Origin of the sequence: Coprococcus phoceensis (assembly GCF_900104635.1) — a bacterium.
In the GTDB taxonomy this organism is placed as follows: domain Bacteria; phylum Bacillota; class Clostridia; order Lachnospirales; family Lachnospiraceae; genus Faecalimonas; species Faecalimonas phoceensis.
The window spans coordinates 1,840,476-1,898,146 of sequence record NZ_FNWC01000007.1 but is presented as its reverse complement, the minus strand read 5'-3'; the positions used below and the strand labels follow the sequence as shown (position 1 = coordinate 1,898,146).

Here is a 57,671-nt window from a genome sequence, read left to right as displayed (position 1 = left end):
GCTTCTTTTGGACTTTGTACGTTCACAAGGGTGTTATAGTGTAAAAAGAGGATGCGAGACTGCAAACTGTGGTCTTTGCACTGTTTTGGTGGATGGAACACCAATGCTGTCCTGTTCAACGCTTGCGATGCGTGCGAATGGAAAAACGGTGACGACGATGGAAGGCATGCAGGAGGAAGCGGCAGAGTTTGGGGCATTTCTTGCAAATGAAGGGGCAGAGCAGTGTGGCTATTGCAGTCCGGGATTTATCATGAATGTGATTGCCATGTCGAAAGAACTGGAAAATCCGGGTCTTGATGAGATTAAAGAATATCTGTCTGGAAATCTGTGCAGATGCACGGGGTATATGGGACAGCTTCGTGCGATTCAGAAATTCTTAAAGATGAAGAAGGAGGAGAAGTAGATGAAGTCTGTAAATGCACCAATTATGAAAAAAGATGCGATGGCTCTTGTAACAGGAAAGCCAGTCTATACAGATGATATTGCTCCAAAGGACTGTCTTGTCTGTAAGATTCTTCGAAGCCCACACGCACATGCAGTGATTGAGGAAATCAACACAGACATTGCGATGAAAGTGCCGGGAATTGAATGTATTCTGACTTATGAGGATGTGCCGGATAAAAGATTTACAATGGCGGGTCAGACCTATCCGGAACCAAGTCCGTATGATCGCCTCATTTTGGACAGACGAGTACGTTTTGTGGGCGATGCGGTCGCAATTGTGGCAGGAAAGACGGAAGAGGCAGTTGAAAAGGCGCTGAAATTAATAAAAGTAAAATACGAAGTGCTGGAGGCTGTACTTGATTTTCACCAGGCAAAAGATGCCAAGATTCTTGTTCATCCAGAAGAGAACTGGAAAGCACTATGCGATGTGGGCGCGGATAATAAAAGAAATCTTTGCGCGACCGGTTCGGAACAAAATGGAGATGTGGATAAGATTTTGGAAGACTGTGATTATGTAGTGGAGGGAACGTATCATACGCAGGCAAACCAGCAGGCAATGATGGAGACATTCCGCACATATACATATATGGATACTTATGGAAGACTGAACGTGGTATCCTCTACGCAGATTACATTCCATGTGCGACGTATCCTTGCGAATGCGCTGGATATACCGAAGTCTCAGATTCGAGTGATCAAACCTAGAATAGGAGGAGGATTCGGAGCAAAACAGACAGTAATCACAGAAGTGTATCCGGCAATTGTGACAATGAAGACGGGGAAACCGGCAAAAATTGTCTATACAAGGGAAGAATCCCAAATTGCATCTTCGCCACGTCATGAGATGGAAGTGACTGTAAGAGTGGGGGCAAATAAAGAAGGAAAAATTCGTGCAATCGATGTGTATACACTTTCCAACACAGGAGCGTTTGGAGAACATGGACCGACTACAGTAGGCTTGTCAGGGCATAAGTCCATTCCGATGTATGGGCAGGCAGAAGCATTCCGATTTGCATATGATGTTGTCTATACGAATAAGATGTCGTCAGGGGCATACAGAGGATATGGAGCGACACAGGGGATTTTTGCGGTTGAGTCAGCGGTCAATGAGCTTGCTGCCAAGATGCAGATGGATCCGGTAGAACTTCGCCTGAAAAATATTGTGCGGGAAGGTGATGTGATGCCGGCATACTACGGTGAGACTGCAAACAGCTGTGCGCTTGACAGATGCCTTTTGCGTGCGAAAGAGATGATTGACTGGGAGAAAAAATATCCGGCACGCGATATGGGAAATGGAAAAGTCAGAGGTGTCGGTGTGGCGATGGCAATGCAGGGATCATCAATCTCCAAAGTGGATCATGCATCGGTATCGATCAAGGTAAATGATGATGGGTTCTATTCGTTGATGATTGGAGCATCTGATATGGGAACCGGGTGTGATACCATTTTGGCACAGATGGCGGCAGACTGTATGGACTGCTCGGCAGATGATTTTATCGTGCATGGGGTGGACACAGATATTTCGCCATATGATTCCGGATCGTATGCGTCAAGTACGACATATCTGACCGGAATGGCAGTGGTGAAAGCGTGTGATTCCCTTCGGGAAAAAATATTGGCGCAGGGAGCAAAGTATTTGGAATGCGACGTGGAAGAGGTCGATTTTGACGGACAAAAAGTGTTCATGCGTTCCAAAGATGTATCCATTTCTTTAAAAGAAATCGGAAACAGAGTGATGACAAATAACGAGGAAGCACTGGTAGCTGCAGGGGCACATTCTTCGCCGGTGTCACCACCACCGTTTATGGTCGGAATGGCAGAAGTAGAAGTCGATAAAGAGACCGGAAAAGTAGAGTTGATTGATTATGCAGCGGTTGTAGACTGCGGAACTGTAGTCAATCCAAACCTTGCCCGCATACAGACAGAAGGTGGAATTGCACAGGGAATCGGTATGGCTCTGTATGAGAATGTTGTGTACAATGAAAAGGGACAGTGTCTGAGTAATTCTTTTATGCAGTATAAGATTCCGTCTAGAATGGATGTGGGAGATATACGTGTTGAATTTGAGAGCAGTTATGAGCCGACAGGTCCGTTTGGAGCAAAATCCATCGGTGAGGTTGTGATCAATACGCCGTCACCGGCAATTGCACATGCAGTATATAATGCGACCGGAGTGCAGATCAAAGAACTGCCGATCACTTCAGAAAAAGTATACATGGGAATGCAAAACAATGAAAATTAGTTTGATTTTACTGGCGGCTGGGGACAGCCGCCGTTTTGGCTCAAATAAATTATTGTATGAACTTCATGGAAAACCGATGTACAGGTACAGTGTCGATGAAGTTGCGAAACTGGATACGACGGTATTTGCGGAGAAAATTGTGGTGAGCCAATATGATGAGATCTTGGATACGTTGTCAAGGGAAGGGTATCTGACAGTGCGAAATACAGAGAGTTATCTTGGGATATCGCACTCGATACAGCTTGGTCTTGCGGCGTCTGAAGAAGAGGCATGGTGCTTCCTTGTGGCAGATCAGCCGTACCTGAAAGCAGAGACGCTTGAAAGATTTGTGGAAGCATTTCAAAAAAGTGGGAAGAGCTGTGCCTGTGTAAGATATGGGAACAGAACTGGAAATCCGTGTATTTTTACGGCAGAATATCAAAAAGAGCTATTGGAACTTGCCGGAGATATTGGGGGGAAGCGCGTCATAAATAAACATTTGGATGAAACATTTTTTTATGATGTGGAAGAGGAACAGGAACTGGAAGATATAGATGAAAACAATCTCCCGTAGAACGAGATGCTAAAAGCATTGCGTTCTATGGGAGATCGCTATTTTGCATGAAATTTATTTCCAGTATTCTTCTAAATACTTTTCAGCCTCTTCCTGTGACAGTGAAAATTCTTCCATCAGGTTTTGCATTACATCTTCTTTTGGAACATTAAATTTCATACAAGCATGAATAGTTCCTTTGATTCCTTTACTTAAACCGTTGTTCAAACCTTTACGGAATCCTTCATTCAATAAATCTTCTCTCCATGCTCTCCGAAATTCTTCTTCGTCATATTCTGTCAAAATCATATCCACGACCTCCGATCGATTTTTTTGAAGTATATCCGCAAGAATCCCATTGTGGATACAGAAATCCACTGCTTTATTCACTGCATTTCCAAAGTCCATCTGTTCCGAAAGATATTTTCGGATGATACTGATAAACTCTGCGTATTCCTTTAATGGTCTGCATTTCTCCATTAACTCTCGGTTTTTCCCTAAATTGATATTGAGTACAACTGCTGTACATTCCAAAGATGGAGTTGTTTCCTCTTTGTTTTCAAGAAACAAATCACTCAGCTTTAATTCCTGCCGCTCCGGTTCTTTCTTTGTTCCGTTGTAAAAAACAACATACTTTGGAAAGGGAATATGGAGCGGCGATGCTGTATACAGGCGGTGCTTTACCGGTTCGATATACTCTTTGTACAGGGATGAAAAATAGAATAATCCTCTCAATGGCAGGTTTGGACTGAATGAACTTTGATGCTCATACAGATTCATCACATCCCCGATGAGAAAGGACAAGTCATTTTTCATTCCCATGTAGACAACGTCCTCGATGGTAGTAATAGTTAAATCATCGGGATTTGTGTAATTACTGTTATTGACTGCGTTGTAAAGCTCCAAAAGCTCCTTTTTCTCATGGAAAATCATCCGGAATATCCTGTCTTTATACTTCTTATTTATCTTATGTTCTGTCAAATGTGTTCCTCCTTTATATCTTATCAAATTTATGCCTGTGAATCAATGGAAAGGGCATAAAGATTCATAGGCATCACCATCTTTCTTTAAATAAAATATGAATACAAATTGGGGTTCTTGTGACGGCTGTCACGAGATATTAGAAGTTATAGAATGTTTGATTTGTGGGACTAAGCATATCATAAATAATTTCTGACTGCAACCATAAACGGTTCATAAAAGTAAAAAATAATTCGGGATTTTACTTGAAAGATTGCCAGACTTATTATACAATTGATGCCAGCATGAAGAAGATATAACAGACAATTAGGAGGAAATAGTTTGTATTATTTAATCTTATATTTTTTTGTATATGGTTTTTTAGGATGGTGCACAGAAGTTGCATTTGCGGCATGCAAGGAGCGAAAATTTGTAAACAGAGGATTTCTAAACGGTCCGATCTGTCCGATATATGGAATCGGTGTAGGGATTGTTGTTCAGTTTTTGACACCATACAAGGAAAATCTGGTGCTGCTGTATATTGCATCTGTAGTGATGGTGACTGCTTTGGAATGGGTGACCGGATTTATTTTGGAGAAAATATTTCATAATAAGTGGTGGGATTACTCAAAGATGCCTCTGAATCTGAATGGTTATGTGTGCCTTTTGTTTTCTTTGATTTGGGGAGCAGCGTGCGTTCTGATCGTAGATTTTATCCATCCACTGATTCATAAAGTGTTGTCATGGATTCCGTTTCCAGTAGGAATGACCTTGATTGTTGTGCTGGGTATTGTGATGTTTGCCGATTTGTATGTGACAGCTTCCACAATTTTGAAGATGAACAAGCACTTAGAGAAGATGAAAGAGATTGCAACAGATTTACATCGTATCTCAGACGAACTTGGAGAGAACATTTATCAGGAAGTTGTAGAAGTGTTAGAGCGAAGAGATGAATGGAAATTAAAAGTGCAGGAAGCATCTGACGGAGTGAAAGGGAAAATACAAGATGTGTCAGATGAGGCAATGGAAAAAATTGCGGATTTGAAGAAAAAGTATAAAGAAGTTGGTGGAAAAGGAATACGAGTTTCGAGACGTTTACTGAAGGCGTTTCCTAGAATAGAATCTAAAAAGTACCGAGAGGCGATGGAGGATTTAAAACAGTATTTAAAACGAAAATAAAATGTGAGTGGGGTAAGAATAAGGAATGGAAGAGAGAATACCAAAATTGTTCCTGATGTGGAAAGAGTATTCGAAGGAACAATTTATAAAAGATATTGTGGCAGGGATTATCGTGGCAATCATTGCATTGCCATTGTCGATTGCGTTAGCACTGGCATCCGGCGTGAGCCCGGAACAGGGAATTTATACTGCGATTGTGGCAGGATTTGTTATAGCAATGCTTGGCGGAAGCCGGGTGCAGATATCTGGTCCGACAGCAGCATTTGCGACGATTGTAGCAGGGATTGTCGCACAGAAAGGAATGGCAGGTCTTGTCGCAGCGACAATTCTTGCCGGAGTGATTTTGATCCTGATGGGAGTCTTTAAGCTTGGAGGATTGATCAAGTTTATTCCGTATACGATTGTGACAGGATTTACAAGTGGAATCGCTGTGACGATTGTAATTGGGCAGATTAAAGACTTTTTGGGACTGGAATTTAAACATGCTCCGATTGAGACGATGGAAAAATTAAAAGAGTGCATAGACACGATTGGGACAATCAATGCGCAGGCGTTGAGCGTTGGACTGATTGCACTGGCAATCCTGATTGTCTGGCCGAAGATCAACGCAAAAATCCCACCGTCTCTGATTGCTGTCATTGTAACAATTGTGCTTGTGAAAGGGCTGGATATGGAGGTCAATACAATCGGAAGTCTGTATGAGATATCGAATAAACTTCCGGTACCGTCTATGCCCCAATTTAGTTTGGAATTGATCGAGAGTGTACTTCCGGATGCATTTACAATTGCAGTACTGGCGGCGATCGAGTCACTTTTGTCTTGTGTTGTATCGGATGGAATGATTGGAGACAGACATAATCCAAATGTGGAATTGATTGCTCAGGGAGCAGGAAATATTGCATCTGGTATATTCGGAGGAATTCCAGCGACAGGTGCAATTGCAAGAACAGCAGCAAACGTGAAAAACGGAGGGCGTACTCCAATCGCTGGAATGGTTCATTCCGTAGTATTATTACTAATTCTGATTGTGCTGATGCCTTATGCGGCATTGATTCCGATGCCTGCGATTGCGGCAATTCTTTTTATGGTTGCCTACAATATGTGTGGTTGGAGAGAGTTTGTGACTCTTTTGAAAACAGCGCCGAAAAGCGATATATTTGTGCTGGTGACAACATTTGTGCTGACAGTTGTGTTTGACTTGGTTGTTGCGATTGAAATTGGATTTATGCTGGCGGTGATTTTGTTTTTGAAAAGAATGTCTGATGTGGCAGATGTCAGAAGTTGGGAATATGTAGAAGAGGAAAGAGAAGGACTTCGCATTGTGCCCAAAGGAACACTTGTGTATGAACTGGAAGGACCGATGTTTTTTGCAGCAGCAGACAAATTTTTGAGTGTATCAGCAGATAAAAATACGAAGGTTGTCATATTGAGGATGAGTGATGTGCCGGCAATGGACGTATCTGCATTACGAAAATTGGAAGAAGTATATCGTTCGTGCAAAAGAAAGAATATTACTTTGATTTTATCCCATGTGACAGAACAACCGCGTAGAATGATGGAAAAAGCAGGATTTGTAGTGGATGTGGGAAGTGAGAATTTCTGCGAGAGCATAGAGACGGCGCTTAGACGAGCAGAACAATTGTGTCAAAAACAAAGTAGAAAGAAGATGTAAAAATGCGAGAAGAGCAGTTTAAAATGGAACGAAAAGGTCTGGTAGAAGAAGGGCAGGAAATTAAAGTGACTGAGAGAGTTAATGGAAGTCTTTACAGCTATATTGTAGAACCGTCGGTTGCGATGTCTGGAATTTATCGAAGCAATCAGAGAATAAAATCAGACAAAGGAATCATCAATCAGATCAAAGAGACCGAACGGGGATTTTACCTTGTTGTCGGATTTGATGAATAATCAAAAGGGAGTGAGCAAAAGAGCCAATATCATTAAGTTAAAATGATGTAAATGGCAATCCAAAACAAAAATATACAAATCAGAGTATATCTAATTCGGATATGCTCTGATTTTGTATTACAAGAAAAATTTCGTTTGATTTTTTGATAGCACAATAGCTCCTTCGGAATCGGAGGAGTAAAAGAGATTGAATTATTTCTGATTTATGCTAATCTATAATTGAATGAAACCACACATGTACTGACAGAAACTCGCTGTCGTTTTCGGTTGGGTCTTATTGGGAGTAAGAATCGTTGAATTGTGGCTTCAATATCATAAGGAGGCTCCTTTCCTTTGTACCTGAAAAAGTTCAAACAGATTTTGGCAGCCTGCGTGAAATTGATCTGTAGTTTATACTTCAGATCTTTTTCTTTTGGTTTTACATGTTGAGCAATCAACATGCTAAAGTTGTACATAACTAATCTTGCGTATATTTCCTGTAAAATAGAATTCTCCTGTTTAGAATGAAATGCTGACAATCCAAGAATATATTTCAATTCTCTGAAGCCAGTTTCTATTCCCCATCTTTGATGATAGATTTCTTTCAAATCTTCCATTGAAAATATTTCTTCTGGAAGGCTCGTTGCAATAACTTCATATGTATTGTCATCTAAAAGGAACCTGACAAACCGTATTGTTATCTCATAATCAGGACTTTTGCTATTTTCAATATAATCAAACCGGGACTTCTTTGAAAGATACTTATATTTTTCTGTGTTAATCGCAGCTGGACCAGAGAAATGTCTGGTTAATACCACCCGTTTTGTAATATCATATTCCTCTGTTTTAGGAAGATTTAACCCAGAAACCATACAGGAATTATCAGAATCTCTGACTCTTACAACATAATCAAAAAGTCTCTCTTCAATATGAGCGAAAAGATTATAGTTCTCATAACCACGGTCTGCCATGATTATAACAGGATGTTTTTCACTGATTCGATCCACAAGTTCACATGCTGCACCTGTTTCGTTTTCGTGCAATCCCTTTTGAACAATGACATCCAAAAAGCTTTTACTACAAACATCAAAAAGTGCATTCAAATGGAGGGTCGAAAAATGATTATCCCCCATAACATTATCTTCTTGAGAGTTGTAAGGTAGTGAAAAATCACTTCCATCAATTGCAAGTAAACGATAATTTTTATAAAGGACAGGTTTTTTAAATGTACATTCATTAAAGCGATAAAACAAATGTTCTAAGGCAGTGTAACTGAGTTTTTTTCTTTGTTGGACAAATGCTGACACAGTTGGAAACCCTTTCCTATATTCAAAAAATTCTCCTATCTCATGTCCAAGACTGTTGCTTCCAAAAGAAAGAATAAATTGAATCAACGTAGAAAAGTTAAATTTACTTTTACGACAAAAGCCGGTTTTCCTGAAAGATTAAAGATGTCAGAAGAAAGCGCCATTTCATCAATAATCTTTAGTAAACAATTTTTAAGTTCATTAGCGTGTGTATTCACGACGTCACCTCCTATAAACAAGGGGCTTCGCCGCAATTTTTTTGGTATTTGTCAACCATTTTTTTTAATCACAAAAAAAGAGCAGGGTACATTTTTCTATATACCTTGATCTATAAGAGAATACATTTTTAATATCTTAACTTAATGACATTGGCAAAAGAGCTTGCTCTTTTTTAATTTCTTAAGAAAATCTGTAAAATCATCAGAAATAGAACTGAAATCTTTAAGAAGTCTTAATAAAGCCCTTATGATATTTTAAAATTGATTTGGTAACATTAATACTAGAAAGAAGGAAAGTTTCAAGATTGTACCTTTTCGAAAAATGGATGTACCTTTTTTGAAACTTTAATTTTATAAAATAAGAGTACTAAGAGGAGGATGGAAAGATGCAGAAAGAGGGAATGAAAAAAGCAATTAATATTTTGACGGTACTTTGTACTGCGGCAATGGCTGCATTTGTCATATATGGTGTAAAGAGTGGAATTTTTACAGATCGGGCCATGATGGAAGAATTGGTTCGAAAAGGCGGAATATGGGCGCCGGTGACATTTATCTTAATTCAGATGGTACAGGTGGTTGTTCCGATTATTCCGGGAGGAATCACATGTGCAGTAGGTGTTGTCATATTTGGACCATGGTATGGACTGCTTTATAACTACATCGGAATTGTGGTAGGTTCCGGAATCAATTTCTATTTGGCAAGAAGATATGGACAATGCCTGGTGAAATTTTTTGTGAAGGAAGAAACCTATGACAAGTATATTACATGGCTTGACAAAGGAAAGAAATTTGATAAGTTTTTTGCACTTGCGATTTTTTTCCCGTGTGCTCCGGATGATGTGCTTTGCATGATTGCAGGATTGACAAAGATGTCGTGGAAGAAATTTTCAGCGATCATTTTATTAGGAAAGCCGGCATCTATCGCAGCATACAGCATGGCTCTGATTTACGCAGGCGGATTTTTAGGGAAACTCATAGCATAGATAACAAAGGAAGAGAAAAGGGGACAGCATTATGAAAGTACTAATTACAAGCGATTTATTTGATTCAACTATTAACGGAGTGGTAACTTCTGTAAAAAATCTGGAGAAAGAATTGACAAAGCAAGGACATGAAGTGAGAATTCTGACTGTGTCTGATCAATATGCGTCCTACCAAAAAGATAATGTCTACTATATGAAATCTGTGCCGGCAAAGATATATCCGGATATTAGAATTCCGGTATCCAAGTGCGCGGATTATATAGAAGAACTGATTCGGTGGAAACCGGATGTGGTACACAGTCAATGTGAATTTTTCAGTTTTGGCTATGCAAAGAAGATTGTGAAAGCGACAGGCGCTGTGTTTATTCATACTTACCACACATTGTATGAACAGTATACAGAATATGTTCCGATTGGAAAGACATTGAGCCGGGCGGCACTTGGAAAATGGATTAAATTGAGATTGCGAAATGTAGATACCATCATTGCACCTACGAAAAAAGTAGAATATGCACTTTTGGAATACGGAATGGAAAACAACATTCAGATCATTCCATCGGGAATACAGATTGACCGTTTTTTTAAAAAACAAGAGACGGAGATGACAAAAAGATTGAAAGAAAAGTATCAGATTCCAGAGGACAAAACAGTTCTGCTAAGTCTTGGAAGACTTGGATTTGAAAAACAGATTGATGAGCTGCTGCGCGGAATGAAAGCACTGCTTTCAAAAAGACAGGATGTCGTTCTTTTGATTGTGGGGGGCGGACCGGCAAGAGGAAGCCTGGAGCAGCTGGCGAAGGAATTAGGTATCGAAAGATCGGTTCGGTTTGCAGGTATGGTAAATCCAAACGAAGTAGCCGATTATTATAAATTGGGAGACATTTTTACATGTGCGTCGACAAGCGAAACACAGGGGTTGACTTATATTGAGGCGATGGCAAGCGGACTTCCGCTTGTGTGCAGGAAGGACCCTTGCCTTTACGGAGTGCTGGAGGAAGGCGGAAACGGATATTCTTATGAATCAATCGGACAGTTTGTGTCCGGCGTAGAAAGACTATTGGATGAAAAAGAAATATTTGAAAATGCGAGACAGCACAGCCGGAAAATCGCAGAAGAGTATGGAACAAAACGATTTGGAAAGCGTGTGGAAAGCTGTTATGAAAAAGTATTATTGGAAAGAGAGTGTGAGAAAAATGAAAGTGCTGTTATATGCGAAGAATCGACAAGTCGTCTTAAAAAGTGGAGTGGGGAGAGCCATGGTTATGCAAGAAGAATCTCTTAAGGGAAACGGTGTGGAAGTGACGACAGACCCAAAAGATGATTACGATGTAGTACATATCAATACGATTTTTCCGAGTGATTATTTTATGGCAAAGAAAGCGAAAAAATGCGGGAAAAAAGTAGTTTATCACGCCCATTCTACAAAAGAGGATTTTCAAAATTCCTTTACAGGTTCGAATCTGATTGCACCGTTATTCAAGAAGTGGATTATGAAATGCTATCAGACCGGAGATCTGATTTTAACCCCGACAAATTATTCGAAGTCATTACTTGAGGGGTACGGTATCAAAAAACAGATTGAGGTTATCTCAAACGGTGTGGATACTATGTTGTTTCAAAAGAACATACTGGCTCGTGAGAAATTCCGAAATAAGTATGGATTTAAAAATACAGACAAGATTGTGATGTCAGTAGGACTTTATTTTGAGAGAAAAGGAATTTTAGACTTTGTAGAACTTGCAAAGCAGATGCCGGAATATCAGTTTGTCTGGTTCGGCTATACGCCGGATAGCCAAATTCCAAAGAAAATCAGAGAGGCGGTTCACACAAAGCTGCCAAATCTTAAATTTACCGGATATCTGCCAAAAGAAGAGCTTCAGATGGCGTATAGCAGCTGCGATCTGTTTTTCTTTCCATCTTATGAGGAGACAGAGGGAATTGTCGTGCTGGAGGCGTTAGCCTCTCAGATTCCGGTGTTGCTTCGTGATATTCCGGTTTACAGTGACTGGCTGGAAGAAAATAGAGATGTCTATAAGGGAAGAGATAATCAGGAATTCAAAGAGCGGATTGAAGAAATTTTGGAAAGAAAGATTCCGACGCTGACATTGAATGGATTGGAGCGGGCAAGAGAGAGAGAGGTGTCACATCAGGCAGAGATTCTGAATCGATATTATGAAAGACTGGCAACCGTATAAAAATTGCCACAGTTGTAAGGAGAGCTCACAACTGTGGCAGTATTTTTTTACTATAGTTGAATATTTTTGAATAAGTCGCCGAGACTTGTACCAATCTCTTCGGATTTTGGAATCTCTACTTCTTCTACGACTTCTTCTTCCGGCTCGATAAGCGCTTTGATGCTCAAGCTGATCTTTCCATCTTTGATGCCGATTACTTTGACATTGACTTCCTCACCTGTCTTTAGAACGTCAGCAGGCGTCTTGATACGTTTTTCACAGATCTGAGAAACATGCACAAGTCCGGATAATCCATTTTCCAGACGGATGAAAGCGCCGTATGTCTGGAGCGTCTCTACGGTTCCGGTCAAAACAGAGCCAACCTCGACAGATGCAAGTAATTTTTCTTTTTCTTTACGCTCTTTTTCTTTCAGAAGTTCCCGTGCAGATAAAACAAGACGGTTGTTCGCCTGATCGACATCAATTACCTGAACCTCAATATCTTTTAATAAGTAGTCTTCCAAATCTTCGATATATGATAAAGATAATTTAGAGGCAGGAATAAATCCACGAAGACCTTCTACCATGGCGATTGCACCACCGTTTACAATTCCTTCTACTTTTACCGGAAGGACAGTTCCCTGTTCCATGTATTCTGTTACACGGTTCCATGGATTTGCATCGTCAAAATGTTCCTCGTAATCTGCCATTGTTTCTGTCTGTAATTGTTCTTCACTCATTTGTCACACCTCTTCGTTTTTATTTTATACTGTTCTTAGTATAACATATTTTTAGAAAGAAGAACAAGAAATGTCAGAAATTATTTGACAAATGCAAAAAAAAATGGCAACCTAAAAGAGCAAAAGGAAGTGAAGTAAATGGAAAATAAGAAATCAAAGAGAGTATATGTAGTAGGACATAAAAATCCGGATACCGATTCTATCTGTTCTGCGATTGCCTATGCGAATTTGAAAAATCAGATTTCAAACAATGAGTACACGGCAAGAAGAGCCGGGCAGATCAATGAAGAGACACAGTTTGTGTTGAGGCATTTTGGCGTAGAGGCTCCAAGATTGCTTGCAAATGTACACCTTCAAGTAAAAGATATGGATATCAAGAGAATTGAAGGAATTAAGAGCAGCACCTCGATCAAAGAGGCTTGGGCGATGATGAAAGAAGAAAATGTGCATACATTGCCCGTGGCAAGAGATCATAAGTTGGAAGGCGTGATCACAACAGGGGATATCGCGACTTCCTATATGGATGTATATGACAGTAAGATTCTTGCGACAGCAAGAACACAGTATCAGAATATTATCAATACGCTCGACGGTGAGATTGTGATTGGCAATCCGCATGCATATTTTGTAAAAGGGAAGGTAGTAATTGCTGCCTCCAGTCCGGATATGATGGAGAGCTTTATTGAAAAAGACGATCTGGTTATCTTAGGAAACCGATATGAATCACAGCTCTGTGCAATTGAGATGGATGCAAGCTGTCTTATTGTATGCCAGGGGGCACAGGTGTCAAAGACAATTAAGAAACTGGCAGAGGAGAGAAGTATCGTTGTGATCACAACGCCACATGATACCTTCACAGTGGCAAGGCTGATCAACCAAAGTATTCCTGTAAAATATTTTATGAGCACAGAAAATCTGACATCGTTTAACACATTAGATTATGTGGAGATGGTAAAAGAAGAGATGGCGAAAAAGAGATATCGGGATTTTCCTGTCATAGACAGAAAAGGAGATGTATATGGTCTGATTTCCAGACGTCGTCTGTTGGAGGCAAGTAAAAAGAGGGTCATTTTAGTTGACCACAACGAGAAGTCGCAGGCAGTAGACGGAATTGAAGAGGCAGAGATTTTGGAGATTATTGATCACCACAGATTGGGAAGCCTTGAGACTGTCGGACCGGTTTATTTTAGAAATCAGCCGGTGGGATGTACGGCGACTATCGTTTACCAGATGTATAGGGAAAACCAGATTAAGATCAATGAGACGATTGCTGGTCTGTTGTGTTCTGCAATTATTTCAGATACATTGATGTTTCGCTCACCGACCTGTACAGGAATCGACCGTATAGCGGCAGAAGAGCTGGCAGAACTTGCGAAGATCAATATTGAGGAACTGGCACAGGATATGTTCCAGGCAGGAAGTAATCTGAAAGGAAAGACGGCAGAGGAAATCTGCTTTCAGGACTTTAAGAAATTTACAGTCGGCGATGTTACATTCGGAGTAGGACAGATTAATTCGATGAGCCGTGATGAATTACAGGAGATTAAATCAAAGCTTTTGCCGTATATGGAAAAGGCAAGACAGGCACAGCAGGTAGATATGGTGTTTTTCATGCTGACTAATATTATTCAGGAATCAACAGAGCTGTTGTGCTGTGGAAACGGCGCAAGAGAGCAGGTGCTGGAGGCGTTTGATCTGTCTGATGATATAGAAGAGATTATGTTAAAAGGTGTTGTGTCTCGTAAAAAACAATTGATACCAGCTTTTGTAATCTCGCTGCAGCAGTAGGAGGATACAGATGGGAAAACAGAGTTGGAAGCCGGGGAATATGATTTACCCGCTTCCGGCAGTCATGGTGAGTGCCGGAAATGCGGAAGGGCAGACGAATATCCTGACGATTGCCTGGACAGGAACAATCTGTACGAATCCGGCAATGCTATATATATCAGTGCGCCCGGAACGTTATTCGTATTCCATGATCAAAGAATCCGGAGAGTTTGTTGTCAATCTTACTACAGAGGAATTGGCAAAAGCGACGGATTACTGTGGCGTGCGTTCCGGCAGAGATGTGGATAAATGGAAAGAGATGCACTTGACGAGGGGAAAGGCAAAAGAACTTCAGTATGCGCCGATTATCGAGGAGTGTCCGGTAAATATAGAATGTAAGGTGGAAGAGATCAAAGAACTCGGAAGCCATCATATGTTTATCGCCAAAGTCATGGCGGTTCAGGTAAGCGAAGAGTATATGAATGAGACAGGAAAGTTCTGTCTGAATGAAACTGGACTTTTGGCATACTCACATGGAGAATATCTCGGGTTAGGAAAAACAATAGGAACTTTTGGCTACAGTGTAAAAAAGAAAAAGAAACGTAAAAAGTAAGAAGGAAAGTTTTAGAAGGGAAACTCCTTCTTCTTTTTTTGAAAATATATATGCTCTGTCAAACATATACATAGTGTTGAGGAAACAAAAGGAATCAGAAAAATGATGCGGTATAAAAAAGCAGCATTTGCATTTTCCATGCTATACGCAGTATGTCTGCTGGGAATAGCAGGGTATTGGAACAAGACAAAGCCTGTAGATGCGGCAGTGGAAGTGAGTGAGAAACCGAAAATTGCAATCACATTTGATGATGGACCGAGTGTCTATACAGAAGAGCTTTTGGACGGACTGAAAGACCGAGGGGTAAAGGCGACATTCTTTGTGATCGGAAAAAGCGCTGTCTCCTATCCGGATATTGTAAAACGAGAAAGTAATGAGGGACATCTGGTAGGAAATCATACCTATAATCATGTGGAAATCACGAAAATAGGGGACAAAAAGGCGAGAGAAGAAATTGAAAAGACCAATACTGTACTGAAAGAGATGCTCGGAAAGGAAATCGAATATGTACGTCCGCCGTTTGGGGCGTGGAAGAAAAAACTGGAGCAGGAGATGAATGTACTTCCTGTGATGTGGTCGATTGATCCGCTTGATTGGACAACCGAAAATGTAGATGAAATTGTGAATAAGGTAGTGACGGAGGCGAAAGAAAATGATATTATCTTATTGCATGACTGCTATCAAAGTTCGGTTCAGGCAGCGCTTCGTATTATCGATATCCTGCAAAAAGAAGGATTTGAATTTGTCACTGCCGACGAACTACTATTAGATTAGAAAAGAGGATTTTAGTTTATGATACATGAATATTCCAGAACAGAATTACTTGTCGAAAAAGAGGGCTTACAAAGACTGAAAGATGCAACTGTTATGGTGCTTGGAGTGGGAGGAGTCGGATCGCACTGCATTGAGGCGCTGGCGAGAAGCGGAGTTGGGAGACTGATCTTAGTGGACAATGATAAAGTGACACTGACCAACATTAACCGCCAGTCTATCGCGTATCACAGTACAATAGGGCAGTATAAGACAAAATTGATGAAAGATCGTATATGGGACATTTCATCTGAAATTGAGGTCATCACACATGAAAAATTTATACTGCCGGAAAATCTGCATGAGATTTTTGATCGGAAAGTGGATTACATTATAGATGCGATTGACACAGTTACCGCAAAACTGGCGCTTGTGGAATATGCAAAGCAGCAGGATATCCCGATCATCAGCTGTATGGGAACAGGAAATAAACTGCATCCGGAGCTGTTTGAGATTACTGATATTTCAAAGACATCAGTATGCCCTCTGTGCAAGGTGATGCGAAAAGAGCTCAAAGAAAGAGGGATCAAACATTTGAAGGTGTTGTACTCGAAAGAAAAACCGGTGGATACATCTGGAAAATCAACCGGAGAAAATATGGGCAAACGGCGGGCACTGCCGGGAAGTATTTCATTTGTGCCGCCGGTTGCGGGACTTCTCATTGCGGGAGAAGTGATTCGGACGCTTGCGGGAGTAGAATAGAGGAGTTGAGAAAATGGATTTATTTGATTATATGCGTGAAAATGCAGCGCAAAAAGAGTCTCCGCTTGCTTCCAGAATGCGCCCGAAAACGCTGGAAGAAGTGGTTGGACAGCAGCATATCATCGGGCAGGATAAGCTTTTATATCGGGCGATCAAAGCGGACAAGCTGAGTTCGATTATTTTTTATGGACCTCCTGGAACAGGAAAGACGACACTCGCAAAGGTTATTGCGAACACAACGAGTGCACAATTTACACAGATCAATGCAACAGTTGCAGGGAAAAAAGATATGGAGGAGGTTGTCCGTAAGGCGAAAGACAATCTTGGCATGTATGGACAGAAGACCATTCTGTTTGTCGACGAGATCCATCGATTTAACAAAGGACAGCAGGACTATCTATTGCCGTTTGTAGAAGATGGAACGCTTATTTTAATTGGTGCGACGACAGAAAATCCGTATTTTGAAGTGAATAGTGCGTTGATTTCCAGATCCAGCGTCTTTGAATTGAGGGCGCTGACGAAGGAAGATATCAAAGTGCTTTTAAAAAGAGCTGTATATGACGAAATAAAAGGTATGGGAAGTTACAGAGCTGATATCGATGACGATGCGTTGGAGTTTTTGGCTGACATTGCAGGGGGAGATGCAAGAAATGCGTTGAATGCAATAGAGCTTGGCATTTTGACGACAGAGAGAAGCAAAGAAGATGGAAAGATTCATATTACGTTAGACGTGGCTCAGGAATGTATTCAGAAGAGAGTTGTTCGATATGATAAGACTGGAGATAACCACTACGATACTATTTCTGCTTTTATCAAAAGTCTGCGTGGGTCTGATCCGGATGCGGCGGTATACTATCTTGCAAAAATGCTCTATGCGGGGGAAGATATCAAATTCATTGCCCGACGAATTATGATTTCTGCGTCGGAAGATGTGGGGAATGCAGACCCGAATGCATTGACGGTAGCAGTTTCGGCGGCACAGGCAGTAGAGAGGCTTGGTATGCCGGAAGCGCGTATTGTACTTGCGCAGGCAGTCACCTACATCGCATCGGCACCAAAGAGCAATGCGGCATATCTTGCGGTGGATGCCGCACTTGAAAATGTGAGAAATTATAAGACAACTGTCCCGGCTCATCTTCAGGATTCGCATTACAAAGGAGCCGCAAAATTGGGACACGGGATAGGGTATAAATATGCACATGATTATCCGGAGCACTATGTGGAGCAGCAGTATCTGCCGGATGAGATTAAAGATGCGAAGTTCTATTTCCCGACAGAGATTGGATATGAAAAGAATATGAAAGAACGTTTGGACAGACTTAAGAGCCGCAGACAGGATTCATAAAAACAGGAACAGGAGGTTTTCAAAGCCTTCTGTTCCTGTTTTGTTATTTGATATCTCGTTTTCGGAAAGAAATCAGTCCAATCGCTGTGGCAACGATAAAAAATCCGAAAGCTACGCAGATACTTCTTGCGGCCAGTTTTCCGGTAATATCGGAAGTGGCAATCTGTGTCATGTTTGTGTCAATCAGATAATTCGAGAGCGTGATAGACGTATCGAAAATCTTGTTAATGATCATCTCTCCGAACATGACGATGAGAGAGATAAATTCCAAAAAGAAGATATTGGCGGCAATCGCACCTCCACTTTGACGGATCAACATGCTGAACATGACAAACACGGCAGTGAATGCGCTTACCAAAAGAAATTCAATCCCGATACCTTTGCAAGCGTTAGCGACAAACGAACTGTCAACTTTGCCAAAGCCCCAGAGAGCTGTGCCAAGACCTGTAGCTACAACGGCGTAAAGGAGAGTCATGACGATTGCGGCGATGACAGAAACGATTATCTTGGAAAGATAAATCTGGGTGCGGGTATGATTTTTGGAAGCAAGATTTTTGATCGTTCCGTGTGAAAATTCTCCACCGACAAACAGTGACACAAAGATGGAGATCAAAATGGTTGTTGTTCCGGCAAACTGCATGAGGAGCATGTTGGAAGCATTTAGATCCGCAGAGCTCATCGGGATACCGTCGGTAGATATATTCAATCCGCTTTCTTCCAGTGCTGCCTCTTCCTGAGCTGCCTGCTGCGGTACTTTATCCATCAGTTTTACAGAAAAATCCATGATCAATACACTGAATACAGCGAGTGCGACAGCGAGAATCATGCATACCCAGAAAGATTTCGCTTTTCTTAATTTGTAAAAATCACTTCTTATCAAACTCTTCATAATTATTTTCCTCCAATCACTTTTAAGAAATATTCTTCCAGTCCAAATTCCTGACCATTTTCAGAAATACAACGTTTCCATAGTTCTTCTTCTGTAAATTCCTCGATAAGAGAGCCATTATGTATAATGCCATAGCGGGTGGCAAATTTGGATAGCTCGCTTAGGATATGGCTGGAAATCAATACCGTAATATGCTTTTTCTGATTCAGATGTAAGATTAGGTCACGAATCTCTTTGATCCCTTCTGGATCCAGCCCGTTGGTCGGCTCATCCAGAATCAGAAATTCAGGATCTCCGATCAGTGCAATTGCAATGGCAAGTCTTTGGCGCATACCAAGAGAAAAATTCTTTGCCTTTTTCTTTCCGGTATTGGAAAGTCCTACAAGTTCCAGTGTCTCGTCCACTACACGCAGATCTTTTACATTTGCGATGCGGCACTGTATGATGAGATTTTCACGGGCAGTCATATTTGGGAAGAGTGCCGGAGACTCAATTACCGTGCCGATCTTTGCACGTTCTTTTACAAGGTCACTGCTTCCAAATAATTCAATGGAACCGGAAGATGGAGTGGCAAGTCCGGCGATCATACGGATCAAAGTTGTTTTTCCGGCGCCATTTTTCCCGATAAAGCCGTAAATATCTCCTTGCTGAATGGTCATAGACAATTCTTTTACAACCTGCTTGCTACTATATGTTTTCGTTAATTGTGATGTTTTCAATACAGCATTCATAAGAATCCTCCTCTTGTACTAACGTATTATTGAGTTAATACAATAATATTCTTAAAAGTTTTATTTGTCAAGAGAAAAATAAAAAAAGAATGTGCATGGGCACATTCTTAATGTGTAATATTTTATAAAAGATGCTGCATAATGAGCGCATAGACTTCCTGATGATTTTTATTCCAGTTATTAGTGACAGCAATCGCTTCTTCTTCAGTAGGGACAGTGAGAGTCAAATCAATGAGCGGTGAAGCGTTTTCAATAATCTGGCATCTTACAGAAAATTCATGGCTCATATTTTTATAATAGTCTGCTTTGACAGATACTTCATCTTTGAGTTCATATCGTTTTTCTTCGATAAAGGCATCGACATCTTCACGGATGGCGGAAGAGATGTTTGTCTTGAAATATTGTATGGTCTCAAGTCCCTCCTCTGTGAGATGATAAAGTGTGCGATTGTGAACAAATTCTTCGCGGATCAGATTGGATTCTACCATCTCGGAGAGAGCCTGCTGTAAGGTGAAGTAGGTAGTGTAACCCTTATCAAGAATAAATTCCGAAATTTGTCCGTTGGTAAGCGGAAAATCCAATTTTTCCAACATATATAAAACAATCAATTTATAAAGTGTAAATGGTTCTGACATAACTGCTCCTTTCTAAGCATGAGAAAGATAATCTTTCCCCTGCCAAATATCAGTATCCTTAAAATATTTTTGAATACTGTTCAGCACAAGACGCTTGTTCGCAGTCCATTTGGGCGCGATCAGTAAATTCTTTGGACCGTCTCCTGTGAGTCGGTGGACTACAATATCCGGACGAAGGTGGGAGATCAGAACCCCAAGTAATTCCAGATATTCCTCCAAAGAAGGAAGCCAAAATGGAGACTGCTCATAGGACTTGGCAAGGTCTGTATGTTTTAAAATGTGCAACAGTTGTAATTTTATGCCTTGAATCGGAAGCCTGTTGAGATAAGAAATCGTATCAAGCATCATCTGTTTAGTCTCATTGGGGAGACACAAGATGGTATGAACGATGACCGGAATTCCGATATGATGCAATTGAGTGACTGCCCGCTCAAACATAGAAAGAGGATATCCTCGTCGGATAAACTCGGCGCTTTTTTCGTGTATTGTCTGTAGTCCAAGCTCAATCCAGACCGGTTTGATCTGATTCAGACGATTCAGCAAATCTAAAATATCGTCCGACAGGCAGTCCGGTCTTGTTGCAATGGACAGGACTTTTACATCCGGTTCCTGAAGTGCCTCCATAAAAATCTGTTCCAAGTAGGAGACGGGGGCATAGGTATTCGTATATGCCTGAAAATAGGCAATATAGGAAGAGCCGGTGTGTTTGCGCTGGACAAGGCTTTTTCCGTCTGAAATTTGTTCTTTAATGGAGACGTTCCGATCACCGGCAAAGTCCCCGGATCCTCCGGCGCTGCAAAAAATACAGCCGGTGTTTCCGAGTGTTCCATCCCGATTCGGGCAAGTCATACCTCCATCCAGTGCAATTTTATAAAGCTTTTCGTGAAAGGTCTGTTTGACATAATAGTCAAGCGAATAATATCGCTTGTCACCCCAGCGCTCCATTAGATCAAAGCCTTTACTGCAGCGCTTACTGCATCTGCAACGCGTGGATCAAACGCTTCCGGAAGAATATTGGTATCGCTTAAATCTTCCTCAGCTACAAGTCCGGCGATGGCATGGGCAGCCGCAAGTTTCATCTCTTCTGTAATCTGTGTGGCGCGTCCTTCCAAAGCGCCGCGGAAGATTCCAGGAAAAGCAACGACATTGTTTACCTGATTTGGAAAATCAGAGCGTCCTGTTCCGACAACCTTTGCACCAGCCTTTTTTGCAAGGTCAGGCATGATCTCAGGGACAGGATTTGCCATGGCAAAAAGGATGGCATCCTTATTCATGGAAGCAACCATATCTTCCGTCACGATGTTTGGCGCGGAGACACCGATGAAAATATCTGCGCCACAGAGAGCATCGGCAAGTGTTCCTTCTTTTTCTTCCAAATTGGTCACTTCGGTCATGTATTTCTGCATGTAGTTTAAATTCGGCGAATTTTTGGAAAGAATTCCATTGATATCACACATAGTAATGTGAGAAAAGCCATAAGTCAAAAGTAGTTTTGTGATGGCAATTCCAGCGGAACCGGCACCGTTTACGATTACTTTGCATGAGTCTTTTTGCTTTCCTGTCACTTTTAATGCGTTGATGATTCCGGCGAGCACTACAATGGCAGTTCCGTGCTGGTCGTCGTGAAATACCGGAATATCCAACAATTCTTTTAATCGTTCTTCAATTTCAAAACAACGTGGAGCAGAAATATCTTCCAAATTGATTCCTCCAAATGCCGGGGCAATATTTACGATAGTTTTGATGATCTCTTCTGTATCCTGTGTGTCAAGACAGATTGGAACTGCATTGATCTGACCGAACTCTTTGAAAAGAACTGCTTTTCCTTCCATGACAGGAAGCGCTGCATATGCCCCGATATTTCCGAGACCGAGAACTGCACTTCCGTCAGAGATAACGGCTACAGTATTAGCTTTCATAGTATATTTATAGACTGCCTCTTGTTCTTTTGCGATGACTTTACATGGCTCGGCAACGCCAGGTGTATATGCGATTGCAAGATCTTCTCTGGAGTTTACATGCGCCTTGGCGGTTGTCTCTAGTTTACCGTTCCACTGTTCGTGCATTTGTAAGGCTTTTTCGTTTGTTGTCATTTTTCCACACCCTTTTATTACATTTTAGTTTTTGTTTCGTACATTATCATACCATTGTGCGGAACTCAAATCAACTGAGATGAAAAAAATACTTTATCTTCTGAGAAAAGTAGTGTATAATAGGAATCAGAAAATTCAATGTAGTCAATTCAGACAGTGAAATCCCACAGTATGGTATTTGAATAGAGAAAGGATGTAAGTATGAGAGAAAAGTATGAATCTCTGTCACTAGCAGCATTAAGAGATATTGCGAAAGCAAGAAAATTAAAAGGTGTCAGCACTATGAAGAAATCAGAGCTGATAGAACTGATGCTGGAACAGGACGAAAAAGATAAAGCAAAAGAAGTAAAAGAGGAGATTAAGAATGAAAAAGCCGGTGTGGCAGATATTGAGCAGCTTGACAGCGGCATGGTGGCGCACGGAATTATAGAGGTACTCCCGGATGGATATGGATTTATTCGAAGCGATAATTATCTTCCGGGAGAGAATGATGTGTATGTTTCCCCGTCTCAAATCCGCAGATTTGGCTTGAAGACTGGAGATATTATCTCCGGAAATACAAGGATTAAGACACAGGCAGAAAAATTCAGCGCCCTTTTGTATCTTACAAAGATTAATGGAGTTTCTCCGAGTGAGGCGACAAAAAGAGCGAATTTTGAAGATATGACACCGATTTTCCCGAATGAAAGACTGCGTCTTGAGAACGGACAGAGCAGTACGGCGATGAGGATTGTAGACCTGTTGTCGCCAATAGGAAAAGGACAACGTGGTATGATCGTGTCTCCGCCGAAAGCGGGTAAGACAACGCTGTTAAAGCAGGTGGCACAGTCTGTTTTGAAAAATAATCCGGAGATGCATTTGCTGATTCTTCTGATTGATGAGCGTCCGGAAGAAGTAACAGACATAAAAGAAGCAATCACAGGAGAGAATGTAGAAGTGATCTATTCTACATTTGACGAGCTGCCGGAACATCACAGACGTGTATCAGAGATGGTGATCGAGCGTGCAAAACGCCTGGTAGAGCATAAAAAAGATGTCATGATTCTGTTAGACAGTATTACAAGACTTGCAAGGGCATATAACCTTACTGTTCCACCGAGTGGAAGAACATTGTCGGGAGGTCTTGATCCGGCTGCGCTTCATATGCCAAAACGAATCTTTGGTGCGGCGAGAAATATGAGAGAAGGCGGAAGCCTTACCATTCTTGCCACAGCGCTTGTAGATACCGGAAGTAAGATGGATGATGTCATCTATGAAGAATTTAAAGGAACCGGTAACATGGAACTTGTATTAGATCGTAAATTACAGGAAAAACGAGTATTCCCTGCGATTGATATTCCAAAATCAGGGACAAGACGTGAGGATCTTCTGCTGTCTTCGGAGGAGCAGGAGGCGGTTTATACAATGCGAAAAGCGTTGAATGGAATGAAGCCGGATGAGGCAGTAGACAACATTTTGAACATGTTTGCACGTACAAAGAACAACGAAGAATTTGTTCAAATGGTAAAAAAGACGAAGTTTTTATAAAAAATTTATAGAAAAACTTGCAAAGAACTGGCATCTGTGGTACAATGACAAAGCTGTTTAGAAAGTAGAAATCATCGCGGGCATCGTTTGAGATGTACTTGACAGACGATGGCCTACGCACAAATAAAATTATTAAAGAGGTGAAAATCATGAGAGAAGGAATACATCCAGAATACCATCAAGCAACAGTAACATGTAACTGTGGGAACACATTTGTAACAGGATCTACAAAAGAAGATATCCACGTAGAAATTTGTTCAAAATGTCATCCATTCTACACAGGACAACAAAAAGCTGCTCAGGCTCGTGGTCGTGTTGATAAGTTTAACAAAAAATACGGAATTCAGGAATAAGAGAATCCAAATGAACGGGTTGAGGTCAATGCATCTCAACCCTTTTGTTTCTTTATGGAAAGGCAGGAACTATGAAATCATCAAACATAGGCGGTCAGGCTGTACTCGAAGGAATTATGATGAAAAACGGCAAGGACTATGCGGTTGCAGTGCGAAAGCCTGACAAAGAGATTGAAGTCAAAAAAGACGAATATAGGAGTTTTATAAAGTGGGAAAAGCTCACTAAGATTCCGTTTATCAGAGGAATTTTTAATTTTATAGATTCCATGGTATTAGGTATGAAGACGCTTACTTATTCAGCCAGCTTTTATGAAGAGGAGGAGACGTCACGTGTCTTGACGGAGGAAGAAGCAAAGAAACAGGAGAAAAAGGAAAATGTGCTTATGGGAATTACCGTGGCAGTTTCGATTGTGCTGGCGATGGGAATATTTATGGTGCTGCCATATTTTATTTCCGGTTTGTTTGACAAAGTTATTTCCTCCAGATTTATAAAGTCTGTCATAGAAGGTTTGATCAGAATTGCTATTTTTATCGGCTATATCTTGCTCATTTCTCGGATGAAGGATATACAGAGGGTTTTTATGTACCACGGTGCAGAGCATAAATGTATCAATTGCATTGAGCACGGATTAGAGTTGAATGTGGAGAATGTAAGAAAAAGTTCGAAGCAGCACAAACGTTGTGGAACAAGCTTTCTGTTTTTTGTGTTGTTTGTCAGCATCATTGTATGTTTTTTTATTACCGTAGAATCTCCGGTGCTAAGAGTTGTGCTCCGTATTGCGCTGATTCCACTGATTGCAGGAATTTCTTATGAGATGATTCGTTTGGCGGGAAACAGCGACAATCCAGTCGTAGAGCTTTTGAGTAAACCGGGACTGGCGCTTCAGAATCTGACGACAAAAGAGCCGGAAGACGATATGATCGAAGTGGCAATCAAGGCAGTGGAGGAAGTATTTGACTGGAAAGAATATCTGAGAGAAAATTTTGGAGCGGATGTAAGATGACATTGAAAGAAGCGTATGAATATGGCCGGGAGCGATTAAACGCAGCTGGGATTGAAGAGTGTTCTGTTGATGCATGGTATCTGCTTGAATTTGTCACAGGGCTTGACAGAACAGCATATTTTTTGAAGCCGGATGAGAAGATCACGGATGAGCAGGGCTCTTTATATAAAGCCTATCTGGAGCAGAGGGCGCAGCATATTCCACTTCAGCATATCACAGGTGTTCAGGAATTTATGGGATTGGAATTTGCGGTCAATGAACATGTCCTTGTTCCAAGGCAAGACACGGAGACGTTGGTGGAATGTGTGCTGTCTTATGTTCAGCCACAGATGAAAGTGCTGGATATGTGTACCGGTTCCGGTTGTATACTGATCAGTCTGATGAAATTAGGAAAGATCGCGCAGGGAGTGGGAGCAGATATTTCAGACGAAGCTCTGAAGACAGCAAAAAAAAATGCCGAGAAACATCAGGTGGAACCACTGTTGATAAAAAGCGATTTATTTGAAAATATTGTGGATAAGTATGATGTGATTGTGTCAAATCCACCATATATCAGAACAGCGGTGATTGAAGAATTAAAAGAAGAGGTGAGATGCCACGATCCGATTCTTGCTCTTGACGGAAAAGAGGATGGACTTTATTTTTATAGAAAATTGATAGAACAAAGTCCGATGTATCTGAAAAAAGGTGGAATGTTGTATTTTGAGATTGGACATGATCAGGGGCAGGATGTAAAATGTCTGATGGAAAAAGCCGGATTTGAGGATGTGATGGTGAAAAAGGACCTCGCAGGACTTGACCGGGTTGTCTTTGGCGTGTACAATATTGCAGAAGGTGAACACATAGAAAAAGGTATATAGTATAGAAGAAAATGTTGCCCGCCATGCGGGCGGATGAGAATATGGAGGAATGGACATGTTTGATAAATTAGATGATTTGCTTATTCGTTTTGAAGAGCTTATGAGTGAACTGCAGGAACCGGATGTGGCAAACGATCAGAATCGTTTCAGAAAATTGATGAAAGAGCAATCAGATCTTGCTCCGATTGTAGAAGCATACAATGAATATAAGAGTGCGAAGCAGGCAATCACAGACAGTGAAGAGATGTTGGAGATGGAGTCTGACGAAGAGATGCGCGAGCTTGCAAAAGAGGAGCTTTCTTCTTCTAAAAAGCGTGTGGAAGAGCTGGAGCATGAATTGAAGATTTTACTTCTTCCAAAAGACCCGAACGATGATAAGAACATTATGGTCGAGATCCGCGCGGGTGCAGGTGGAGATGAATCTGCATTGTTTGCGGCAGAAGTGTACCGTATGTATGTGCATTATGCGGAGAGCAGGCATTGGAAGACCGAGATGATTTCATTTAGTGAAAATGGGATCGGAGGATTCAAAGAAGTTGTATTTATGGTAAGTGGTCAAGGTGTATATTCACGAATGAAATATGAAAGTGGTGTACATCGTGTGCAGCGTGTTCCGGAGACAGAATCCGGCGGACGTATCCACACTTCTACAATCACTGTGGCAGTCATGCCGGAGGCGGAAGAAGTGGATGTTGTCATTGATGAAAAAGATATCCGTATCGATGTTATGCGTGCGTCCGGAAATGGTGGACAGTGTGTCAATACAACTGACTCAGCGGTTCGTCTGACTCACTACCCGACAGGAATTGTAATTTACAGCCAGACAGAAAAATCACAGTTACAGAACAAGGAAAAAGCGTTCCGTTTACTTCGTTCAAAGCTGTATGAGTTAGAGTTGGAAAAACAGCAGTCAGCAGAGGCGGAAGCAAGAAGAAGCCAGATTGGTACAGGAGATCGTTCTGAAAAGATCAGAACATACAACTTCCCACAGGGACGTGTGACAGAACACCGTATCAAATTGACGTTGTATAAGATTGATAATATTATGAATGGAGATCTGGACGAGATCATAGATAGCCTGATTGCGGCAGACCAGGCAGCGAAACTGGCGAATATGAATGAATAGATTATAAAAAGAAATAGAAATTGGCTTAAGAATGTAAGAAGAGCTGATTTCTATTTTTTTGATTGATATTTTTGTTCTGCCTCGTAGAATTCATTTATATCGAGCAGGATTGCACTTTTTTTCTTCCTATAGTATGATATTTGAGAAGAAGGAGGAGAAACATCTGATGAGAGAAAAATTAAAAAAATTATTTTCATATTATAAACCGTATCGGGTTTTGTTTTACAGTGATATGTTTTTTGCAATTTTGGGAGCAGTTATCACGTTAGTGATTCCGCTGATCGTGCGCTATATCACGAATGAGGTGGTTTATTTTAATCACCATAAAGCGATGCAGACAATTCTCGTATTAGGTGCGGTGATGATCGGACTCGTTATCGTCGAGTTTGGCTGCAATTATTTTATTGCATATTATGGGCATATTATGGGGGCTTATATGGAAGCAGATATGCGCAGTGACATCTTTGGGCATTATCAGAAACTGACATTTGCTTTTTATGACAATCAGAAGGTTGGGGCATTATTGTCGCGTATTACGAGTGATTTATTTGATATTACGGAGCTTTTGCATCATGGGCCGGAGGACGTGGTCATCTCGATCATAAAACTGGTCGGTGCATTTGTGATTTTGATCAATATCAATGCACCGCTTACAATTGTTGCGTTTGTGTTCGTGCCGGTGATGGCTCTGTTTGCATGGTACTATAATCGAAAGATGAAACGTGCATTTAAGCGCAACCGCGAGAAAATCGCGGATATCAACAGCCAGATTGAGGACAGTCTTTCCGGTATCCGTGTGGTAAAGTCGTTTGCAAACGAAGAGATTGAGATGAAGAAATTCAATCAGGGAAATAAGAATTTTGTGAATGCAAAAAAAGTAAGCTACCGGTATATGGCAGGATATAATTCGGGATTAAGTGCATTGACAACGCTTGTGACTGTTGCAGTGCTTTTGGCTGGAGTAAGCTTTTTGACATCGGGTACGATCATCGTGACAGATTTGGTTACATTTTTGCTGTATATCAATAATTTCGTAGAACCTGTAAAAAAACTGATGAACTTTACAGAGATGTTCCAAAATGGATATTCTGGATTTGAGCGATTTCAGGAAATTATGGCAATTGCACCGGATATCAAAGATGAAAAGGATGCGATAGCTGTAGATCATCTAAAGGGAGATATTACATTTGAAAACGTTTCTTTCTACTATGAAGAAAGTGCAGAGAAAGTATTAAATAATATTCAGTTAAAAGTAGATGCGGGAGATTATATGGCATTAGTGGGACCGTCAGGAGTCGGCAAGACAACGCTTTGCAGTTTGATACCGAGATTTTATGATGTGTCTGAGGGAAGCATTCAGATTGATGGAATGGATATCAGGCATATAAAATTGGCGGATTTGCGAAACAATATCGGAATTGTACAGCAGGATGTGTATCTGTTTGCAGGAACGATCATGGACAATATCCGCTATGGCAATCCAAATGCGACAGACGAGGAAGTTATTCGCGCGGCAAAGCGGGCAAATGCACATGAATTTATCATGAGTTTTCCGGAAGGATATGATACCGATATCGGACAGCGCGGAGTGAAATTGTCAGGAGGGCAGAAACAGAGACTTTCGATTGCCCGTGTGTTCTTGAAGAATCCACCGATTCTTATTTTTGATGAGGCGACATCGGCGCTTGACAATGAGAGTGAACAGGTAGTACAAAAGTCGTTAGAAGAACTTGCAAAAGACCGGACGACGTTTGTGATTGCACACCGTCTGTCAACAATTCGCAATGCAAAGCGGATTCTTGTGCTGACAGAAAATGGAATTGAAGAAGAAGGAACACATGAAGAATTGATGTCAAAAAAAGGTGTATATGAATCACTTTACAAAATGCAGTTCCGTTCTTAGTATATAAAAGAAATGTAAATTTTTTCAAGTCCGACTAAAAAAGTGGGAAAAATATGGTATACTTTTAAAGTATGAAAAAATAGCAAAGGAGAAGGGTAATTTTATGGAAGAAATTCAGTTTAAACGACCGGAAATAGAAGACCGCGAACTTATAGAGTCCTATTTTCGGAAATATCCGAGCCGCAGCTGTGAGAGAACATTTGTCAATGTATTTTTATGGTCAAGACACTATAAAGTGACATTTGCAGAGATAGAACATACGATTGTATTCAAATCAGAGGATCACGGTCTGGCGTTTGCCTATCCGGTAGGAGCCGCGGAGGATGTGAAACGGGTGCTTGAATTTTTGATGGAATATAGTGCAAAAAAAGAGGCGCCATTTGTGTTATATAATGTAACGGAGGATAACTTCAGACAACTGGAGGAGTGGTATCCGGGACAGTACCAGATTGAGTACAACAGAGATATTGCTGATTATGTGTATGAATCGGAAAAACTTGCGACATTGTCCGGCAAAAAACTTCATGCGAAACGAAATCATATCAACAAATTTAAGGCGACATTTGATGACTGGTGTTATGAGCCGATCACAAAGGAGAATGTAGAAGAATGTTTCCAGATGGCGTTGAAGTGGAGAAATGAAAGCGGATGTGAGGAAGATGTGGAAAAGAATGCAGAGATGTGCGTGACACTCAATTCGCTGCGTTTGTTTGAAGAACTGGAATTGAAAGGAGGACTTCTTCGGGTAAATGGAGAGATTGTGGCATTTACCATGGGAGAGCCGATCAGTGAAGATACGTTTGTGGTTCATATTGAGAAGGCATTTGCGGATGTGCAGGGAGCGTATCCAATGATCAATCAGCAATTTGTAGAGCATGAATGTATGAATTACAAATATGTGAACCGCGAGGAAGATACAGGAGCTGAGGGACTTCGCAAGGCGAAATTGTCTTACCGCCCGGTATTCCTTGTAGAAAAAGGCGTTGTTACAAAAAAATCAGAATCATAAAGGAGAACGATACGATGATAGCAGAAAAGATGAAAAATATGGTGGCAAACAGCTCCGCAATCCGTGCGATGTTCGAGGAGGGGAATCGTCTGGCACAGATTTATGGAGCGGAGAATGTGTTTGATTTTAGTCTTGGGAACCCGAATGTCCCGGCTCCGGAGGCTGTAAAACAGGCAATGATTGAGATTTTGAATGAAGAAGATCCGGTGGCGCTTCACGGCTATACGAACAGCAATGCAGGCTATGCAGATGTGAGACAGGCAGTGGCAGATTCATTAAATGAGCGGTTTGAGACAGCATTTTCCGGAAATAACATTGTCATGACAGTTGGAGCGGCAGGTGGACTTAATGTAGCGTTGAAGATTTTGCTGAATCCGGGAGACGAAGTGATCGCGTTTGCACCATATTTTGGAGAATACAGAAGTTACACAGCAAATTTTGATGGTGTGCTTGTCGAGGTTTCTCCTAATACAGAAAATTTCCAGCCGAAACTTGATGAGTTTGAGCAGAAGATTACGGCAAAGACGAAGGCGGTTATCGTAAATACACCGAATAATCCGACCGGAGTTGTGTATTCAGAGGAGACGATTCAAAAGCTGGCTGCTATCATGGAAACAAAACAAAAAGAATTTGGAACAGATATCTATCTGATTTCCGATGAACCGTATCGTGAACTGGCATATGATGGTGTGGAGGTACCATATCTGACAAAATACTATAACAATACAATCGTCGGTTATTCTTATAGCAAATCGCTTTCGCTGCCGGGCGAACGAATTGGATATCTTGTGATTCCGGATGAGGTGGCAGACAGTGAAGACTTGATTTCAGCAGCGAGTGTGGCAACACGTATTTTAGGGTTTGTCAACGCACCGACTTTGCAGCAGAAGGTCGTAAAAAAATGTTTGAATGAAAAGACAGATATTTCTTACTATGACAGAAACAGAGAGACACTTTACAACGGTTTGTCAGAGCTTGGATTTGAATGCATTAAGCCGGAAGGAGCTTTTTATCTGTTTGTGAAATCACCGATGGCAGATGAGAAGGCGTTCTGTCAGGCGGCGAAAAAATATAATATACTGATCGTTCCGGGAAGTTCTTTTGCATGTCCTGGATATGTGCGTATCGCATATTGCGTATCGCATGAGACCATTGTAAATTCACTGCCGAAATTTAAAGAACTTGCAAAAGAGTACTTCTAAAGGAAGGATAAAAAGATGAGAGTATTTGAAAACAATATCAGAAAAGTAGAGCCGTATGTTCCGGGAGAACAGCCACAGGGAAATGTGATCAAATTGAATACAAATGAAAATCCGTATCCGCCGGCGCCGGGAGTGCGCACGGCGCTTCAGAATATGGATACAGACCTGATGCGCCGTTATCCGGATCCAACGGCAGGAGAACTCGTACATACATTGGCGGAATATTATGGTGTGAAGGATGAACAGGTATTTGTGGGGGTTGGCTCGGATGATGTGCTGGCAATGTGTTTTCTCACATTTTTCAATTCCCAAAAACCAATTTTGTTTCCGGATATTACCTATTCTTTTTACAAAGTGTGGGCAGAGCTTTACCGGATTCCATATGAGTGTCCACAGGTTGATTCACAGTTCCGTATTGTAAAAGAAGATTACTACAAAGAAAATGGCGGTGTTATTTTCCCGAATCCGAATGCTCCGACTTCAATCTATGAAGAGTTGGATTTTGTGGAGGATATTCTGCAGCACAATCAGGATGTGATCGTGATTGTGGATGAGGCGTATATTGATTTTGCGGGGAAATCGGCGATGGAGCTGATTGACCGATATGACAATCTGATTGTCGTGCAGACATTTTCGAAAGCTCGTTCTATGGCAGGAATGCGTATTGGTTATGCCATCAGCAATCCGACCTTGATCAAATATCTCAATGATGCGAAATATTCTTTCAATTCTTATACGATGAATCAGACGTCGCTGGTCTGTGGCGTGGAGGCAGTGAAAGACAGAATATACTTTGAAGAGCAGACAGCAAAGATCATAGAGACTAGAGAGTGGTCAAAAAAGGAACTTTCTGCGCTTGGATTTGTATTTCCGGATTCCAGATCTAACTTTATCTTTGCAAAGCATCCTGAATTCGACGCAAAAGAATTGTTTGAAGCCTTGAAAAAAGAGGACATCTATGTTAGATTTTTAGGAGGTTCCAGAATCAAAGATTATTTAAGGATTTCGATTGGAACAAGACAAGAGATGGAAATGTTGATTTCGTTTCTGAAAACATACATAGAAGAGCGTAAGGAGATTAAAACATGTTAAAGCAAGTATTACAGGGAATGGTAGTGGGGATTGCTAACATTATTCCTGGTGTGAGCGGTGGGACGATGATGGTTGCCATGGGACTTTACGACCGGCTGATCCATGCCATTACACATCTGAAAAAAGAATTCAAGGAAAGTATGAAACTTTTAATCCCAATTTTTATCGGAGCGGGAATTGCGATTGTCGCATTGTCAAGATTGTTTGAGTTCCTGCTGGAGACATATCCGATTCCGACGAATTTTGCGTTTTGCGGTCTGATTGCAGGAAGTCTTCCGTTTATCTTTAAAAAAGTGAAGGGACATGCGGTGACAGTCGGAAAGATCATTCCGTTTTTGGCATTTTTTGGAATTGTAATCTTGATGGCAGTGATGGGAGAGACAAGTGGGAATGCAGCAGATGTAAGTTTCAATGTAATTAATGTAGTGAAGCTGTTTGGAGTCGGTGTCATTGCAGCAGCGACGATGGTAGTACCGGGAGTCAGTGGTTCCATGATGCTGATGCTGCTTGGATATTATGATACGATTTTGAAAGCAATTAATAATTTTATTGATGCACTTATGGCATTTGACATGAATGGACTTTTAACAGGTGTCGGTATTCTTGCACCGTTTGGAATTGGTGTAGTAATAGGAATATTCCTGATTGCGAAAATCATTGAGTTTATTTTCTCGAAGGCAGAGATTCATGCATATTATGCGATCATCGGTCTGATTCTTGCATCTCCAATTGCAATTCTGTTAAAGACAGACTGGAGCGGTGTTTCTGTGATTATAATTGTGATAAGCGTAGTTACATTTGCGGCAGGATGGTTTGCGGCAAGCAAGCTTGGCGGTGAGTAAGATGAATATCCGAATGAGATTAGAAAGTCTGGCAGAGCCAGACTTTCGTGCGTTTATGGCAAAATTGACACCGAATGTTCCGAAAGAAAATATGCTTGGAGTGAGAATCCCAAAGCTTCGAAAACTTGCAAAAGAGCTTGCAAAAACAGATTGGCGAACTTATTTGGAAGAGGCAAAAGATGACAGCTTTGAAGAGATTATGCTGCAGGGACTGGTAATCGGATATATAAAAGCAGAACTTTCAGAGATACTTATTCAAGTGGAACAGTTTCTCCCAAAGATTGATAATTGGGCGGTATGTGACAGTTTTTGTGCGGGACTGAAGCTGCCGAAACAATATCCGCAGGAGATGTGGGAATTTATCGTACCGTATCTGAAAGATGCAAGACCGTATTATATTCGGTTTGGTGTTGTCATGCTGCTCGATTATTATACTGATCGAGAGCATGTAAAAGAAGGCCTCGCTCTGCTTGACCAGATACGGAATGAAGACTATTATGTAAAAATGGCAGTCGCATGGGCAGTTTCTATTTATTATATTAAGCTTCCCGATGAGACGATGGCATATTTGAAGAAAAACAACCTGGATGATTTTACATACAATAAAGCGCTGCAAAAGATTACCGAATCTTTAAAGATATCAAAAGAGACGAAACAGATGATTCGCAGTATGAAAAGAAAGTAGGAAAGGGGGAAGGTGAGAAAATATGGAAAAAGAGACAGCGTATAAACATGAGCTTGTCGTACCAAATGAAGATCTGCCATTCAAATTGTTTGTGTTTGAGGGCAAAGAAGGAAATTATGTGAGGGACAGACACTGGCATCGTTCAATTGAAATTTTTGCCGTGTTTGAAGGGAGTCTTACATTTATTTTAGATGAGAAAAAAGTGCCGCTCAAAGCGGGAGAATTTATTATCGCGAACTCGAATGAGGTTCACTCTGTTTTTTCACCGAAACCGAATCTGACGATAGTACTGCAGATTCCAATGGCAACGTTTGAAAATTACTATTCTGAGGAACGATTTGTATTGTTTTCCCATGAACCTGGTGTGGACGACAGTCAGATGATGGAATTAATTCAGAATATGTATGAGAATTACGTCAAGAGAGCATGCGGATATGAGTTTCAAGTACAAAGTCAGTTCTACATGCTTATGTACCTCATGATCACACAGTATCGCATTAATGAAGTGAGTGAGGATATGGTGAAAAATCACAGGAAGTTGAATCGGCTTTCATCGATTACTTCCTATATCCGAGATAATTATCAAAAAGAATTATCGTTGGAGTATATTGCAGAGATATTTGGGTATTCGCCGACGTATTTATCAAAAATGTTTCAGAAGTATGCAAAGATCAATTATAAAGCGTATTTACAAAGTGTGCGTGTAGAGTATGCTTATCAGGAGCTTGTCAAAACGGACAAGACAATCAGTGAGATTGCGGCAAAACATGGATTTTCGAATCAAAAGGCATTTGCAAAAGAGTTTCAGAAGAAATATGGAATGCTGCCAAGTGAATATCGAAAGAATATACGATGATCAATCGAATATTATTATATGAGGAGAAGGGATATGAAGAGAACAAAGTTAGCATTTTTAGTACTGTCAGCGATGCTGATAGTGACAGGGTGCAAAGAGAAAGAACAGGATTTGCTTAACAAAGACGATCCGGTCACGATTGAGGTCTGGCATTATTATAATGGAGCACAGCAAGATGAATTCAACAGGCTGGTTAGAGAATTCAACAAGACAGTTGGAAAAGAAAAGGGGATTGTCGTTGAGGGATCCGGGCAGGGAACCATCAGTGAATTGGAAGCAAATGTATTAGATGCGATTCAGGGAAAAGCAGGGGCGGATCAGATGCCGAATATGTTTGCAGCCTATGGGGATGCAGCGTATGAAGTCGATCAATTGGGATATGCAGTTGATCTGAAACCTTATTTTACAGAAGAGGAACTGAGCAAATATGTAGAGGGATATATTACAGAGGGAAATTTTTCGGGAGAAGACTCACTAAAGATTTTTCCGGTGGCGAAGTCGGTAGAATTACTAATGTTAAATAAGACGGATTGGGAGAAATTTTCCTCTTCAGTCGGTGTGACAACAGAAGAATTGAGTACGATAGAGGGCATTACAGAAACTGCAAAAAAATATTACGAGTGGACAGACAGTTTGACTGAGGAACAAAATGATGGGAAAGCGTTCTTTGGAAGGGATGCATTTGCAAATTATATGCTGGCAGGATATCGACAATTGTCAACTGATATGTTTAGTAAAGAGAATAATAAAATTGTACTTCATTTTGAGGAAGATGTGGTGAGAAAACTGTGGGACAATTATTATGTACCCTATATTAGCGGATACTTTGATTCATCCGGAAAATTCCGAAGTGACGATATAAAAGTGGGGAATATTCTTGCATGTGTCTCTTCGTCTTCCAGTGTTACATATTTTCCTGATCGGGTGATATTAAATGACGAAGAAAGCTACCCGATTGAGTTGAAAGTGCTGGAATGTCCCAAATTTCAAGGCGGAAAAGACTATCAGATACAGCAGGGAGCCGGAATGCTGGTGTTAAAAAGCAGTGAAAAGGAACAGCGGGCATGCGCCGAGTTCTTAAAGTGGTTCACAAGCGATGAACAGAATATCGCATTCTCGACGGCCAGCGGTTATTTGCCAGTCACAAAATCTGCGAATAATCTTGATAAAGTGACAGAAGTGACGAAAGTGGAGCAATCGGTAAAAAAAGTTCTGCGTACCAGCTTTGAAATGATTGGGGATAATCAGATGTACACATCGATTCCGTTTAAAAATGGAACAACTGCCAGAGTGTTTTTGGAAAAGGGAATGCGAGATCTGGCAAAACAGGACAGAGAGATTGTGGAACAGAATCTGGAAAGTGGGATGACGCTTCAGCAAGCAGTCAGCCAATTTGACAATGACGATTATTTCCACAAATGGTATGAAGATACAAAAACTCAGTAGGAATTGCTGGTGCAGCAGTAAAGGAGGAATTATGTTTCGAAAGTTTAGAAAAAACAAGTCTATTTTCTCCTATTTGCTGCTTGGGATGTGTATGCTTATTTTGGCTGAGACAGCAATTTTATCAGAAAGTCTCCGAGTGGGCGGAATCTATGAAAAACTAAATCAGAATGCAAAAGATATTGTGGATCAAAAAGTAATTAACCGAAGTGCCTCTCTGCAAAACGAAATGGTGAACAACTGGTCGAACCTGTCAAAACTAGCTGACAATATTAATAAGATTGCGGAAGAACTGGACAGAGAGGGAAGTATTGAATTTGAAACACTGGACGAAAGTTCGGACTCTGCGGAACCACTTATTCTAAAAGCAGTAGACCAGCTGATTTCGACGATGTGCTCACAGCGTGTGACGGGAGCCTATATCGTTCTAAATAACCATAATTTAGATGATGGGATTGAAGATAAACCGGGAGTATATTTAAGAGATTTTGATCCGATGTCTAAGAGCTCAAGTGAAAATGGCGATATATTAATCGAGCGTGCGCCGGCGGAAGTGGTGAAATCGCTAAATATTGCGACGGACTCTGCGTGGCGTCCTCGTTTTGAATTCCAAAAAGAAAATGTCACGTATTATGATTTTTTCTATACACCATATCAGCAGGCACTCAAAAGTAATGGAGAGTACAGTGCTGAGGAGATGGGATATTGGGGCGGAAAGTACAGACTGAATGGAACTAAATACGATGCGATTACATATTCTCTTCCGCTGATCAATGCCAAAGGAGTTGTCTATGGAGTTGTGGGAATCGATATCACATTAGACTATTTAAGTAAGATTTTGCCAAGCACAGAGTTGTTAGATGATGAAAACAGCTGTTATATGATTGCGCTCAACCAAGATGGTGAGCTGTCGATGGAAGGATTTGCTGTGAGTGGAAGTGCATGTGAAAAGAACACCTCGAAAGTGAATCTCACTAAGTTGGATAATGACTATTATGTATGCAGTGAGGGCAGAAAATTATACACGTCAAGGCAGCGCCTCAATATTTATAATGATAATACGCCATATGGCAACCAGCAGTGGATGCTGGTGGGGATTGCGGATACAGAATCGCTGTTTGCGTTTACTGGCAAGATAAAATCTATTTTGCTTTTTGCAATTGTTCTGACAGTAGCAGTGGGAATTGTTGGAAGCCTTATCTTTAGCTATATCATTTCAAGACCGATTAAAAAGCTGACAGAAGAGGTTGACCGGGCAAATGTAAAAGATGAGATTCGATTCAAGAGGACAAATATTGCGGAAATTGACCGCTTCGCGCGCACGATGGAAAAATTGAATCAAAATGTGAGAGATACTTCCTCTAAGTTTACAAATTTGCTTCAGATGGCAAGTGTAAAGCTGGCTGGGTTTGAATATAATGACGATACTCAGGAACTGTTTTTATCAGATAATTTTTTCGAGATTTTCCTCAATGATGAAATCAATGCCGCCTCTCTGACACTAGAGCAGTTTAAAAAAGCATTTGATCCATATAAGCAATATATTGTGTCTTCCGACTATAGTCAGAAACAGTACTTGTTTCAGATTCCGGATAAAAATAATGTGGTGTATGTGAATCTTCGCTTGTTGGAGAAGGGGAACATTTATACCGGAATCATTGAAGATGTGACAAATACTGTGATTGAAAAACAGGTAATTGAATATGAACGTGACCACGATACATTGACAGGGCTTTTAAATCGCGGTGCATTCATTAGGATTATGAATGACTTGTTTGAAAACCATAGAGCTGAGCTGAAAACAGCAGCATTATTGATGCTCGATTTAGATAATTTGAAATATATAAATGACAATTACGGTCATGAAAACGGAGATAACTATATTGCAAAAGCAGCAGAGATATTTGTCCGCAACAGCCCTGAAAACACGGTTATTTCTCGTATTTCAGGGGATGAATTCTATATATTCTTCTATGGGTATGAGAATGAAGCGGTGATTACAGAGTTGATTGCACATTTAAAATCAGCAATTCGAAAGACAACAATTCCGATTGGAGAAAAATCTTTCCAGATGGAAGTGTCGGGAGGACTGGCTTGGTATCCAAAAGACAGTGAGTCATTCGAAAAACTGCAGCATTTTGCGGACTATGCAATGTATAAGATCAAGCATAGCAGTAAAGGGGATATGACAGATTTTGATCGGGATGAGTATCTGAGAGATTCGTTCAAAAGAGAAGTGAAAGATGAATTGAAGACGATTATCACAAATAAAACACTGCAGTTTTATTTCCAGCCAATCATAAGCAGTAAAGATGGATCCGTCTTTGCGTATGAGTCTTTGATGAGATCATTTACGCCATCACTAAAGTCTCCGCTGGACATTTTAAAAGTTGCCAAAGAAGAAAACTGTCTGAATGCGATAGAAGAACTTACGTGGGAACTTGCGCTTGATACGTTTGCGACCCACGTAAATAATAATTTGATTGATAAACATTCAAAAATATTTATCAACTCTATTGCCAATCAAATCTTAAGTGACAAAAAGGTGAAGGAGTTAGAGGAAAAATATGCTGAATATCTGGGAAATGTAGTGTTGGAAGTCACAGAGGGAGAATGTGTTGATGAAAATCATCAAAATCAAAAAGCAAAGCTTATGAAAAAATGGCATGCAGAGCTGGCTTTGGACGACTATGGAAGCGGATATAACAGCGAGAAAATGTTGTTATCCATCTCGCCGAAGTTTATTAAAATCGACATGGACATTATTCGAAATATTGACAGTAATCCGGATAAATGCAAAATCGTGGAAAATATTGTGGGCTATGCGCACGAGCGTGAGATGAAAGTGATTGCCGAGGGAATCGAAACAATTGAAGAACTGAAACAGGTTATCAGGTTAAGGGTAGATTATCTTCAGGGATATTTGTTTTCAAAACCACAATATGTGCCGCCAAAGATACGAGATAACATAGTGAAACTGATTCAGGTAGTGAATGAGGAAGTGTAAAAAAATGGAGCAGAGGACACTTTGAGGAGTGTCGGCTGCTCCATTTTCGTCATAGAAAAGTCTTTCTTGTAAGAAAGAAGAACATTGGGACTTGACTAGAGATATTGTTCATGACGCTTTATCCAGTCCTTTAAAACCATATTAACATATTGACTGAAATTCCGGTCGTCCTCTTCTGCCAAGTCTTTGATTTTTTCAATTACAGTCTCATCTAGTGTGATACTTACTTTGTTTTTTAATGGCTTCATAACATTTCCTTTTTTATGATAATATATCATTATATGCAATTTTATGTTGCAATATGCTATAAAGTAGGATAAAATACTACCGTAACGAAGGCGTATAATTTTTTGGATTGATAACTTAATATTGCTTTATTAAAATTGAGAAAATGCATATAAATTTAAACATAGTGGGTACGATGCCTCATAGGCGGATATTTCCCAGTTAGCAGGATGGTATACGATCCTGCTCCTATGGAGGCGGCAGAACCTATCTTTGTTGAGAGGTCTGCTGTTTTTTTGTGTAAAAAGAAATAGTTGATGTATTTTATAAGAATCTCTCAAAAGCATCTTCAGTAGAAATAAGATACATTCCAATGACTTCGTTGCAGTTTTTATTGGATATTCTAGAAAGAAAGGAGGGAAATGATGAACAAATTTGGTTTGAAAACCAATAGGATGCATCGAATGATTGCGGCAGCTCTTTGCGTCGCAATGCTGATGGGAATGATTTTTCAAGTAACGTTGTTCTCGGCACCGGAAGGGGAGAAAGAGGAGCCGGAGCAGGCAGTTACAAGAGTTGCTGATGTGAGTACGATAAACAGTTGGCAGGAGTATTTCGGAAGTGAGACGGATACGTCTAATGCCGGTAAGATATGGACGGATAAGACGGTTGTAGATGGAGATATCACATTGCAGTCAATTGAAGGCGATAACAATAGTACTACAATATCCAGAAAAGAAACGGATAATTTTTTGGTGGGATTGTCAGCACTTAGCTCAACGAAATCGGTTACACTAGAGGCGGCAATTCCGGTGGATGTTATGCTTGTATTGGATATTTCTGGAAGTATGGCGGAAAATGAGGATGACCAAAAAATTAGCATGCTGGTAAAGGCGGTAAATAGTACAATTCAGGAAATTTTAGATATGAATAAAAAAAACAGGGTAGGGGTTGTTCTGTATTCGGGTGCACTTAACTATGATGAAGATTCCAAAGAAGATACTGCAAGCTGTCCGTTGCCGTTAGACAGATATACAACTAATGATGGAATATTTTTTTCAGTAATAAATTACCCTGGTAGTTCCAGGATTGAACTCGGAAAGAATGTTAAAAATTCTGCTGGAAATCCGATGTATAATGAAGAGTTGTCTTATGCAGTGCAAGGGAACACTTATATTCAAAATGGTTTGATGGAAGCCTTCCAAAAATTAATTCCTGATTCGAATGGAAATAGTGAAGGAAGAATTCCTGTTATCACACTTATGAGTGATGGTGCACCGACAGCGGCAAGTGTGCATTATGCGGAGCGAGGAGATTCTACGGTAGGATACGGCAGAGAGACAGATATTCGTATGGCGTTTCTTACACAGCTGACAGGGGCATGGGTAAAAAAAATGTTGTCGGAATCATATTCTAAGACCCCATTATTTTATACAGTAGGGTTGTTAGCACAGCTTACTGGTGATGATAACAAGTATGCCCGCATGGTTTTAAATCCTTCGGAGAATACAGAAGTTGAATTAGACAGTTGGTGGAATACATTTTTAGAGGCAGCGGAGGGAGAAACAGTACATTTAGAAGCGGTTGGAAAATCAATAGATGTTCCAAAGGTGGATAATCAATTACAAAAAGCGGAATCAGGAGAATGTACAGACCGATATTATGTAGATGAGTTTTTTAATGCAAGCAGTGCGGACGACTTAATCGCAAAGTTTGAAGAACTTGTAGAGAGGATAAAAATTCAATCAGCAGAATTGCCAACGGAAGAAGGCGCTTCCAATTATTCAGGATATCTTGCATTTGAAGATACGCTTGGAGAATATATGAGCGTAGGTGATATAACAGGAGTAATGTATGGTGGAAAACTACATACAGGAAGCACATTTGCAGAAAAAATGAAAAAAGATGGAAATGCCACTGCAGAAGAAAAGACAGAATTCCTAAAATCGTTAATAGAGCGCTTAACTATCACTGAAGAAGAGGCAGAGAAACTTTTAAAAAATGCACAAGATACAGGGCAAATTTGTTATGATGCATCGAGTGGGAATGCCAGTAATTATATTGCCTGGTATGCGAAAGAAGATGGAACATATTTGGCACCTTGTGCATATGAGGAAGTAAAACCTGAGAATGCTGCCTTTATAAATAAGTCTTATTTTTATTATGGAAGTTCGTCTGGAACAATATCTGGTGAAAAGTTGATGTATCTCGGTGTAAGAGTTGAAAACAATCTTACAACACATGTACAGACAGTGAGATTTTTCGTTCCGTCATCTTTGATTCCGCTTGTGAAATATAACGTGTTGAGAAATGCATCAAATGGCGAGGATAGCCATACTGAGAAAACAATAGCGTATCCGGTAAATCTTTTTTATGAGGTGGGTCTGAGAGATGGAATCAATGAATATGATTTGAGTGAAGTAGATTCTGGATATAGATATTTAGAGAAGGGTGATATATCAAAGACAGGAACATTTTATTCAAATGCATGGGAAGATAAAGCAGAAGTTCCAGAGGCAAAGACTTCGGTTCACTTTACTGTATCGGAAAAGAATGAATATTATTACTATACAGAGAATACTTCGATTTATATTAAGAGCGGTGAAAATGACTACAAACTCTACACTGGGGAAAAGCCAAATGCAGATGATGGAAATGAGTATTACTATCAAAAGATAGTCTATGAATTGGATGGAGGAATGCAGGAATTTACTCGGATGGATAAAGCATCATTGAATTTGGTGACGGCTATAGATGAAAATGCAGGATGGGCTATTCCGCAGGGAACTTTCCGACAAGAAACATTGGGTGAGAAAGACAAAGGCACTAATGGAAATGCAACAGGAACAACTGGATATGTTTACAAATCAATGCTTGAAGAAAATTCGGATATATATGAAATAAGTGGTGAGGACAAGATTTCAGAGAATGGTTCGGTTGTTGTATTTCTTGGGAATAACGGGAAAACGGTTGTCAAACAAGGTAAAATTGCAGTTTCAAAGACTGTAGATGAATTTTTTGAAGGAGACAATGAAGAGACGGAATTTAATTTTCAAATTAATTTAGATCCATCAGAAGAGGAAAAAATACCTGCTTCAATTATTGGAGAAAAAACGGCAGTCGGCGGTGAGAAAGCGACAGAGCAAATTGCTTGTGCAGTTGAAGATGGGATTCTCAAGTTTAATTTAAAATCAAAAGAAAATATAGAATTTTGGCTTCCAGCGGGAAAGGTTGTTTCAGTGGAAGAAATTGTTGGAAATGAAAAAACATATGACACAATCATGAAAGTTACACAAAATGGACAGACAGCAGAGCCTGTTACAACCAAAAAAGTGGAGAGTATTGGAATCAGAACACAATCAAAGACCTCTGTAGATGTAGTGAATAATTATAATCCACCTTCCGAGGTAATCAGATTATATAAAATTGACGATTCAGATCATGCATTAGAGGGGGCTACATTTGAACTTTATCGATTAAAATGTGTAAATCCCAAAGAGCATAATGATGAAATCCATAATAAAGTTATCAAAAATGGGGAACGACAAGAATGCTGGGAATGGATTGGAAAAGCGACTTCTGATAGATGGAGCGGATATTTGAATTTTGTAAACGATGAAAACAAAACCGTAAAATTTACAAAAGCTACTTACCGATTGATAGAGACAAAAGCACCAGAAGGGTATATGAGATCTGTTGGTCAATGGAATATGATTGTTGTTCCAGGAGGAGATAAAAGAGTTATTTTTAAAGAGATACCAGGGGAATATGGGGAAAAACCTACAGCAATAAAAGAAGCAGAAAATAGATTTTCTATTATAAATTACAAACCAATCAATCCACCAATTACAGGGGGACGTGGAATTGATCGTTTCCTTATTTTAGGAGCAGCAGTCACAATAAGTGGATTGATGATTACAGTGCATTTAGTTTTACAGAGAAAACGAGGTAAATTATAAAAATTTAAGTGTGAAATAAGAACAAAGGGAGAACATTTATGAGAAACAAAGGGATGAAATTATTATCAAAAATAGTGGCAGCCTGTATTGCGTTGGTACTTACAATTTCAATGGGGGTGCCGGTTCAAGCAAGCATTGAAAAGAATGAGAAACATACGATTACAGTAAATGGAAAAGAGACGGATGCAGGAGCGAATGTGAATGTCTATAAAATCGTGGATGTAAAATTTGATTATGACAATCAACAACCAATCAATCCTACTTATGTATGGGCAGATGGAGTAGCAAGTTGGTTGACCAGTCAAAAAGGATTTGAAAGTTATGTGGAAAATAACAATGAAGTTCCAAAATCTTTTGAAGAAGTGACAGGCGCTGAGCTGAGTAATCTTATGAGAAAACTTGAAGATGCAATCATAAGTGGAGAAATTAAGTTAAATAAGGCTGCCTCTGCAACAATGAGAGGACAAAAACCTACGTTAATATTTGACGGTATGGAAATGGGTCAATATTTGATTTTGACAACTCCAGATGAAAGTGGAGAACATAGTACTTATGAATATGCACCAGCTACAGCTAATATTGTACCAGTCTATGATGAAACCAAAAAAGAATGGTTCGCATATGATGCAGAAGTGACAATTAAAGGAAGTCCGGCAGCGATTGAAAAAGAAGTTGATGATCACACCGTAGAGATTGGTCAAAAAGTGAATTATACGGTAAATGTACCTGTTCCATATTATCCGGAAGATGCGACAGCAAAAATTTTCCGTATTGGAGACTACCTTCCGATTGGTATTACATTTGGACATACATATAAGGAAAACAATCTTACTGTAAATGCTGTTTATGAGAATGGAGATAAAAAACAAATTGGTACATCAGAAGAAGATGTAGAAGCTTTTGAATTATATTATGATGCAAAAGACAATGGAAAAGATGGAGTGAAAGGAAATCTGGAAGCAGCAGAAGGACAAGAATTAGCAGATTTTATTTTAGACTTCGATTATGATGCTTTAATGGGAAAATATGCAACATATGAAAAAAATGGAAGCACATTTGCACTGAAAGCCATCGAGGTGACATACCAAGGTACAATCAATGAAAATGCGATTTTACGTCCGGGAGATCCAGGATATCCGGAAGATGCAGATCCGTTGGAAAACAAGGCGTACGTAGGACAGAATAATGATCCATATGATTGGGATTCTTATACACCATCCGAAGATAAAGAAAAAGTATATACTTATGCAATTGATGTGACAAAGGTAGAAGAAGATGGAAAAACACCATTAGCAGGTGCGGAATTCCAGTTATTAAGAGATGATCAAAAGACAGAAATGACGTTTGTGAAAATGTCAGATGGAAAGTATCATTTGGCAAAAGAGGAAGATACAAATACAACAACAACTTTAGTAGTTGACAGTGAAGGAAAATTAGATTTAGAAGGTTTGGCAACAGAAACATACTATCTGAAAGAGACAAAAGCTCCGGATGGATATGAATTGTTGGACGAGTTGATTAAAGTTGTGATCAAAGATGATGATGAAGATGGAAAAGTTGATGATGCAGGAGATTTTGATGGAAATGTAACAAATATTGTTTACAAAACTGTAGTCAACAGAAAACCTCCAATCATGCCAATCACAGGTGGTATGGGAACTGTTATCTTCTCAATCGTAGGTATTGTTCTTGTAGCAGGCGGTATTATGCTGATTACAGGTTATCAGAGAAGAAGACGTGCATAGATAGAAATGAATACCGGGGTGGAGCGATACGTTCTGCTCCGGATTTTGTCATTTCTGGAAAGGATGATAGATGAAGACAGAAAATACGGAAAAAAGGGGAAGCGGAGTAATTATATGGGGAGTTGCAATTTTATCTATCCTTCTTGGTGTGGGAATCTTTTTGTATCCGTTTATCAGCAATTTTTTTGCAGAACTCAGTCAAAATAAAGTGATCGATATCTATAAGGCAAATGTGGAAGATACTTCAAAGGAAGAGATTGAAGCGGAGTGGGAAGAGGCAAAAATCTATAATGAAAATCTTTCCGGAGATCCTGTACATGACCCGTTTATCGTTGGGAGCGGATATGCGGTTCCGGACAATTATGATGAAGTTTTGAATTTGGATGAGGAGGGTGTTATGTGTTATCTGGAGATTCCCAAGCTTGATCTGAACCTTCCGGTATATCACGGAACGAGCGAGGAAGTTCTGAGAAAAGGAGTTGGACATTTGGAGATGACGGCACTTCCAATTGGAGGCAAGAATCGAAGAACGGTTTTGACAGGACATAGAGGACTTCCGAGAGCGGAACTGTTTACCAGGCTGGATGAGATGAAACTTGGGGATGAAATTTACATTCATATACTAGATGAAACACATGCCTATAAAGTGAAAGAGATTAAGACAGTGGAGCCGGAAGAATTGCAGAATCTGACAATCACCCCAGATGGTGAGGATCTTGTGACGCTTGTGACATGCACTCCGTACGGGGTAAATACACATAGACTTTTGGTCACAGGAGAGCGTACTGAGTATGTAAAAAAAGAAGAAAAAGAGCAGACTCCATCGTTGATTCGAAAATTGATGCCGTGGCGGTACTACATTATCGGCGTGTCGATTGTAATAGGTGTATTTGGGACTGGTAAAATTACGATGACAATTCTTCGGTATCGTAAGTACGGAAAAAAGAGAAGGAGAAAAAGGAAATTATGAAAAAGGCTTATATTCTAGGTGTTATTTTAATTGTGGCAGGAATTTTGATTTCCCAGTATCCAAAGCTTACAGATTTTCTTTTTCGACAGGAAGCAAAAGAGAAAAAGGAAGAATTTGAGAAAGAAAAACGAAATTCGAAAATAAAAGTAGAAGAGTTGTATCATGAGCTGGTAAAGAGAAATGAAGCTTTGTATGCATCCAGACGAACCGGAGTGCGAGATCCTTTTTTGTATGAGCAGAACACAATTGATTTGAGTAGTTATGGAATTGAGGACGGTGTCGTTGGATTCGTGAAAATTGATAAACTGAATGTGGAGCTGCCAATTTATCTTGGCGCCAGCGAAAAGAATATGTCTATGGGGGCGGCTCATTTGGCGGAAACTTCGTATCCGGTAGGAGGCGAGAATACAAATTGTGTGATTGCCGCCCATCGGGGATTTCGAAAGACGGCAATGTTCCGGAATATTCAAAAGCTTCAGGTGGGAGATCCGGTAGTAATTGAAAATTTTCGAGAAGTGTTGAAATATGAGGTTTCTGATATCGAAATTATTGAGCCGTCGCAGACAGACAAATTATTGATTCGTCAAGGAGAAGATATGGTTACTCTTTTGACATGTCATCCATACGGATCGAATGCAAAACGATATCTCGTATATTGTAAGAGAGTAAATTAAGCAAGATTGTTAGATTCTATTTTTGAAAAATGACAAGAAATTGCCATCACATGGATAAGTTTTTGGAAGAAGCGACAAAAAAACGGTGCTAAAATGCAAGTAGAAATAAAGCAATTCAGGAGGAAGCGGGATGAAAATTCAGAAGATAACAGATGAAGCTTTTAAGAAATATGGAAAAGTGCTTGCTCAGTATGATTGTGCAGAACTTATCAGAGAGATGGAGCATACACCTCTTCCGGAAGATGTCATTTATGTGCCGTCTGTAGAGGAACTGGAAGTACTTAGTGTGGCGAGAGATTTTCAAAATAGTATGTATGGGGGACTCCCGATCCAAATCGGATATTGCAACGGTCACAACCATACATTAAATGCACTGGAATATCATAGAAGTTCTGAGGTAAATGTGGCGGTTACGGATTTGATTTTACTGCTGGGTGCTCAGCAGGACATCAAAGAAGATGACACTTACGATACTTCTTTAGTAGAAGCTTTTCTTGTTCCGGCAGGGACTGCGATTGAAGTATATGCGACGACGCTTCACTATGCGCCGTGCAGCGTAGGAGAAAAAGGTTTTCGATGTGTAGTTGTACTTCCGAAAGATACAAACACAGAGATTACATTTGCATTGAAAGAAAAAGGCGAAGATCGCCTGATGACTGCGAAGAACAAGTGGCTGATCGCACATGAAGAGGCAAAAATTGCAGGTGCATTTAACGGATTAAAAGGTGAAAATATTACATTGTCATAAGAAAATGGAGGAAGAATCATGAACAATATGCCAAAATTAAAAATCGGTGTGGTGGCAGTCAGCAGAGACTGTTTTCCAGAAAGTTTATCAGTAAACAGAAGAGCAGCTCTTATGAAAGCTTATACAGAAAAATATGGAGATGCAGAAATTTATGAATGTCCGATTTGTATTGTAGAAAGTGAAATTCATATGGTACAGGCATTAGAAGATATCAAAAAAGCAGGATGTAATGCGTTAGTTGTATATCTTGGAAACTTTGGACCAGAGATTGCAGAAACATTGCTTGCAAAACATTTTGACGGACCAAAAATGTTTATCGCAGCAGCGGAGGAGACAGGAGACAATCTGATTCAAGGGCGTGGAGATGCGTATTGCGGTATGTTAAATGCAAGCTATAACTTAAAGCTTCGCAACGTAAAAGCATATATTCCGGAATATCCGGTTGAAACAGCCGAAGAGTGTGCGGATATGATTTACGAATTCCGTCCGATCGCAAAAGCAATCATTGGACTAAACAGCTTAAAAATTATCAGCTTTGGACCACGTCCATTGAACTTCCTTGCTTGTAATGCACCAATTCAACAACTTTACAATTTAGGTGTTGAGATTGAGGAAAACTCAGAGCTGGATTTGTTTGAAGCATTCCATAAACATGCAGGAGACGAAAGAATTCCGGCAATTGTAAAAGAGATGGAAGAAGAATTAGGAGCAGGAAACAAAAAGCCTGAGATTCTTGCAAAATTAGCACAGTATGAATTGACATTGAAAGATTGGGTGGAAGAACACCGAGGCTATAGAGAATATGTGGCAATCGCCGGAAAATGCTGGCCGGCATTCCAGACACAGTTTGGATTTGTGCCATGTTATGTCAATAGCCGTCTGACAGCACAGGGAATTCCGGTATCCTGCGAAGTGGATATTTATGGAGCGCTGAGTGAATTTATCGGAACGGTTGTAAGTGAAGACACAGTGACATTACTTGATATCAACAATAATGTTCCGACAGATTTATATAAAGAAGATATTGAAGGAAAATTCAATTATACACAGAAAGATACATTTATGGGATTCCACTGCGGAAATACAGCGGCATCTAAATTGTCATTCTGCGAGATGAAACATCAGCTTATTATGGCAAGAGCACTTCCGGAAGAAGTGACACAGGGAACATTGGAAGGAGATATCATGCCTGGAGATATTACATTCTTCAGATTGCAGAGCACATCTGACAACAAACTACGTGCTTATATTGCACAGGGAGAAGTGCTTCCGGTGGCAACACGTTCCTTCGGTGCAATCGGTATTTTTGCAATTCCTGAGATGGGAAGATTTTACCGCCATGTATTGATTGAAAAGAATTTCCCACATCACGGAGCAGTTGCATTTGGAAACTTTGGAAAGGCATTGTTTGAAGTGTTTAAATACATTGGAGTGCCAGTGGATGAGATCGGATATAATCAGCCGAAAGAGGTTCGTTATCCAACAGAAAATCCGTGGCGCTAATGAATTGGGGACGTAGTAAAATTGAATTTTACTACGTCCCCAATTGAAAAATGCCCTGTCCCTTTTTGAATAAAACACAATATATAGAGGAGTAAGTGTATGTTATACATAGGTGTAGATTTAGGAACTTCAGCAGTAAAATTGCTTTTAATGGATGAAAATGGAAAGATAAAAAACATCGTATCAAAGGAGTATCCGCTTTCGTTTCCGAATCCAGGATGGTCGGAACAAAACCCAAAAGACTGGTTTGAAAAGTCAATGGAAGGAATCAGGGAATTGACAAAGGACTGTGACAAAAGTCAGGTGCAGGGAATCAGCTTTGGTGGACAGATGCATGGGCTTGTGGTGCTTGATGATGAGGATGAGGTCATTCGTCCGGCGATTCTATGGAATGACGGGAGAACAACAAAAGAGACAGATTACCTGAATACGGTGATTGGGAAGGAAACGCTTTCGAAATACACAGCGAACATTGCGTTTGCAGGATTTACAGCGCCGAAGATTCTTTGGATGAAGGAAAATGAGCCGGAACTATTTGCAAAAATAAATAAAATTATGCTTCCGAAAGATTATTTGGCATACAAATTATCTGGAACATTTTGTACGGATTATTCAGATGCTTCCGGCATGTTACTGTTAGATGTCCAAAATAAATGTTGGTCACAAGAAATGATAGACATCTGCGGAATCAGAGAGGAGCAGCTTCCAAAACTGTTCGAAAGCTATGAGGTGGTCGGAAGTTTAAAGCAAGAAATTGCAGAAGAGTTAGGACTTTCTAAGACAGTAAAAGTTATTGCGGGAGCAGGGGATAATGCTGCTGCGGCTGTCGGAACAGGAACAGTTGGAGATGGAAGATGTAATCTTTCACTTGGCACATCCGGAACAATTTTTATTTCCAGTAAACAGTTTGGAGTAGATGAAAATAATGCTTTACATTCGTTTGACCACGCAGATGGCTATTATCATTTGATGGGCTGCATGCTCAGTGCAGCATCCTGCAATAAGTGGTGGATGGATGAGATTCTGCAGACAAAAGAATATGAAAAAGAGCAGGAAAATATTACAAAATTAGGTGAAAATCAGGTGTTCTATCTACCATATCTGATGGGAGAACGTTCACCGCATAATGATCCGCTGGCGAGGGCTGCATTTGTAGGAATGACAATGGACACGACACGTGAAGAGATGACACAGGCTGTTTTAGAAGGTGTGGCATTTGGACTTCGCGACTCATTAGAGGTGGCGAGAAGCCTTGGAATTCAGATTGAACGTACAAAAATTTGCGGAGGCGGGGCAAAGAGCCCACTTTGGAAAAAGATTATTGCAAATGTAATGAATCTGAAAGTGGATGTTATTGAAAGCGAGGAAGGACCAGGATATGGAGCGGCAATACTTGCGGCAGTCGGCTGTGGAGCGTATGAAAGCGTAGAGGCAGCGACAGAAAAATTGGTCAAAGTAGTTGATACAGTGGAACCGTCTCAGGAGCTTGTCGCAAAATATGAAGAGCGCTATCAGAATTTTAGAAAAATTTATCCGGCAATGAAAGGATTATTTCAGGAATTAGCGAAATAGGAAAAAGAGAAGAGCTGAAAAAAGCTCTTCTTTTGCTGCTTTAAAAGGTTAATTTTGCTGCGATTTGTGCTTGTTACGAATCCGCAGCGGCGTATCTCCAAAATGTTCGTGAAACATTCTGCGGAATAATTTATAATTTGTAAATCCGTGTCGTTCTAAAATCAAATGAATCGCGTCGTCTGTTGTGATCAGGTCACGGTAAATGTGAGAAAGGCGCAGCTCATTTTGATATTCTAAGAAAGTAATTCCCATATGTTTTTTGAAAAATCGGCAAAAATACCCGGTCTGTAAACAGGCTATACACGCGATTTCTTTCAGTGAGATCGGTTGAGCATAGTGCTTGGACACATAGTTTAAGATCAAATCCAGCCGGTCACGGTCTTTGTTCTTCTGACTGAGATCTGATGGAAAAAGCTGGATGCTGAAATTGTGTAACAGCTGGAACAGCAACTCAAACAGCAGACTGTTAAAACGCAGAATAAATCCCTCTGGCCGGATGTCATTTGCAATCTGCATCTGTGTCAGAGTCTCTTTAAACCGTGCCATTTTTGTCTGACGCACCAGATCAGAGCTGTTTTCATCCAATAGGAAAAATAACTGTTGAATATTTGAAATGTAGATTTCCATAAATTCTACCGGAATCTGCAACAAAATAGCAGTGTTGGGCTGTGTGCACTTTGTCGAATGCATAATATTTGCATTGATAAGTGTACAATCGTCGGCCTGCATCAAAAATGTCTGAGATTCGATTGTTACTTCCAATTTTCCTTCAAGAAGATAGATGATCTCGACAGCACGGTGCCAGTGCGTCGGGATGTAGCTTCCCTCGTCCACGGAAGTGCGGAACATTACACCGGTTGCCTGCGGGACGTCGATAATCTCGTATAAATGTGAAATTTTCTGAGTGTTTTCCAAATTGTTATCCTTCATGTCATATGCACCTCTTTCTTATTTATCTCATTATACAATATAAAAAAGAGAATATCGACCGCTTTTTTAGATTTTTTAAGACCTACTGAACAAGGGAGAAATGTGATACTATATAAGCATAGAAGGTAGAAAAAATGAAGAAAAACAGATGTGCACAAACGTTTGATTCAAAAATAATGTTTTTAAAAAGTAAAAATATACCTGAAAAGAAGAAAGGTGAGGAATCAAAAGATGAATAAGAAGGCAAAGTTAAGTATGGGAAAAATCGTCGAACGTTTTTCCTATGGATGTGGAGATTTTGGATGCAATATCATCTATACGGCAATGTCAGCATTTCTTGTATTTTATTATACCGATTATGCAGGAGTAAATGCATTGGCAGTGGGAACGATTATGATGGTGTCAAGAATTTTTGATGGTATCAGTGATATCATCATGGGTGTCGTTGTAGACCGGACAAAATCCCGGTTTGGGAAGGCGAGATCCTGGATACTGCGTATGTGTATTCCGTTTGCGATATCTGGAGTATTGCTGTTTTCTGTGCCGACATCGTGGACATCTACACCAAAACTGGTTTATGTATTTATCACGTATAATCTTGTGTCAACGATTATTTACACTGCGATCAATGTTCCGTACTCTGCGCTCAATGCGCTGATGACACAGGATCCGTATGAACGGTCAGTGTTGAGTATTTTCCGAAATCTGCTTGCAACAGCAGGAACGTTGCTGATCAACACATTTACATTACGGCTTGTAGAATATTTTGGAAATAATGCGTCAGCATGGACAAAAACATTCTGTGTGTTCGGTGTGATTGCGATCATAGCATTTTTATTTACGTTCTTTGGAACAAAAGAGCGTGTGGGAGCTGCGGAGTCAGCTGTGGATGAGGTTCCGTTTAAAGAAGGCGTAAAGGCGTTGTTCAAGAACAAATACTGGATGATGATGACTGGAATGCTTGCATTATTTTTCCTTATGTATTCTGTAAATGGAGGTTCTACGGTTTACTATGCGAAAGATATTTTAGGGGACAAAAATCTGGTTGGGACAATCAACGGAATTTTCAATATTGTACAAATTTGCGGAATGTTCTTTATCGCGATGCTTGTAAAACGGTTTGGAAAGAGAAATGTATTTGCAATCGGCCTTGTGTTTGACATTATCGGGATGCTCGTGCTGAATTTTTCAGGCGGCTCGCTTGCGATTATCATCGTCTCCAGTGTGATCCGTGGTATTGGAAATGCATGTGGAGGAGCAACCATGTGGGCGATGGTATCTGACACGATTGATTATGGCGAGTGGAAGACAGGATACCGAACAGAAGGGCTTGTGAACAGTGCATGTAGTTTTGGATATAAGATTGGAAATGGTGTTGGTTCGGCGTTGCTTGGATTGATCCTGGAAGTCGGAGGCTATGCGGGAGAAAAAGCGGTACAGTCTGCATCAGCGCTGTTTTCCATTGAAATCTGCTTTGTGTGGATTCCGATTGTTGTCTATATACTGGGGCTGATTATCATGAAATTTTATCACTTAGACAGGGAATTTGACGGAATTATTGCGGACTTGAAAAAACGCGCGGAAAAATAGGAGGAATGGAAATGTATATCAAAGGTGTAAATTTAGGAAACTGGCTTGTGCTGGAGAAATGGATGAGTCCGGCGCTGTTTGCAGGAACAACAGCAGAGGATGAGTATTACCTTCCAAGACAACTCTCAAAAGAGGTATATGAGGCACGAATCAAGGTGCATCGTGCAGAATATATTTCGGAGCGTGATTTTGTGGCAATCAAAGCAATGGGAATGGAGGCTGTGCGAATTCCGGTGCCATACTTTATATTTGGAGACAGAGAACCGTTTATCGGGTGCGTAGAAGAACTGGATAAGGCATTTAACTGGGCAGAAAAGTATGGATTGCAGATATTGATAGATCTGCACACTGCACCGGAGGGACAAAATGGCTTTGACAACGGAGGTATTTGCGGAGTGTGCAAATGGTCTAAAAATCCGGAAGAAGTAGAATTTGTGCTGACAGTGCTTGAACGGCTGGCAAAGCGTTACGGCAAAAGAAAGGGGCTGTGGGGTATTGAAGTGCTGAATGAACCAATCACAGAAAGTGTGTGGGAGCTGTTTGATGTCCCAAACCGTTATCCGGCAGTCGACAAGGAGATGGCGGCCGGCTCCGGACCGAATACACTTGCGTTTTTAAGGATATTTTATCAGGAAGCGTATGACCGCATACGAAAATATATGCCAAAAGAAAAATATGTTGTCATTCACGACGGATTTGTGCTTACAGCGTGGAAAGATTTTATGCGGGAAGAAAAATATGTAGATGTTGTGCTGGATACACATCAGTATCTGATGATGGCAGAGGCAGCTGGATGCGAACAGACGATAGAAGGATACACATGCTTTGTGAAAGAACATTATGAAAAAGAAATTGAGGAGATGGAGAAATATTTCCCGGTTATCTGTGGAGAGTGGTGTCTGTTCAATTCTCTTGCATGCGGATGTGACACAAAAGGCGGTCAGAGTGTGTTAAACGGCGTGGACGGTGCAAAAGAGGAACGATTGACTTTAGATGAAAAGAACGAAATCTATCGGGCTGTCGCTGATGCACAGCTTCAGGCATGGCAAAAGGGAAGCGGATACTTTTACTGGAGTTATAAGCTTTTGACGGACACGGTAAATGAAAACGGATGGCTTGGCTGGGATAGCTGGGATTTAGGGCGGTGTGTCGATTTTAAATGGTTTCCGACGCAAAAGAAGAATTAACAAAAAAGGGGGAAAAAACTATGATTTTAAATCCGATACTTCCGGGATTCAATCCCGATCCATGTATTTGCAGAAAAGGGGATGATTACTATCTGGCAGTGTCTACGTTTGAATGGTTCCCGGGAATTCCGGTTTATCATTCAAAAGATTTGAAACACTGGGAATTATATACACATATTTTGACTGATGATGAGGCGGTTGACTTGAAAAAATTGCCGAGTGCAAAAGGAATATGGGCGCCGTGTCTGACTTATTGTGAAGAGGAAGATATGTTCTATGTTGTATACGGTGTGATGAATTCTATGAATGCGAGATACTTTGATGTAGATAATTTTTTGGTGAAATCAAAAGACATCAAAGGACCGTGGAGCAAGCCTGTATATCTGCATTCATCAGGATTTGATGCTTCAATCCTGCATGATGATGACGGAAAGAAATATATTGTCTCTTTGGAATGGGAGACAAGAGAAGGGTATGAAAAACCAGGATTTATCTGTATTGTTGAGTATGATCCAGAAAAAGAAGAGATTGTTGGATATCCAAAACCACTTTGGCGAGGCGGAACAGACAGGGGATGTATTGAGGCGCCGCATCTGACAAAGAGAGGAGAATACTATTATATTATGTGTGCCGAGGGCGGTACGGGGTATAATCACTGTGTGACGATGGGACGTGCTAAAAATGTATGGGGACCGTATGAAAAAGATCCGATGAACCCGATTGTGACAAGTGTGCCGGGAGAATCCAATGAGAGAAAAGACCCGGATCATTTAAAGCCAAAATATTTCAATCCGGATTCTGTTTTGCAAAAATCAGGGCATGGAAGTTATGTGGAATTGCCGACAGGGGAAGTGTATCTGGTACATCTTTGTGCGAGACCGTTTGTGCCGGAACTTCGCTGTACACTTGGACGTGAGACTGCAATCCAGAAAATGAAATGGACGAAAGATGGATGGCTTCGCATGGCAGATGGAACCAATCTTGCCAAGATTGAGGTGGAAGAGAGCACACTGCCTGAGCAAGAACTTCCGGCAATTCCTGCGTTTGATGATTTTGATGGAGAAGAATTGGGCAATTTTTATTATGCCCCGCGCATTATGCCGCAGCGTTTTGCAGATGTGACGGCACGGAAAGGGTATGTGAGAATCAGGGGACAGGAATCGCGCACGTCTCTGAATAAAGTAAGTATCTTGGCAAGAAAGTTGACAAGTGTGTATGCGAGGGTAACGACCAAGATGGAATTTACTCCAGAGATTCATCAGCATAGCGCCGGACTGATCATGTATTATGACAATATGAACTATGTAAATCTGAGAAAATATTACAGTGAGACACTTGGACAGAGTGCGCTTTCTATTATTCAACTGGAAAATGGAGAAAAGACAGAATTTTTAAACACCAGGATTCCGGTGGAAGACAGACCGATTTACTTGCGGCTCTATGTACAGGGAAGAGAATCTTGGTTTGAGTGGAGCTATGATGGAGAACAGTATGAGCGAATAGGCAGGGTTTTTGACACGACAAAATATTCGGATGAGTATTGCAAATATGGGGAATTTACAGGGACATTCGTCGGAATGACTTGTGCTGACAGGGTATTGCATAAGCATTATGCAGATTTTGATTTTTTTGAATATCTTGCAGATGAGAGCAGAAATGTAGAATAAGGAATGTGCTTTCGCACATTCCTTATTCTACATTTTGAACATCATCACGCAACTGAAGCAATTCGATATATTTTAGGACATCCTGTTTGGATTCGAGTGATAGTTTCTGATAAGCCATAGCCACATCACGATCCAGTGATTTTTCGTTCGGCTCTTTTTTTAGAGGGATATCTGTGCTCGTGGTCTCTGAGCCGGAGACCAGATAGTCGATGGATACATGAAAGTAATTTGCAAGTTTCTCTAGTTTTTCAAAATCAGGTTGACGACTTTTTGTTTCATAACCTGCAATAGTAGGACGAGATACTTGTAAGTATTCAGCCAGCTGACCTTGGGTAACATTCCGTGTTTCGCGCAAGTCTTTTAAGTTATTCCCGAAATTCATATATCGTCCTCCTTGTCTTTGTTTTTCTATTTTATCAGTACTATTCTGTAAAAAGTGAAAAAGTGCTGATTCTCAACAAGACAAAGGAAAACAGTTAAAAAACGGAACAAAAAATAGGGCGTTGACATAAAAACACAAACTCCGTATAATTTAGGTATGCAATAAAGTTGAGGGGAATGATAGACATGATGATAGCAAAAAACGATGAAGAAAAAAGAAGTAAAATGTGGCGTTTTGTGACAGGCATCGCATCCGTAGTTATTGTATTGGTTGTTGTCTTTTTTATTACAAGACTTTTTACGGGCAATCCATTAGACGGGAGATGGGAATCAGAAGAGAACAGCATGACGCTGATTTTTCAGGGAAATAATGATTTGACCGTAAATTTAGATTCTGCCGATGAAGGAACAGGCATAAAAGTAAAGATGGATTATGTGCTTGACAAAGATGCAAAGACGATTACGATCAAGGTAGATGAGGCAGCTCTGCAGAAGGCGGCGGACAAATCGGATGGTCAGGTGACTGCAGAAGGTTTGAAAGCATCGCTTGGCGAGATTTTATCTACGTTTGATTATAGCATTGAACAGAATGTGCTGGTACTTGCAGAGCGTGAATATGGGGATCAGCTTGTATTTACAAGACAGTAGCAGAAGATAGAGGCAAGAATAAGCAAAGAGTCTGACATGTCAGACTCTTTGCTTATTAGTGGAATTGGGGAGAGTTTATGTTCTCCCTGAGTATGAAAGGAGAAAATATGAGACGAGAAGAGACAAAGGTAGTTCAGATTGGGAATTGCAAGATTGGCGGAGGAAATCCGATTGCCATTCAGTCTATGACAAATACAAAGACAGAGGATGTGGAGGCGACAGTTGCCCAGATATTGGCATTGGAGGCAGCAGGATGCGACATTATCCGCTGCGCTGTGCCTACGATGGAGGCGGCGGAAGCACTCACAGAGATAAAAAAAAGAATTCATATTCCGCTTGTTGCAGATATTCATTTTGATTATCGTTTGGCAATCGCAGCAATCGAACATGGAGCAGATAAGATCCGTATTAATCCGGGAAATATCGGAGATGTGTCGAGAGTGCGTGAGGTTGTGGAAAAAGCAAAAGAATACAATGTGCCTATCCGTGTGGGGGTGAACAGTGGATCATTGGAGAAACATCTCGTGGAAAAATACGGTGGTGTGACGGCCGAGGGCATTGTGGAGAGTGCGTTGGATAAGGTGCGTATGATCGAGGAGATGGGGTATGACAATTTAGTGGTCAGTATCAAATCTTCTGATGTGATGATGTGTGTAAAAGCACATGAATTGATTGCAGAGCAGTGCCCATATCCGCTTCATGTTGGAATTACGGA

General features: G+C 40.5%; 50 protein-coding genes and 1 pseudogene (2 of these 51 cut by a window edge). 40 read left to right on the top strand and 11 right to left on the bottom strand.

The genetic code is table 11. The annotated features are described in order from the left end of the window. The 3 genes in view from BQ5364_RS12875 to BQ5364_RS12865 are tightly spaced (each overlapping or abutting the next) and all read left to right on the top strand, a layout consistent with a single transcriptional unit that may run on beyond the window. Positions 1–403, top strand: the 3' portion of a protein-coding gene (locus tag BQ5364_RS12875; RefSeq protein ID WP_004611082.1) for a (2Fe-2S)-binding protein. The gene continues 62 nt to the left of window position 1, outside the view; 403 of the gene's 465 nt are visible here — the last part of the coding sequence; its start codon lies off the left edge, out of view; it ends in the stop codon at positions 401–403. Then, positions 404–2,686 carry a xanthine dehydrogenase family protein molybdopterin-binding subunit gene (locus BQ5364_RS12870; RefSeq protein ID WP_004611081.1) on the top strand — a complete coding sequence of 761 codons (2,283 nt, stop codon included), beginning with the start codon at positions 404–406 and terminating at the stop codon, positions 2,684–2,686. Then, the gene (locus tag BQ5364_RS12865; protein WP_004611080.1) at positions 2,676–3,239 is read left to right on the top strand and encodes a nucleotidyltransferase family protein; all 564 of its coding nucleotides are present in this window, start codon (positions 2,676–2,678) and stop codon (positions 3,237–3,239) included. Before BQ5364_RS12870 ends, BQ5364_RS12865 begins: the two co-directional genes overlap by 11 nt. 54 nt (positions 3,240–3,293) lie before the next feature. On the opposite strand, the gene BQ5364_RS12860 is transcribed toward BQ5364_RS12865, so the two are convergent. Continuing rightward, positions 3,294–4,199, bottom strand: a complete 906-nt coding sequence (locus tag BQ5364_RS12860; protein WP_227038960.1) for a hypothetical protein — start codon at positions 4,197–4,199, stop codon at positions 3,294–3,296. Positions 4,200–4,520: 321 nt separating this feature from the next. Here BQ5364_RS12860 and BQ5364_RS12855 point away from each other — a divergent pair, with 321 nt between their 5' ends. Genes BQ5364_RS12855 through BQ5364_RS12845 form a run of 3 tightly spaced genes read left to right on the top strand, consistent with a single transcriptional unit; the run spans position 4,521 to position 7,262 of the window. Continuing rightward, positions 4,521–5,357, top strand: coding sequence for a putative ABC transporter permease (locus BQ5364_RS12855; RefSeq protein ID WP_004611078.1), 837 nt, complete (start codon positions 4,521–4,523; stop codon positions 5,355–5,357). 25 nt (positions 5,358–5,382) lie between these two features. Then, positions 5,383–7,029: a SulP family inorganic anion transporter gene (locus BQ5364_RS12850; protein WP_004611077.1), complete on the top strand. Its 1,647-nt coding sequence runs from the start codon at positions 5,383–5,385 to the stop codon at positions 7,027–7,029. A 2-nt stretch (positions 7,030–7,031) separates the two neighbouring features. Continuing rightward, on the top strand, positions 7,032–7,262 hold the full coding sequence (locus BQ5364_RS12845; RefSeq protein ID WP_071144419.1) for a hypothetical protein: 231 nt from the start codon (positions 7,032–7,034) through the stop codon (positions 7,260–7,262). A 203-nt stretch (positions 7,263–7,465) separates the two neighbouring features. Here BQ5364_RS12845 and BQ5364_RS12840 read toward each other — a convergent pair. After that, positions 7,466–8,644 (bottom strand): annotated as a pseudogene (locus BQ5364_RS12840) (IS4 family transposase); the annotation flags it as partial. A gap of 508 nt (positions 8,645–9,152) precedes the next feature. On the opposite strand from BQ5364_RS12840, the gene BQ5364_RS12835 reads away from it, so the two are divergent. From BQ5364_RS12835 to BQ5364_RS12825, 3 genes are read left to right on the top strand one after another with little or no spacing between them, the layout of a single operon-like run. Next, complete coding sequence (locus BQ5364_RS12835) at positions 9,153–9,749, top strand: TVP38/TMEM64 family protein (RefSeq protein ID WP_004611071.1); 597 nt, start codon at positions 9,153–9,155, stop codon at positions 9,747–9,749. Between the two features lie 31 nt (positions 9,750–9,780). Then, positions 9,781–11,031 (top strand): glycosyltransferase family 4 protein, encoded by a 1,251-nt coding sequence (locus tag BQ5364_RS12830; protein WP_071144418.1) that lies wholly within the window; start codon positions 9,781–9,783, stop codon positions 11,029–11,031. Then, entirely contained in the window at positions 11,012–11,944 is a 933-nt protein-coding gene (locus tag BQ5364_RS12825) for a glycosyltransferase (RefSeq protein ID WP_235837170.1), read from the top strand. Before BQ5364_RS12830 ends, BQ5364_RS12825 begins: the two co-directional genes overlap by 20 nt. Positions 11,945–11,994: 50 nt before the next feature. Here BQ5364_RS12825 and BQ5364_RS12820 read toward each other — a convergent pair whose 3' ends face one another. Continuing rightward, on the bottom strand, positions 11,995–12,663 hold the full coding sequence (locus BQ5364_RS12820; protein WP_004611066.1) for a S1 RNA-binding domain-containing protein: 669 nt from the start codon (positions 12,661–12,663) through the stop codon (positions 11,995–11,997). A gap of 138 nt (positions 12,664–12,801) precedes the next feature. Here BQ5364_RS12820 and BQ5364_RS12815 point away from each other — a divergent pair, with 138 nt between their 5' ends. The 5 genes from BQ5364_RS12815 (at position 12,802) to BQ5364_RS12795 (ending at position 17,900) form a co-directional block, all read left to right on the top strand. After that, positions 12,802–14,451, top strand: a complete 1,650-nt coding sequence (locus BQ5364_RS12815; protein ID WP_022251192.1) for a putative manganese-dependent inorganic diphosphatase — start codon at positions 12,802–12,804, stop codon at positions 14,449–14,451. 10 nt (positions 14,452–14,461) lie between these two features. Then, on the top strand, positions 14,462–15,043 hold the full coding sequence (locus BQ5364_RS12810; protein WP_004611064.1) for a flavin reductase family protein: 582 nt from the start codon (positions 14,462–14,464) through the stop codon (positions 15,041–15,043). Between the two features lie 102 nt (positions 15,044–15,145). Further along, complete coding sequence (locus BQ5364_RS12805; protein ID WP_004611063.1) at positions 15,146–15,817, top strand: polysaccharide deacetylase family protein; 672 nt, start codon at positions 15,146–15,148, stop codon at positions 15,815–15,817. A gap of 18 nt (positions 15,818–15,835) precedes the next feature. Further along, complete coding sequence (locus tag BQ5364_RS12800; protein WP_004611062.1) at positions 15,836–16,555, top strand: tRNA threonylcarbamoyladenosine dehydratase; 720 nt, start codon at positions 15,836–15,838, stop codon at positions 16,553–16,555. 13 nt (positions 16,556–16,568) lie between these two features. Next, positions 16,569–17,900 carry a replication-associated recombination protein A gene (locus BQ5364_RS12795; RefSeq protein ID WP_004611061.1) on the top strand — a complete coding sequence of 444 codons (1,332 nt, stop codon included), beginning with the start codon at positions 16,569–16,571 and terminating at the stop codon, positions 17,898–17,900. A gap of 43 nt (positions 17,901–17,943) precedes the next feature. Here the strand turns inward: BQ5364_RS12795 and BQ5364_RS12790 are convergent, their stop codons facing one another. From BQ5364_RS12790 to BQ5364_RS12770, 5 genes are all read right to left on the bottom strand, one after another. Further along, entirely contained in the window at positions 17,944–18,789 is an 846-nt protein-coding gene (locus tag BQ5364_RS12790; RefSeq protein ID WP_004611059.1) for a DUF2705 family protein, read from the bottom strand. A gap of 2 nt (positions 18,790–18,791) precedes the next feature. After that, the gene (locus tag BQ5364_RS12785) at positions 18,792–19,520 is read right to left on the bottom strand and encodes an ABC transporter ATP-binding protein (RefSeq protein WP_071144416.1); all 729 of its coding nucleotides are present in this window, start codon (positions 19,518–19,520) and stop codon (positions 18,792–18,794) included. A 122-nt stretch (positions 19,521–19,642) separates the two neighbouring features. Continuing rightward, a complete protein-coding gene (locus BQ5364_RS12780) occupies positions 19,643–20,155 on the bottom strand; it encodes a DUF4364 family protein (RefSeq protein ID WP_004611057.1) in 513 nt (170 codons plus the stop codon). A gap of 12 nt (positions 20,156–20,167) precedes the next feature. Then, entirely contained in the window at positions 20,168–21,100 is a 933-nt protein-coding gene (locus BQ5364_RS12775; protein WP_004611056.1) for a tRNA modification radical SAM protein MnmL/YtqA, read from the bottom strand. Further along, on the bottom strand, positions 21,100–22,248 hold the full coding sequence (locus tag BQ5364_RS12770; protein ID WP_004611055.1) for an NAD(P)-dependent malic enzyme: 1,149 nt from the start codon (positions 22,246–22,248) through the stop codon (positions 21,100–21,102). Before BQ5364_RS12770 ends, BQ5364_RS12775 begins: the two co-directional genes overlap by 1 nt. A gap of 201 nt (positions 22,249–22,449) precedes the next feature. Here BQ5364_RS12770 and rho point away from each other — a divergent pair, with 201 nt between their 5' ends. The 14 genes from rho (at position 22,450) to BQ5364_RS12700 (ending at position 39,157) form a co-directional block, all read left to right on the top strand. After that, on the top strand, positions 22,450–23,775 hold the full coding sequence (gene rho / locus BQ5364_RS12765; RefSeq protein ID WP_004611054.1) for a transcription termination factor Rho: 1,326 nt from the start codon (positions 22,450–22,452) through the stop codon (positions 23,773–23,775). Between the two features lie 149 nt (positions 23,776–23,924). Further along, a complete protein-coding gene (rpmE, locus tag BQ5364_RS12760; RefSeq protein ID WP_022251186.1) occupies positions 23,925–24,128 on the top strand; it encodes a 50S ribosomal protein L31 in 204 nt (67 codons plus the stop codon). Between the two features lie 71 nt (positions 24,129–24,199). Further along, complete coding sequence (locus BQ5364_RS12755) at positions 24,200–25,132, top strand: DUF1385 domain-containing protein (protein ID WP_004611052.1); 933 nt, start codon at positions 24,200–24,202, stop codon at positions 25,130–25,132. Beyond that, positions 25,129–25,992, top strand: coding sequence for a peptide chain release factor N(5)-glutamine methyltransferase (prmC, locus tag BQ5364_RS12750; RefSeq protein ID WP_004611051.1), 864 nt, complete (start codon positions 25,129–25,131; stop codon positions 25,990–25,992). Before BQ5364_RS12755 ends, prmC begins: the two co-directional genes overlap by 4 nt. Positions 25,993–26,047: 55 nt before the next feature. Further along, the gene (gene prfA, locus BQ5364_RS12745) at positions 26,048–27,118 is read left to right on the top strand and encodes a peptide chain release factor 1 (RefSeq protein WP_044986492.1); all 1,071 of its coding nucleotides are present in this window, start codon (positions 26,048–26,050) and stop codon (positions 27,116–27,118) included. Between the two features lie 166 nt (positions 27,119–27,284). Continuing rightward, positions 27,285–29,021 (top strand): ABC transporter ATP-binding protein, encoded by a 1,737-nt coding sequence (locus BQ5364_RS12740; RefSeq protein WP_071144415.1) that lies wholly within the window; start codon positions 27,285–27,287, stop codon positions 29,019–29,021. A 103-nt stretch (positions 29,022–29,124) separates the two neighbouring features. Beyond that, positions 29,125–30,030 carry a DUF2156 domain-containing protein gene (locus tag BQ5364_RS12735; protein WP_004611048.1) on the top strand — a complete coding sequence of 302 codons (906 nt, stop codon included), beginning with the start codon at positions 29,125–29,127 and terminating at the stop codon, positions 30,028–30,030. Between the two features lie 14 nt (positions 30,031–30,044). Next, entirely contained in the window at positions 30,045–31,232 is a 1,188-nt protein-coding gene (locus tag BQ5364_RS12730) for a pyridoxal phosphate-dependent aminotransferase (RefSeq protein ID WP_071144414.1), read from the top strand. Positions 31,233–31,247: 15 nt separating this feature from the next. After that, positions 31,248–32,324, top strand: a complete 1,077-nt coding sequence (gene hisC, locus BQ5364_RS12725; RefSeq protein WP_022251181.1) for a histidinol-phosphate transaminase — start codon at positions 31,248–31,250, stop codon at positions 32,322–32,324. Next, complete coding sequence (locus BQ5364_RS12720; protein WP_071144413.1) at positions 32,318–33,166, top strand: DUF368 domain-containing protein; 849 nt, start codon at positions 32,318–32,320, stop codon at positions 33,164–33,166. Before hisC ends, BQ5364_RS12720 begins: the two co-directional genes overlap by 7 nt. A 1-nt stretch (position 33,167) precedes the next feature. Then, positions 33,168–33,851, top strand: a complete 684-nt coding sequence (locus BQ5364_RS12715; protein WP_004611044.1) for a DNA alkylation repair protein — start codon at positions 33,168–33,170, stop codon at positions 33,849–33,851. Positions 33,852–33,873: 22 nt separating this feature from the next. Continuing rightward, positions 33,874–34,707 carry an AraC family transcriptional regulator gene (locus BQ5364_RS12710; protein ID WP_071144412.1) on the top strand — a complete coding sequence of 278 codons (834 nt, stop codon included), beginning with the start codon at positions 33,874–33,876 and terminating at the stop codon, positions 34,705–34,707. Between the two features lie 33 nt (positions 34,708–34,740). Then, entirely contained in the window at positions 34,741–36,153 is a 1,413-nt protein-coding gene (locus BQ5364_RS12705; RefSeq protein WP_071144411.1) for an extracellular solute-binding protein, read from the top strand. A gap of 31 nt (positions 36,154–36,184) precedes the next feature. Beyond that, positions 36,185–39,157, top strand: a complete 2,973-nt coding sequence (locus tag BQ5364_RS12700) for an EAL domain-containing protein (protein ID WP_071144410.1) — start codon at positions 36,185–36,187, stop codon at positions 39,155–39,157. Between the two features lie 95 nt (positions 39,158–39,252). Here the strand turns inward: BQ5364_RS12700 and BQ5364_RS12695 are convergent, their stop codons facing one another. Then, positions 39,253–39,405 carry a hypothetical protein gene (locus tag BQ5364_RS12695; RefSeq protein WP_022251176.1) on the bottom strand — a complete coding sequence of 51 codons (153 nt, stop codon included), beginning with the start codon at positions 39,403–39,405 and terminating at the stop codon, positions 39,253–39,255. 399 nt (positions 39,406–39,804) lie between these two features. Here BQ5364_RS12695 and BQ5364_RS12690 point away from each other — a divergent pair, with 399 nt between their 5' ends. The 7 genes from BQ5364_RS12690 (at position 39,805) to xylB (ending at position 50,553) form a co-directional block, all read left to right on the top strand. After that, positions 39,805–43,341 (top strand): SpaA isopeptide-forming pilin-related protein, encoded by a 3,537-nt coding sequence (locus BQ5364_RS12690; RefSeq protein ID WP_136017827.1) that lies wholly within the window; start codon positions 39,805–39,807, stop codon positions 43,339–43,341. 38 nt (positions 43,342–43,379) lie between these two features. Next, on the top strand, positions 43,380–45,086 hold the full coding sequence (locus BQ5364_RS12685; protein ID WP_071144409.1) for a SpaH/EbpB family LPXTG-anchored major pilin: 1,707 nt from the start codon (positions 43,380–43,382) through the stop codon (positions 45,084–45,086). A 70-nt stretch (positions 45,087–45,156) separates the two neighbouring features. After that, on the top strand, positions 45,157–46,056 hold the full coding sequence (locus BQ5364_RS12680; RefSeq protein ID WP_083382845.1) for a class C sortase: 900 nt from the start codon (positions 45,157–45,159) through the stop codon (positions 46,054–46,056). Further along, complete coding sequence (locus tag BQ5364_RS12675; protein WP_022251172.1) at positions 46,053–46,730, top strand: class C sortase; 678 nt, start codon at positions 46,053–46,055, stop codon at positions 46,728–46,730. The genes BQ5364_RS12680 and BQ5364_RS12675 overlap by 4 nt, the downstream gene beginning before the upstream one ends. Before the next feature lie 130 nt (positions 46,731–46,860). Next, complete coding sequence (locus tag BQ5364_RS12670) at positions 46,861–47,478, top strand: DUF4867 family protein (RefSeq protein WP_004611042.1); 618 nt, start codon at positions 46,861–46,863, stop codon at positions 47,476–47,478. Positions 47,479–47,496: 18 nt separating this feature from the next. After that, entirely contained in the window at positions 47,497–48,981 is a 1,485-nt protein-coding gene (locus tag BQ5364_RS12665; RefSeq protein WP_022251171.1) for an L-fucose/L-arabinose isomerase family protein, read from the top strand. A gap of 99 nt (positions 48,982–49,080) precedes the next feature. Next, positions 49,081–50,553 (top strand): xylulokinase, encoded by a 1,473-nt coding sequence (xylB, locus tag BQ5364_RS12660; protein ID WP_004611040.1) that lies wholly within the window; start codon positions 49,081–49,083, stop codon positions 50,551–50,553. Positions 50,554–50,601: 48 nt separating this feature from the next. Here the strand turns inward: xylB and BQ5364_RS12655 are convergent, their stop codons facing one another. Next, positions 50,602–51,483: an AraC family transcriptional regulator gene (locus BQ5364_RS12655; protein ID WP_083382842.1), complete on the bottom strand. Its 882-nt coding sequence runs from the start codon at positions 51,481–51,483 to the stop codon at positions 50,602–50,604. 231 nt (positions 51,484–51,714) lie between these two features. Between BQ5364_RS12655 and BQ5364_RS12650 the strand changes: the two genes are divergently transcribed. From BQ5364_RS12650 to BQ5364_RS12640, 3 genes are read left to right on the top strand one after another with little or no spacing between them, the layout of a single operon-like run. Next, entirely contained in the window at positions 51,715–53,073 is a 1,359-nt protein-coding gene (locus tag BQ5364_RS12650; RefSeq protein ID WP_022251167.1) for an MFS transporter, read from the top strand. 11 nt (positions 53,074–53,084) lie between these two features. Continuing rightward, positions 53,085–54,260, top strand: coding sequence for a glycoside hydrolase family 5 protein (locus BQ5364_RS12645; RefSeq protein WP_022251166.1), 1,176 nt, complete (start codon positions 53,085–53,087; stop codon positions 54,258–54,260). 20 nt (positions 54,261–54,280) lie between these two features. Beyond that, positions 54,281–55,927 carry a glycoside hydrolase family 43 protein gene (locus tag BQ5364_RS12640; protein ID WP_022251165.1) on the top strand — a complete coding sequence of 549 codons (1,647 nt, stop codon included), beginning with the start codon at positions 54,281–54,283 and terminating at the stop codon, positions 55,925–55,927. A gap of 22 nt (positions 55,928–55,949) precedes the next feature. Here the strand turns inward: BQ5364_RS12640 and BQ5364_RS12635 are convergent, their stop codons facing one another. Then, positions 55,950–56,309, bottom strand: a complete 360-nt coding sequence (locus BQ5364_RS12635; RefSeq protein WP_004611034.1) for a helix-turn-helix domain-containing protein — start codon at positions 56,307–56,309, stop codon at positions 55,950–55,952. A gap of 185 nt (positions 56,310–56,494) precedes the next feature. Here BQ5364_RS12635 and BQ5364_RS12630 point away from each other — a divergent pair, with 185 nt between their 5' ends. Together BQ5364_RS12630 and ispG are read left to right on the top strand one after the other, a co-directional pair. Further along, positions 56,495–56,956: a hypothetical protein gene (locus tag BQ5364_RS12630; protein ID WP_044986488.1), complete on the top strand. Its 462-nt coding sequence runs from the start codon at positions 56,495–56,497 to the stop codon at positions 56,954–56,956. A gap of 107 nt (positions 56,957–57,063) precedes the next feature. Continuing rightward, positions 57,064–57,671: the 5' portion of a flavodoxin-dependent (E)-4-hydroxy-3-methylbut-2-enyl-diphosphate synthase gene (gene ispG / locus BQ5364_RS12625; protein ID WP_071144766.1), read on the top strand. 448 nt of this gene lie beyond the right edge of the window; only the first 608 of its 1,056 coding nucleotides appear in the window; its start codon is at positions 57,064–57,066; its stop codon lies beyond the right edge, outside the window.

Excerpts from the sequence above, each read along its gene's own strand:
- rpmE (WP_022251186.1), top strand. The coding sequence starts at position 23,925 with ATGAGAGAAGGAATACATCCAGAATACCATCAAGCAACAGTAACATGT.
- BQ5364_RS12825 (WP_235837170.1), top strand. The coding sequence starts at position 11,012 with ATGCAAGAAGAATCTCTTAAGGGAAACGGTGTGGAAGTGACGACAGAC.
- BQ5364_RS12815 (WP_022251192.1), top strand. The coding sequence starts at position 12,802 with ATGGAAAATAAGAAATCAAAGAGAGTATATGTAGTAGGACATAAAAAT.
- BQ5364_RS12665 (WP_022251171.1), top strand. The coding sequence starts at position 47,497 with ATGAACAATATGCCAAAATTAAAAATCGGTGTGGTGGCAGTCAGCAGA.
- BQ5364_RS12835 (WP_004611071.1), top strand. The coding sequence starts at position 9,153 with ATGCAGAAAGAGGGAATGAAAAAAGCAATTAATATTTTGACGGTACTT.
- BQ5364_RS12740 (WP_071144415.1), top strand. The coding sequence starts at position 27,285 with ATGAGAGAAAAATTAAAAAAATTATTTTCATATTATAAACCGTATCGG.
- BQ5364_RS12790 (WP_004611059.1), bottom strand. The coding sequence starts at position 18,789 with ATGAAGAGTTTGATAAGAAGTGATTTTTACAAATTAAGAAAAGCGAAA.
- BQ5364_RS12630 (WP_044986488.1), top strand. The coding sequence starts at position 56,495 with ATGATGATAGCAAAAAACGATGAAGAAAAAAGAAGTAAAATGTGGCGT.
- prfA (WP_044986492.1), top strand. The coding sequence starts at position 26,048 with ATGTTTGATAAATTAGATGATTTGCTTATTCGTTTTGAAGAGCTTATG.
- prmC (WP_004611051.1), top strand. The coding sequence starts at position 25,129 with ATGACATTGAAAGAAGCGTATGAATATGGCCGGGAGCGATTAAACGCA.
- BQ5364_RS12770 (WP_004611055.1), bottom strand. The coding sequence starts at position 22,248 with ATGACAACAAACGAAAAAGCCTTACAAATGCACGAACAGTGGAACGGT.
- BQ5364_RS12690 (WP_136017827.1), top strand. The coding sequence starts at position 39,805 with ATGATGAACAAATTTGGTTTGAAAACCAATAGGATGCATCGAATGATT.
- BQ5364_RS12655 (WP_083382842.1), bottom strand. The coding sequence starts at position 51,483 with ATGAAGGATAACAATTTGGAAAACACTCAGAAAATTTCACATTTATAC.
- BQ5364_RS12710 (WP_071144412.1), top strand. The coding sequence starts at position 33,874 with ATGGAAAAAGAGACAGCGTATAAACATGAGCTTGTCGTACCAAATGAA.
- BQ5364_RS12795 (WP_004611061.1), top strand. The coding sequence starts at position 16,569 with ATGGATTTATTTGATTATATGCGTGAAAATGCAGCGCAAAAAGAGTCT.
- BQ5364_RS12755 (WP_004611052.1), top strand. The coding sequence starts at position 24,200 with ATGAAATCATCAAACATAGGCGGTCAGGCTGTACTCGAAGGAATTATG.
- BQ5364_RS12640 (WP_022251165.1), top strand. The coding sequence starts at position 54,281 with ATGATTTTAAATCCGATACTTCCGGGATTCAATCCCGATCCATGTATT.
- BQ5364_RS12870 (WP_004611081.1), top strand. The coding sequence starts at position 404 with ATGAAGTCTGTAAATGCACCAATTATGAAAAAAGATGCGATGGCTCTT.
- BQ5364_RS12735 (WP_004611048.1), top strand. The coding sequence starts at position 29,125 with ATGGAAGAAATTCAGTTTAAACGACCGGAAATAGAAGACCGCGAACTT.
- hisC (WP_022251181.1), top strand. The coding sequence starts at position 31,248 with ATGAGAGTATTTGAAAACAATATCAGAAAAGTAGAGCCGTATGTTCCG.
- BQ5364_RS12705 (WP_071144411.1), top strand. The coding sequence starts at position 34,741 with ATGAAGAGAACAAAGTTAGCATTTTTAGTACTGTCAGCGATGCTGATA.
- BQ5364_RS12780 (WP_004611057.1), bottom strand. The coding sequence starts at position 20,155 with ATGTCAGAACCATTTACACTTTATAAATTGATTGTTTTATATATGTTG.
- BQ5364_RS12670 (WP_004611042.1), top strand. The coding sequence starts at position 46,861 with ATGAAAATTCAGAAGATAACAGATGAAGCTTTTAAGAAATATGGAAAA.
- BQ5364_RS12685 (WP_071144409.1), top strand. The coding sequence starts at position 43,380 with ATGAGAAACAAAGGGATGAAATTATTATCAAAAATAGTGGCAGCCTGT.
- BQ5364_RS12635 (WP_004611034.1), bottom strand. The coding sequence starts at position 56,309 with ATGAATTTCGGGAATAACTTAAAAGACTTGCGCGAAACACGGAATGTT.
- BQ5364_RS12700 (WP_071144410.1), top strand. The coding sequence starts at position 36,185 with ATGTTTCGAAAGTTTAGAAAAAACAAGTCTATTTTCTCCTATTTGCTG.
- BQ5364_RS12805 (WP_004611063.1), top strand. The coding sequence starts at position 15,146 with ATGATGCGGTATAAAAAAGCAGCATTTGCATTTTCCATGCTATACGCA.
- xylB (WP_004611040.1), top strand. The coding sequence starts at position 49,081 with ATGTTATACATAGGTGTAGATTTAGGAACTTCAGCAGTAAAATTGCTT.
- BQ5364_RS12810 (WP_004611064.1), top strand. The coding sequence starts at position 14,462 with ATGGGAAAACAGAGTTGGAAGCCGGGGAATATGATTTACCCGCTTCCG.
- BQ5364_RS12865 (WP_004611080.1), top strand. The coding sequence starts at position 2,676 with ATGAAAATTAGTTTGATTTTACTGGCGGCTGGGGACAGCCGCCGTTTT.
- BQ5364_RS12775 (WP_004611056.1), bottom strand. The coding sequence starts at position 21,100 with ATGGAGCGCTGGGGTGACAAGCGATATTATTCGCTTGACTATTATGTC.
- BQ5364_RS12680 (WP_083382845.1), top strand. The coding sequence starts at position 45,157 with ATGAAGACAGAAAATACGGAAAAAAGGGGAAGCGGAGTAATTATATGG.
- BQ5364_RS12800 (WP_004611062.1), top strand. The coding sequence starts at position 15,836 with ATGATACATGAATATTCCAGAACAGAATTACTTGTCGAAAAAGAGGGC.
- BQ5364_RS12720 (WP_071144413.1), top strand. The coding sequence starts at position 32,318 with ATGTTAAAGCAAGTATTACAGGGAATGGTAGTGGGGATTGCTAACATT.
- BQ5364_RS12850 (WP_004611077.1), top strand. The coding sequence starts at position 5,383 with ATGGAAGAGAGAATACCAAAATTGTTCCTGATGTGGAAAGAGTATTCG.
- BQ5364_RS12785 (WP_071144416.1), bottom strand. The coding sequence starts at position 19,520 with ATGAATGCTGTATTGAAAACATCACAATTAACGAAAACATATAGTAGC.
- BQ5364_RS12675 (WP_022251172.1), top strand. The coding sequence starts at position 46,053 with ATGAAAAAGGCTTATATTCTAGGTGTTATTTTAATTGTGGCAGGAATT.
- BQ5364_RS12650 (WP_022251167.1), top strand. The coding sequence starts at position 51,715 with ATGAATAAGAAGGCAAAGTTAAGTATGGGAAAAATCGTCGAACGTTTT.
- BQ5364_RS12730 (WP_071144414.1), top strand. The coding sequence starts at position 30,045 with ATGATAGCAGAAAAGATGAAAAATATGGTGGCAAACAGCTCCGCAATC.
- BQ5364_RS12820 (WP_004611066.1), bottom strand. The coding sequence starts at position 12,663 with ATGAGTGAAGAACAATTACAGACAGAAACAATGGCAGATTACGAGGAA.
- BQ5364_RS12845 (WP_071144419.1), top strand. The coding sequence starts at position 7,032 with ATGCGAGAAGAGCAGTTTAAAATGGAACGAAAAGGTCTGGTAGAAGAA.
- BQ5364_RS12645 (WP_022251166.1), top strand. The coding sequence starts at position 53,085 with ATGTATATCAAAGGTGTAAATTTAGGAAACTGGCTTGTGCTGGAGAAA.
- rho (WP_004611054.1), top strand. The coding sequence starts at position 22,450 with ATGAGAGAAAAGTATGAATCTCTGTCACTAGCAGCATTAAGAGATATT.
- BQ5364_RS12715 (WP_004611044.1), top strand. The coding sequence starts at position 33,168 with ATGAATATCCGAATGAGATTAGAAAGTCTGGCAGAGCCAGACTTTCGT.
- BQ5364_RS12695 (WP_022251176.1), bottom strand. The coding sequence starts at position 39,405 with ATGAAGCCATTAAAAAACAAAGTAAGTATCACACTAGATGAGACTGTA.
- BQ5364_RS12830 (WP_071144418.1), top strand. The coding sequence starts at position 9,781 with ATGAAAGTACTAATTACAAGCGATTTATTTGATTCAACTATTAACGGA.